Origin of the sequence: Actinoplanes sp. NBRC 101535, from assembly GCF_030269225.1 — a bacterium.
Classification (GTDB): Bacteria; Actinomycetota; Actinomycetes; order Mycobacteriales; family Micromonosporaceae; genus Actinoplanes; species Actinoplanes rectilineatus.
Genome location: NZ_BSSY01000006.1, coordinates 338,221 through 395,891 on the forward strand (window position 1 = coordinate 338,221; position 57,671 = coordinate 395,891).

Annotated in this window: 48 protein-coding genes and 1 tRNA gene (1 of these 49 running past the window's edge); 30 read left to right on the forward strand and 19 right to left on the reverse strand. The window is 70.8% G+C overall.

Features of this window, described 5'->3' with window-relative positions; all coding sequences use genetic code 11:
* Position 1: 1 nt before the first annotated feature.
* Positions 2-370, forward strand: coding sequence for a hypothetical protein (locus QSK32_RS19380; RefSeq protein ID WP_045745827.1), 369 nt, complete (start codon positions 2-4; stop codon positions 368-370).
* 184 nt (positions 371-554) lie between these two features.
* Here the strand turns inward: QSK32_RS19380 and QSK32_RS19385 are convergent, their stop codons facing one another.
* The gene (locus QSK32_RS19385) at positions 555-1,547 is read right to left on the reverse strand and encodes an AraC family transcriptional regulator (protein WP_285472677.1); all 993 of its coding nucleotides are present in this window, start codon (positions 1,545-1,547) and stop codon (positions 555-557) included.
* Positions 1,548-1,841: 294 nt separating this feature from the next.
* Here QSK32_RS19385 and QSK32_RS19390 point away from each other — a divergent pair, with 294 nt between their 5' ends.
* Entirely contained in the window at positions 1,842-2,198 is a 357-nt protein-coding gene (locus QSK32_RS19390) for an STAS domain-containing protein (RefSeq protein ID WP_045745829.1), read from the forward strand.
* Positions 2,199-2,300: 102 nt separating this feature from the next.
* On the opposite strand, the gene QSK32_RS19395 is transcribed toward QSK32_RS19390, so the two are convergent.
* Genes QSK32_RS19395 through QSK32_RS19405 form a run of 3 tightly spaced genes read right to left on the reverse strand, consistent with a single transcriptional unit; the run spans position 2,301 to position 4,991 of the window.
* Positions 2,301-3,866 carry an MDR family MFS transporter gene (locus QSK32_RS19395; RefSeq protein ID WP_045745830.1) on the reverse strand — a complete coding sequence of 522 codons (1,566 nt, stop codon included), beginning with the start codon at positions 3,864-3,866 and terminating at the stop codon, positions 2,301-2,303.
* Positions 3,863-4,492, reverse strand: a complete 630-nt coding sequence (locus QSK32_RS19400) for a TetR/AcrR family transcriptional regulator (protein WP_285472678.1) — start codon at positions 4,490-4,492, stop codon at positions 3,863-3,865. Before QSK32_RS19400 ends, QSK32_RS19395 begins: the two co-directional genes overlap by 4 nt.
* 40 nt (positions 4,493-4,532) lie before the next feature.
* Positions 4,533-4,991 carry a hypothetical protein gene (locus QSK32_RS19405; protein WP_285472679.1) on the reverse strand — a complete coding sequence of 153 codons (459 nt, stop codon included), beginning with the start codon at positions 4,989-4,991 and terminating at the stop codon, positions 4,533-4,535.
* Positions 4,992-5,204: 213 nt separating this feature from the next.
* Here QSK32_RS19405 and QSK32_RS19410 point away from each other — a divergent pair, with 213 nt between their 5' ends.
* The 3 genes from QSK32_RS19410 (at position 5,205) to QSK32_RS19420 (ending at position 9,317) form a co-directional block, all read left to right on the forward strand.
* Entirely contained in the window at positions 5,205-6,941 is a 1,737-nt protein-coding gene (locus tag QSK32_RS19410) for a serine/threonine-protein kinase (protein ID WP_045745833.1), read from the forward strand.
* Between the two features lie 46 nt (positions 6,942-6,987).
* Complete coding sequence (locus QSK32_RS19415) at positions 6,988-8,940, forward strand: capsular polysaccharide synthesis protein (protein ID WP_285472680.1); 1,953 nt, start codon at positions 6,988-6,990, stop codon at positions 8,938-8,940.
* Between the two features lie 125 nt (positions 8,941-9,065).
* Complete coding sequence (locus QSK32_RS19420; RefSeq protein ID WP_045745835.1) at positions 9,066-9,317, forward strand: hypothetical protein; 252 nt, start codon at positions 9,066-9,068, stop codon at positions 9,315-9,317.
* Positions 9,318-9,322: 5 nt separating this feature from the next.
* Here the strand turns inward: QSK32_RS19420 and QSK32_RS19425 are convergent, their stop codons facing one another.
* Entirely contained in the window at positions 9,323-10,333 is a 1,011-nt protein-coding gene (locus QSK32_RS19425) for a glycoside hydrolase family 18 protein (RefSeq protein WP_045745836.1), read from the reverse strand.
* Between the two features lie 101 nt (positions 10,334-10,434).
* On the opposite strand from QSK32_RS19425, the gene QSK32_RS19430 reads away from it, so the two are divergent.
* On the forward strand, positions 10,435-12,579 hold the full coding sequence (locus tag QSK32_RS19430; protein ID WP_285472681.1) for a bifunctional polysaccharide deacetylase/glycosyltransferase family 2 protein: 2,145 nt from the start codon (positions 10,435-10,437) through the stop codon (positions 12,577-12,579).
* A gap of 123 nt (positions 12,580-12,702) precedes the next feature.
* Positions 12,703-14,511, forward strand: coding sequence for a glutamine--fructose-6-phosphate transaminase (isomerizing) (gene glmS / locus QSK32_RS19435; protein WP_285472682.1), 1,809 nt, complete (start codon positions 12,703-12,705; stop codon positions 14,509-14,511).
* Positions 14,512-14,517: 6 nt separating this feature from the next.
* Here glmS and QSK32_RS19440 read toward each other — a convergent pair whose 3' ends face one another.
* Entirely contained in the window at positions 14,518-15,450 is a 933-nt protein-coding gene (locus tag QSK32_RS19440; protein ID WP_045748027.1) for an LLM class F420-dependent oxidoreductase, read from the reverse strand.
* Between the two features lie 270 nt (positions 15,451-15,720).
* Between QSK32_RS19440 and QSK32_RS19445 the strand changes: the two genes are divergently transcribed.
* Entirely contained in the window at positions 15,721-16,620 is a 900-nt protein-coding gene (locus tag QSK32_RS19445; RefSeq protein ID WP_285472741.1) for an ABC transporter substrate-binding protein, read from the forward strand.
* A 6-nt stretch (positions 16,621-16,626) separates the two neighbouring features.
* Here QSK32_RS19445 and QSK32_RS19450 read toward each other — a convergent pair whose 3' ends face one another.
* Entirely contained in the window at positions 16,627-17,424 is a 798-nt protein-coding gene (locus QSK32_RS19450; protein WP_045748025.1) for an ABC transporter ATP-binding protein, read from the reverse strand.
* Between the two features lie 60 nt (positions 17,425-17,484).
* Here QSK32_RS19450 and QSK32_RS19455 point away from each other — a divergent pair, with 60 nt between their 5' ends.
* The 3 genes from QSK32_RS19455 (at position 17,485) to QSK32_RS19465 (ending at position 23,488) form a co-directional block, all read left to right on the forward strand.
* Complete coding sequence (locus tag QSK32_RS19455) at positions 17,485-18,261, forward strand: ABC transporter permease (RefSeq protein WP_045748029.1); 777 nt, start codon at positions 17,485-17,487, stop codon at positions 18,259-18,261.
* A gap of 55 nt (positions 18,262-18,316) precedes the next feature.
* A complete protein-coding gene (gene valS, locus QSK32_RS19460; protein ID WP_285472742.1) occupies positions 18,317-20,863 on the forward strand; it encodes a valine--tRNA ligase in 2,547 nt (848 codons plus the stop codon).
* A gap of 228 nt (positions 20,864-21,091) precedes the next feature.
* On the forward strand, positions 21,092-23,488 hold the full coding sequence (locus QSK32_RS19465; RefSeq protein WP_285472683.1) for a M4 family metallopeptidase: 2,397 nt from the start codon (positions 21,092-21,094) through the stop codon (positions 23,486-23,488).
* A 249-nt stretch (positions 23,489-23,737) separates the two neighbouring features.
* Here the strand turns inward: QSK32_RS19465 and QSK32_RS19470 are convergent, their stop codons facing one another.
* The 4 genes from QSK32_RS19470 to QSK32_RS19485 form a co-directional block, all read right to left on the reverse strand.
* Entirely contained in the window at positions 23,738-24,310 is a 573-nt protein-coding gene (locus QSK32_RS19470; RefSeq protein WP_285472684.1) for a hypothetical protein, read from the reverse strand.
* 345 nt (positions 24,311-24,655) lie between these two features.
* Positions 24,656-24,727 (reverse strand) — tRNA-Arg (locus QSK32_RS19475).
* Between the two features lie 66 nt (positions 24,728-24,793).
* Complete coding sequence (locus QSK32_RS19480) at positions 24,794-25,450, reverse strand: DUF305 domain-containing protein (RefSeq protein ID WP_045748021.1); 657 nt, start codon at positions 25,448-25,450, stop codon at positions 24,794-24,796.
* Positions 25,447-26,274 (reverse strand): thioredoxin-like domain-containing protein, encoded by an 828-nt coding sequence (locus tag QSK32_RS19485; RefSeq protein WP_045748020.1) that lies wholly within the window; start codon positions 26,272-26,274, stop codon positions 25,447-25,449. Before QSK32_RS19485 ends, QSK32_RS19480 begins: the two co-directional genes overlap by 4 nt.
* 86 nt (positions 26,275-26,360) lie before the next feature.
* On the opposite strand from QSK32_RS19485, the gene argS reads away from it, so the two are divergent.
* From argS to QSK32_RS19515, 6 genes are all read left to right on the forward strand, one after another.
* The gene (argS, locus tag QSK32_RS19490; protein ID WP_285472685.1) at positions 26,361-28,022 is read left to right on the forward strand and encodes an arginine--tRNA ligase; all 1,662 of its coding nucleotides are present in this window, start codon (positions 26,361-26,363) and stop codon (positions 28,020-28,022) included.
* A gap of 2 nt (positions 28,023-28,024) precedes the next feature.
* Entirely contained in the window at positions 28,025-29,410 is a 1,386-nt protein-coding gene (gene lysA / locus QSK32_RS19495; RefSeq protein ID WP_285472686.1) for a diaminopimelate decarboxylase, read from the forward strand.
* A complete protein-coding gene (locus QSK32_RS19500; RefSeq protein ID WP_285472687.1) occupies positions 29,407-30,720 on the forward strand; it encodes a homoserine dehydrogenase in 1,314 nt (437 codons plus the stop codon). Before lysA ends, QSK32_RS19500 begins: the two co-directional genes overlap by 4 nt.
* Positions 30,720-31,115, forward strand: coding sequence for a VOC family protein (locus QSK32_RS19505; protein ID WP_045748016.1), 396 nt, complete (start codon positions 30,720-30,722; stop codon positions 31,113-31,115). Before QSK32_RS19500 ends, QSK32_RS19505 begins: the two co-directional genes overlap by 1 nt.
* An 81-nt stretch (positions 31,116-31,196) precedes the next feature.
* Complete coding sequence (gene thrC / locus QSK32_RS19510) at positions 31,197-32,246, forward strand: threonine synthase (RefSeq protein ID WP_045748015.1); 1,050 nt, start codon at positions 31,197-31,199, stop codon at positions 32,244-32,246.
* Positions 32,247-32,500: 254 nt separating this feature from the next.
* Positions 32,501-32,833, forward strand: a complete 333-nt coding sequence (locus QSK32_RS19515; RefSeq protein WP_285472688.1) for a hypothetical protein — start codon at positions 32,501-32,503, stop codon at positions 32,831-32,833.
* Positions 32,834-33,404: 571 nt separating this feature from the next.
* Here the strand turns inward: QSK32_RS19515 and QSK32_RS19520 are convergent.
* Positions 33,405-33,830 carry a MarR family transcriptional regulator gene (locus tag QSK32_RS19520; RefSeq protein ID WP_045742394.1) on the reverse strand — a complete coding sequence of 142 codons (426 nt, stop codon included), beginning with the start codon at positions 33,828-33,830 and terminating at the stop codon, positions 33,405-33,407.
* Positions 33,831-34,004: 174 nt separating this feature from the next.
* On the opposite strand from QSK32_RS19520, the gene QSK32_RS19525 reads away from it, so the two are divergent.
* From QSK32_RS19525 to QSK32_RS19550, 6 genes are all read left to right on the forward strand, one after another.
* Entirely contained in the window at positions 34,005-37,220 is a 3,216-nt protein-coding gene (locus QSK32_RS19525; protein WP_045742395.1) for an efflux RND transporter permease subunit, read from the forward strand.
* A gap of 75 nt (positions 37,221-37,295) precedes the next feature.
* Positions 37,296-38,522 (forward strand): MFS transporter, encoded by a 1,227-nt coding sequence (locus tag QSK32_RS19530; protein WP_045742396.1) that lies wholly within the window; start codon positions 37,296-37,298, stop codon positions 38,520-38,522.
* An 83-nt stretch (positions 38,523-38,605) separates the two neighbouring features.
* Positions 38,606-39,550 carry a homoserine kinase gene (gene thrB / locus QSK32_RS19535; protein WP_285472689.1) on the forward strand — a complete coding sequence of 315 codons (945 nt, stop codon included), beginning with the start codon at positions 38,606-38,608 and terminating at the stop codon, positions 39,548-39,550.
* A 295-nt stretch (positions 39,551-39,845) separates the two neighbouring features.
* Positions 39,846-41,870, forward strand: coding sequence for a transcription termination factor Rho (gene rho / locus QSK32_RS19540; RefSeq protein ID WP_045742398.1), 2,025 nt, complete (start codon positions 39,846-39,848; stop codon positions 41,868-41,870).
* 128 nt (positions 41,871-41,998) lie between these two features.
* Complete coding sequence (locus QSK32_RS19545; RefSeq protein WP_285472690.1) at positions 41,999-43,171, forward strand: nitric oxide synthase oxygenase; 1,173 nt, start codon at positions 41,999-42,001, stop codon at positions 43,169-43,171.
* On the forward strand, positions 43,168-43,560 hold the full coding sequence (locus tag QSK32_RS19550) for a VOC family protein (RefSeq protein ID WP_285472691.1): 393 nt from the start codon (positions 43,168-43,170) through the stop codon (positions 43,558-43,560). Before QSK32_RS19545 ends, QSK32_RS19550 begins: the two co-directional genes overlap by 4 nt.
* On the opposite strand, the gene QSK32_RS19555 is transcribed toward QSK32_RS19550, so the two are convergent.
* The 3 genes from QSK32_RS19555 to QSK32_RS19565 are packed head-to-tail and all read right to left on the reverse strand — an operon-like array spanning position 43,544 to position 46,122.
* Entirely contained in the window at positions 43,544-44,161 is a 618-nt protein-coding gene (locus QSK32_RS19555; protein WP_285472692.1) for an RNA ligase family protein, read from the reverse strand. The genes QSK32_RS19550 and QSK32_RS19555 overlap by 17 nt on opposite strands.
* A complete protein-coding gene (locus QSK32_RS19560; RefSeq protein ID WP_285472693.1) occupies positions 44,162-45,058 on the reverse strand; it encodes a phosphatase domain-containing protein in 897 nt (298 codons plus the stop codon). It lies immediately after the preceding gene.
* Positions 45,055-46,122, reverse strand: a complete 1,068-nt coding sequence (locus QSK32_RS19565; RefSeq protein WP_285472743.1) for an RNA ligase — start codon at positions 46,120-46,122, stop codon at positions 45,055-45,057. Before QSK32_RS19565 ends, QSK32_RS19560 begins: the two co-directional genes overlap by 4 nt.
* 196 nt (positions 46,123-46,318) lie before the next feature.
* Between QSK32_RS19565 and rpmE the strand changes: the two genes are divergently transcribed.
* Both rpmE and prfA read left to right on the forward strand, forming a co-directional pair.
* Positions 46,319-46,543: a 50S ribosomal protein L31 gene (gene rpmE / locus QSK32_RS19570; RefSeq protein WP_045742404.1), complete on the forward strand. Its 225-nt coding sequence runs from the start codon at positions 46,319-46,321 to the stop codon at positions 46,541-46,543.
* 84 nt (positions 46,544-46,627) lie between these two features.
* Positions 46,628-47,701, forward strand: a complete 1,074-nt coding sequence (prfA, locus tag QSK32_RS19575; protein ID WP_045742405.1) for a peptide chain release factor 1 — start codon at positions 46,628-46,630, stop codon at positions 47,699-47,701.
* Positions 47,702-47,715: 14 nt separating this feature from the next.
* On the opposite strand, the gene QSK32_RS19580 is transcribed toward prfA, so the two are convergent.
* The 3 genes from QSK32_RS19580 to QSK32_RS19590 are packed head-to-tail and all read right to left on the reverse strand — an operon-like array spanning position 47,716 to position 51,788.
* On the reverse strand, positions 47,716-49,038 hold the full coding sequence (locus tag QSK32_RS19580) for an outer membrane protein assembly factor BamB family protein (RefSeq protein WP_285472694.1): 1,323 nt from the start codon (positions 49,036-49,038) through the stop codon (positions 47,716-47,718).
* On the reverse strand, positions 49,035-50,291 hold the full coding sequence (locus QSK32_RS19585) for an outer membrane protein assembly factor BamB family protein (RefSeq protein WP_285472695.1): 1,257 nt from the start codon (positions 50,289-50,291) through the stop codon (positions 49,035-49,037). Before QSK32_RS19585 ends, QSK32_RS19580 begins: the two co-directional genes overlap by 4 nt.
* Positions 50,292-51,788: a GGDEF domain-containing protein gene (locus tag QSK32_RS19590; protein WP_045742408.1), complete on the reverse strand. Its 1,497-nt coding sequence runs from the start codon at positions 51,786-51,788 to the stop codon at positions 50,292-50,294.
* 82 nt (positions 51,789-51,870) lie between these two features.
* On the opposite strand from QSK32_RS19590, the gene prmC reads away from it, so the two are divergent.
* Genes prmC through QSK32_RS19610 form a run of 4 tightly spaced genes read left to right on the forward strand, consistent with a single transcriptional unit; the run spans position 51,871 to position 54,966 of the window.
* A complete protein-coding gene (prmC, locus tag QSK32_RS19595; protein ID WP_083449015.1) occupies positions 51,871-52,728 on the forward strand; it encodes a peptide chain release factor N(5)-glutamine methyltransferase in 858 nt (285 codons plus the stop codon).
* Between the two features lie 36 nt (positions 52,729-52,764).
* The gene (locus QSK32_RS19600; RefSeq protein ID WP_045742409.1) at positions 52,765-53,409 is read left to right on the forward strand and encodes an L-threonylcarbamoyladenylate synthase; all 645 of its coding nucleotides are present in this window, start codon (positions 52,765-52,767) and stop codon (positions 53,407-53,409) included.
* Position 53,410: 1 nt separating this feature from the next.
* Positions 53,411-54,007: an arsenate reductase/protein-tyrosine-phosphatase family protein gene (locus QSK32_RS19605; RefSeq protein ID WP_285472696.1), complete on the forward strand. Its 597-nt coding sequence runs from the start codon at positions 53,411-53,413 to the stop codon at positions 54,005-54,007.
* A complete protein-coding gene (locus tag QSK32_RS19610) occupies positions 54,004-54,966 on the forward strand; it encodes an L-threonylcarbamoyladenylate synthase (protein WP_285472697.1) in 963 nt (320 codons plus the stop codon). Before QSK32_RS19605 ends, QSK32_RS19610 begins: the two co-directional genes overlap by 4 nt.
* A 98-nt stretch (positions 54,967-55,064) precedes the next feature.
* Here the strand turns inward: QSK32_RS19610 and QSK32_RS19615 are convergent, their stop codons facing one another.
* A complete protein-coding gene (locus tag QSK32_RS19615; RefSeq protein WP_045742412.1) occupies positions 55,065-56,543 on the reverse strand; it encodes an SDR family oxidoreductase in 1,479 nt (492 codons plus the stop codon).
* A gap of 134 nt (positions 56,544-56,677) precedes the next feature.
* On the opposite strand from QSK32_RS19615, the gene glyA reads away from it, so the two are divergent.
* Positions 56,678-57,671, forward strand: the 5' portion of a protein-coding gene (glyA, locus tag QSK32_RS19620; protein ID WP_045742413.1) for a serine hydroxymethyltransferase. 302 nt of this gene lie beyond the right edge of the window; the window shows 994 of its 1,296 coding nt (coding positions 1-994); its start codon is at positions 56,678-56,680; its stop codon lies off the right edge, out of view.

Consider the following 57,671-nt stretch of genomic DNA (forward strand, 5'->3'; position numbering starts at 1 on the left):
CGTGACCGGCCTGTGGGACGCCGAGCGGGACGCGCACGAGGTGGCGCGGGCGCTGGCCGGGCTGGCGGCCCTGCTGCGCGACCACGAGCCGGCCGGCGAGACACCCGGAGACGCGGCACGGGACGAGGTGAGCCGCCGCATGCTGCTGAACCTGGCGGAGGACGGCGAATCGGCGGCTGAGCGGGTGGTGGCGTACCTGCGGCGGCAGCGCGCCGCCGGGGACGACGGTGAGCAGGTCGCGGTGCCACCGCGGCTGGGACCGTGGCGGGACTGGTCGCCGACCCGGGGCCGGATCTTCGGCGGAACCGCGACGGCGCCGCGCCGGACCGACGGCATCCCGCGGCCGCGCCGCTGCGACCCGGGAGAGTGAACCGGCGTCCGCGCCACCCGTGAGTCCCGGTCCGCGCCCCGTGCCGACGTGCGGCCGGTGCATGACCCCGTCCGGGTGATCTCACGGTTCGCGGCGACTCACGGCAGGTGAACGACCCGCCCGGGTGATCACGGGTCGCGATGACGTGCAGCCGGTGAACGACCCGTCCGGGTGACTCTCGGGGTCACCCGGACGAGGAGCGCAGCGTCTCCGATGGTGATTCGCCGAACCGGGCCCGGTACGCAGAGGCGAACCGCCCCAGGTGGGCGAAACCCCACCGGTTGGCCACCTCGGCGACGGTGAGCCGGGCCGGCCCGCCCTGCCGCAGCGCCTCGTGCGACCGGTCCAGCCGGACCTGCTGCAGGTACGCCATCGGAGTGCACCCGACGTGCCGCCGGAAGCCCTCCTGCAGGGACCGCACGCTGATGCCGGCGACGGCGGCCAGGTCACTGACGGCGAAGGAGCGTTCCGGCTCGTCGCCGATCGCGGTCAGGGCCCGCCGGATGGCCCGGGGTGGACCGGTGCCGCCCGGGGTGACCAGTTCCTCGTGGTACGGGTGCGGCACGCTCAGCAGCAGGCCGCTGAGGACGCTGCTGCAGAGCTGTTCGGCGATGAGCGGCTGGTGGATCAGGCTGCTCTCGTGGTCGAGTTCCTCGTGCAGGAGCCGGACCAGGCGGCTCCAGCTCTGTGCCGGGCCGGCGGTCAGGTCGAAGGCCGGGGGCAGGTCGATCGGGCCGTCCACCGGGTGGCCGAGCAGCGTCGCCAGTTCGGATTCCAGGGCCCACGGTTCGATCCGCACGTCGATGCCGGCCGACTGCGCCTCGTGCCGCAGGTGGACCTGGTCGCCGGGCCGGAACGTGACCGCGGCGGCCGGTGTCGCGGTGACCTCCCGGCCGTCGCGGACGGCCCGGACACGCCCGGCGGTCGGCAGATTCAGGTGGTACGCGTCGGCTTTCGGTGCGACGACTGTCACCGATCCGGCGAAAGTGAGATGACCGACGGTGAGCGGTCCGAGTTGGATCACATCCCCGTCGACCTCGGGATCCGCGCCGTCGGGGGTGGTCACCGACACCGGGTCGTAGAAACGATTCAGAATCTCCCGCCCCTGGTCGGCGACGCCGTCGTGGTAGGGGCCGAAGCCCGGTGCCGGCGTCTCTCCGGGTAGGGCGTCAACCATTCCGCCCGGCGCTCCATCGCATACGGTGAGTATTCTTTCCGATGCTGTGGACAGTCAACGCGGCCCGCCATGCACTGACCGATCCAGCACATTCCGGCCATATGAACTACTCTGGCGTTCCGCGCCTACGTGGCGTAACTTGCACACCAGCGGATTGTTGTAGGAACGCGGGTTTGCGTTTCCGGCGTCCCCCAGCGAGCGCTGCTCGCGTCCGGCTCTGTTCCACGGCCGGCGCATCGTGTCCCGCGGAAAGTCGGCGTTCAGCTCCGGCTGCACGCCAGGAAGAGGGCAGCTGTGTATCTGCCGATCACGACCCGCCAGCTGGCCGACGGCACTGTCGAGGTCGCTCCGAGCGGTGAGATCGATCTCGACAACGCACACGTCATGCGGGACGCGGTCAACGAGGTCCTGACCAGCATGACGCCGAGTCGCATCTGTCTGGATCTGCAACGCGTGATGCTGATCGACAGCATCGGGATCGGCATTCTGGTCGCCTGTTTCCACACTGCCGCGGCGAGCGGCGTCAAGCTGGTGGTCAGTCACCCCAGCGCCACGGTCTACCGCCAGCTCTGGGTCTCCGGCCTGGTCGGCCTGCTCGGGTGCGCCGAGCCGCCGTCGCCGCGGACCTCGGTGGGCCTGCGACCCTCCTGACCGACGACCGGCCCGGCTCTCGTGACGAGAACCGGGCCGTTCGTGTAGCTCCCGTCCCTGAACCGGGCCGGAGGGCAGAGCCCCGAGGTCAGAGCCGCGAGGTCAGTGTGCGGAGGCCGCGGCCTGCTCCCGCGCGGCACGCTCCTCGCCGGACAGCTCGGAGAGCGGCTTCTCCTTGATGAACAGCACCGCGATCACCGCGAGGAACGCGATCGGCGCCCCGACCAGGAACAGGTCGGACGTGGCGGTGCCGTAGATGTCCTGGACCACCGTGAGCACCTCGGGCGGCAGCGTGCTGATGTCCGGGACCTCGGTGGAGCCGCCCGAGTCGGGCGTGCCGAACCGCTCGGCGAACAGCGTGCTGACCCGGTGGGAGAGGACCGCGCCGAGCGCGCTGACCCCGATGGAACCGCCCATGCTGCGGAAGAACGTCAGCGCCGAGGTGGTGGCGCCCAGTTCGGTGGCGGGCACCTCGTTCTGCGCGGCCAGCACCAGGTTCTGCATCAGCAGGCCGACGCCGATGCCGAGCACCGCCATGTACACCGAGAGCAGCACCACGCTCGTGTCCGCGCCGATCGTGCTGAGCAGCAGCATTCCGGTGGTCATCACCACCGCGCCGGCCACCAGGTAGGCCTTCCACCGGCCGTACTTGGTGATCAGGGCGCCGGCCACCGTGGAGGAGACGAGCAGGCCGAAGACCATCGGCAGACCCATCAGGCCGGCGACGGTCGGCGTCTTGCCGAGCGAGATCTGGAAGTACTGCGACAGGAACACGGTCCCGCCGAACATCGCCACGCCGACCAGGATGCTGGCGACGATGGTCAGGGTGACCGTGCGGTGCCGGAAGATGCCGAGCGGGATGATCGGCTCGGCGGCCTTGGATTCGGCCCACACCGCGAGCGCGAGCAGGGCCAGGCCACCGGCCACCATGGCGGCGGTCTGCCAGGACGCCCAGTCGAACTTGTCACCGGCCAGCGTGGACCAGATCAGCAGGGTGCTGACGCCGCCGGTGATGAGCAGCGCGCCCAGCCAGTCGATCTTCACCTCGCGCTTGACCACAGGCAGGTGCAGGGTCTTCTGCAGCAGCGCGATGGCGATCAGCGAGAACGGCACGCCGACCAGGAAGCACCAGCGCCAGCCCAGCCAGGAGGTGTCCACCAGGACGCCGCCGATCAGCGGTCCGGCGATGGTGCCGACGCCGAAGACCGCGCCGAACATGCCGGAGTACCGGCCGAGTTCGCGGGGCGGGATCATCGCGGCCATCACGATCATCGACAGAGCGGTCATGCCACCCGCGCCGACGCCCTGGATGACCCGGCTGACCAGCAGGATCTCCACGTTCGGGGTGAAGCCGGCGACCAGCGAGCCGGCCACGAACAGGCCGAGGGAGAGCTGGATCAGCAGCTTCTTGCTGTAGAGGTCGGCCATCTTGCCCCAGAGCGGGACGGTGGCCGTCATGGCGAGGAGTTCGGCGGTGACGATCCAGGTGTAGACCGACTGACTGCCGTTGAGGTCGGCGATGATCCGGGGCAGCGCGTTCGCCACCACGGTGGAGGCGAGGATGCTCACGAACATGCCGATCAGCAGGCCGGAGAGAGCCTGCACCACCTCGCGTTGCGTCATCCGGCCGGCGGTCTCGGGTTTGTCGGGGGGTGCGGTGGCTGTCATGACTGCGCTTTCTCGGAAGGAGGGTGGGAGAGGCCGGCGGCGAGCACGCCGACGGCTTCGCGGAAGTGGTCGAGGAAGGATGCGGTGTTGTCGGGCGCGGCCCAACGGCACAGCGCGACCCGTAGGGCGGCGCCGGCGGCCGCGGCGACGACGGCCGGGTACGCCGAGTCCGGGCCGGTGCCGGTGCGTTGCCCGATGGCGTCGGCCATCTCCTGCTCGGCGGTCATGCCGGCGGCGGCGAGCAGCGGGAGCAGTTGCGGGTTCTTCTCGAAGACCCGCATCCGCAGCAGCCAGAGGTCCCGGTCCTCTTCGACCCGGGCCAGGCCGGGGGTGAAGACCTCCAGCAGGGCGTCCGGTACGGACCTGTCGGCGGGTACGGCGCGGAGTTCCTCGCCGGGGTTGGGGCAGCCCTCCAGGGGGTCGCCGACGAGGGCGTCGTCCCTGGTGGCGAAGTAGTTGAAGAACGTGCGCGGCGAGACCCCGGCGTCGGCGCTGATGGCGTCGACGGTCACCCGGTCGGCGCCGTGGGTGTCGGCGAGGCGCAGGGCGGCGCCGATCAGGGCCAGGCGGGTCTGCCTGCGCTTGGTTTCGCGCACGCCGGGGCGTTGCGTGTTCTCCGGGGTCACTCCAGGAGGCTACGCAGAAACTTGCAGAGACTGCAAAGTTTTAATCGTTGAGTTGTGTGTGCTCGATCTCGCCGAGCGCGGCGGTAAGCCACGGCGCCACCGGACGCCCGGTGAGCAGATCGGTGATCAGGAAGATCGCGTTGTGGACCAGCGCGTCCGGCTTCGGGGCCGCGGCGCCGTCCTCGTCCAGCACGCCCAGCGCGCCGGCCAGCAGCCAGAGCGTCACCTGCGGGTCGGCGTCCGGCCAGGAGCGCACGCATCCGGCCAGGGCGGCCCGCGCGTCGTCGGCGGTGAGCCCGTCCGGGTGACCGTCCTCGAGCAGCAGCCGGACCACGGTGCCCAGGATCAGGCCGGTCTGCGTGGGGTCGAGCCCGGCCAGCCGTTCGCCCGCGGCGGCGAAGGCCGCGGTGTCACCCTCCCGGAGCGCCGTGACGGCGGCTGTGGTCGAGGCCGCCACCGGCCGGGCGGGTGCGGGGAGGTGCCGCCAGCTTTCCGTCATGGGCAGACCCTACGGCCGGGCGGCACGGGGTTCCCCGCGGCACCCGGTGATCAAGGCGGGCAGGCGATCGCCGGGCTCCTTGAATCGATCATGAAGGGCGGTCGTGTCAATTCATCGAATGGCGTAGAAAAGGGACATGAAATGTGAGAGGTGAATGTCGTTCGAGTGTTCTCGGATGTGCGAATCGGCGCGGCTTTCGGCAGACTGCCTCAAGTGGAGGAGGAGCGGAAACTCGGCGGCCGGTACCGGTTGGAGAAGGAACTCGGCCGGGGCGGCATGGCGGTGGTGTGGCGGGCGGTCGACGAGGTGCTCAACCGGCCGGTCGCGGTGAAGCTACTGGCCGGGAGATATGTGGGTGACCCGCGTTTCCGGGCCCGGATCCTGCACGAGGCGCGGGCGGCGGCGACCCTCTCGCATCCCAACATCGCGCAGGTCTACGACTTCGGGGAGTCGTCGGAACACGGCCGGACGGTTCCCTATGTCGTCATGGAATTGATCAACGGGCCGACATTGCAACAACGGGTCGCGCGCGGCCGGATACCGCCGCGGACGGTGTTCCGGATCTGCGGCGAGATCGCCTCCGCGCTGGCCGCCGCACACGACGACGGACTCGTGCACCGCGATATCAAACTCGCCAATGTCATGGTCACCCCGGCCGGCGCCAAGGTGGTGGACTTCGGCATCGCGGCGGTGGCCGGCCCGGCGTCGCCGGAGGACGCGCTGCTCGGAACGCCGGCGTACCTCGCACCGGAACGTCTCACCGGCGGCACGATCGAGCCCGCCTCCGACGTCTACGCGCTCGGGGTGCTGCTCTACCGGCTGCTGGCCGGGACCTCCCCGTGGACGGTCGAGACCACCACGCAGATGCTCACCGCCCACGTCCACATCGAGCCGGCGCCGCTGCCCCGGCTGCCCGGTGTGCCGTCCGAGGTGGTCGACCTGGTGGCCCGCTGCCTGGCCAAGGAACCCACCGACCGGCCGGGCGCGGACGAGGTGGCGGGCCTGCTGGGTGACGCGGCCGAGGCCGCGAGCGCTTTCCGGGCGCCGGGGGTACGCGGTGACGACCGCGGATCCCGGGCGGCGACCGTCCCGGATCCCGAGGCGGAGCAGCCGGTCGCCGATCCGACCGCGCCCCTCTTCCCGCCGCCGGTCGACGGGGTGGCCGTGACGGGTGAGGGCGCCGACGACGTGGCCCTGGTCCGGGAGAGCATGGCGTCGGTCCGGGGCCGGTCCGAGGGCGGGGCCGCCACGGGACGGGCACGCGGAGCGCCCGCCACGGCGCCCGGCGGCGGCGCGGCCACCACGGGACGGGCCGGTTCCGGTTGGCGGGCCTTGCGCGTACCCCTGCGATCGAAGCGTGCCAAACTCCTGGCCGGCGCCCTGACCGCGGCCCTGATCGCCGCCCTTCCCCTGCTCATGGCCGGTGGCGGCGGGAGATCCGGTGCCGAGCCGGGGATCGCCGCGCCGCCGGTGGTGTCCCCGTGGGTGCGGGAGACCGAGGCCGTCGCTCCGGTCGGCAGCCGGCCCACCGAGGCCGCGACCCGTCCCGGCCGGACGCCGTCGGCAGCCGCCGGAGCCTCGGGGTTCCCGTCGTTCGCGGCGGTGCCGATCCCGGAGCCCGCCGAGTCGTCCGGAGCGCTGCCGCCGGAACCGTCGGCCGGTGTCTCCTCGGTGGCGCCCGAACCGAGCGTCACGGTCAGCGTCACGCCCACCTCCCCGGCGCCGGAGGGCACCGTCCTGAGCTCACCCGGCGGTTCGGTACTGGCCCGCTGCGCGGACGGCGGAGCCGAACTGCTGGCCTGGGAACCGGCCTCCGGGTTCACCGTGCAACGCGTCGATCCGGGGCCGTCGCTGGCGCCGTCGGTGGTCTTCGCCGGGCGGTTGAGCCGGTACCGGATGAGCGTCACCTGTGTCTCCGGCCGACCATCCGCAGTAGTCCTCCCGATCTGACCGGTAAACCACCGAAATTCCCTTAACGTGTCTTGTGGAGGACCCGATGACGCCGATCGCCACGCTCCGGTCCCGGCTGGCCCGGGTGCGGACGGCCGTGACCGGACGCCTGCACCCGCCGGCGCCGCCGGTCGCGCCGGCCCTGGTCAACCTGGTGCCCGACCCCGGATTCCGGGGCGCACCGGACCGGCCGCTCGAGACCGGCGGGGTGTTCGTGAGCCCGCACTGCTCCTGCGATTTCACCGAGGTGCCCGGCCGGCCCGGCACCACCGGAGCCCGGGTCGAGGGCGTGTCCACCGGCAACGACACACACATCGCGCCGGGCGGGCGCACCGCCTCCGGCGAGTTCCGGCTCGGCATGCGACCCGGCCGCACCTACACCGCGAGCGTCTCGGTCCACCTGGCCGAGCCGCTGACCGGCGCACTGCACCCGGCGGCCCTGAGCCTGACGCCGGTCGCCGTCGCCGACGGCACGACGCGGATCCTGGCCCGGTCGGCGCCGGCCCGCAACGAGTGCGGCCACCACCGGATCAGCGTCACCTTCACGGTGCCGGAACAGGCCCGCGGCGCCGGGATCCGGCTCGTCGCCGGGATGGCCCAGGGCGGCGGCGTCGTGCACTTCTACGACTACTCGCTCATCGAGACCGCGGTGACGGCCGAGCATTTCGACGGCTCCACACCGGACGATTTCTTCCACACGTACGCGTGGAACGGCGAACCGGACGCGTCGCCGTCGACCCGGCGGCTCCGGACCCGGCCGTCGGCGGACCCGGCCGCGATCGGGGCGGAGGCGGTACGCCTGGCGGCCTCCGGCGCGGCCGAGGAGGCGGCCCTGCTGCGGTCGCTGGTACCCGGGGACCGGATCACCGCGGCCCGGGTGGCGCTGGCCCTGGGCGACCAGGACGCCGGGATCCGCGCGCTGCGGCGGGTGACCCGCGACGGCGATCCGGACGGCGCGGCCGCGTACGAACTGGGCCGGATCGCCCTGGCCGAGCACCGCTGGCCGGCCGCCGAGAAACTGCTGCGCGGCGCGGTGGCGAAACGGCCGGACGCCGTCGAACGGGGGTACGCCCTGGCGTTCGCCTACGACAAGTTGAAGCGGCGCGACGACAGCCGGCGGGCCACGGCGGCCGCGCTGGCGTACGACACCGGTCTGCCCTTCGACGGTCCGGCGGTGCTGGGCATGGACGTCAAGTGCTACGGCGCCCGCCGCGAACTGGGCCTGTTCGTCGCCGAGCACCTGGACCAGATCCGCAGGCAGGCCGATCAGCGTCTGGCCCGGCCGGTGACCAGCGGCTTCGACCAGCCGATCTTCGTGTACTGGGGGCAGGGTTTCGACAGTGCCCCGCCGGTGGTGCGGGCCTGCCTGGCGGCGCTGCGGGACCGCAACCCGGACAGCCGGGTGCACGAGCTCAGCGACGCGAACGTCGGCAGCTACGTGGACGTCCCCGGCGGTCTGCCGGAGGCGCTCGGCGGCGACCGGACGCACTTCTCCGACCTGCTGCGGTTGCTGCTGCTGGAGAAGTTCGGCGGCGTCTGGGTGGACAGCACCTGCCTGGTCACCGAGCCGTTGCGGCCGCACGTCACGGCGGCGCTGGAGCGGAGCAGCCTGTTCGCCTTCAACTACACCGGGCCGTACATCTCCAGCTGGTTCCTGGCGGCCCGTCCCGGCAGCTATCCGGTGCATCTGTGGCGGGCTGCCTGCTTCCTCTGGTGGGAGCGGCGCGGCGAACTGATCGACTACTTCCTGATGCACCACGTGTTCGAGATGCTGCACCACCTCGACGAGCGGTTCCGTGCCGAGTGGGACGCGGGCCTGCGCCGGGGTTCCCGGCCGCCGCACGCGTTGCAGTCGGTGATGTTGCAGCCGTACGACCCGGTGGCCTACCGGACGATCCTGGACGGGTCGTTCGCCCACAAGCTGCGTTTCAAGTACGAACCGCACGAGATGCACAGCGAGTCGTACCTGGCCCGGATCATCCGTGGTGACCTTCCGTGATCCCGCGACCACACAGGCTCCGTGCGGAGTTCGCTAAGGAGATTCGTAGGGTCGATTCCTAATGTCGTGGGAGTCGCGCATATCCGTAGGGGATCCGTGCGCGGCGTCGCGAAGGGAATCGACAGATGATCCGCAGTGCCACCATGTCCGAAGAGGTCGCCGGCGTTCAGGTCTTCGTCGACGGGACCGGCCGCCGCAAGCGTCTGCTGGCGGTCGTCGGCTTCTTCGTCGCCCTGTTCGCGGCCCTGTACATCGGCGTGGTCGGCGCCAGTGTGGTGCAGGCCGCGGACGCCGGCCTCACCACGAAGGCCTCGCTGTCGACCACCGCGACGGCGACCGCCACGGCGTCGGCCTCCAGTTCCACCACGTCTTCCTGAACCATTTATCCGTCGAAATTCGTGAACAGTTTCGTGAATTCGTAGTCGGACTGGGTCAGGCCGCTGCAGGTGCTCTGCACCGTGCCGTCGGTGCAGCCGCCGTTGTCGCGATTGACCGACCAGAACCGGACGTATCCCAGGTTCTTGTCCCCGGCGAAGTCGAGCAGGGTCTGCGCGTCGGACGCCCGGGTCACCGGACCGGTGTCGTTGACGCCGATCATCGGGGTCACTCCCAGCATCGCCCAGAGCTCCTCGTCGTCGGCGTCGGTCCAGATGTCGGCCAGGTCGGCCTGGACCGCCCGGGTGGCACTGACCATGTCGTCACCCCAGGAGCTCTCCTGAGAGAAGTTCATCGTCATCGCGTTGACGGTGATCTCCAGGCCGGCGTCCTTCGCGCTCTGCAGCAGGGCGATCGTCGTGTCGGTGAGGCCGAGCACACTCCCGCCCACCGGCACGGTCAGTGAGACCGCGGCGCCCCGGTCGGTCTGCAGGGTCTTCAGGGCCGCGGTCACCGTGCCGGGGGTGACCGTCTGCTCGATGTCCACGTCGAGATAGTTGCTGCCGGCCGCGTCGAGGGCGGAGGAGTAGGCCTCGGCCAGCTTCTCGGCGGTGCAGACGTTCTCCAGATAGGTACCGGTCGCCCCGCCGGTGGAGACGATCACGTCGCCGTTCGCCGCCTTGATCTTCTCGATCTCGGACTGGACGGTGTCGTCCTCCAGGCTCTTGGTGCCGCCCCACGTGGGGGTGCACTCGCCGGAGCTGTCGGCGAGCAGGAACGCCAGGGTGTAGTCGGCCTGGCCGCTCTTCTCGGCGGCCTCCGCGATGTCGACCGTGCCGCTCACGATGTCGATGTACGGCGCGACCCTCGGCATCGACTGGCTCGCCGACGACGTCGTCTGCGGGGTGCTGGTGGCCGCGGTCGTTCCGGAGTCGCCGCTACTGCCGCTGCACGCCGTCGCGGCGAGCAGGAGCACGACGGACGCGGTGCCGGCGAACCGGCGGTGTATCGGGCGCACCCAGGCACTATCGCACTCCCGAACAGGCCTTTTCGCTGACTCAGCGAAGCCGGGGCGCGGCCGATGGTGACGATGAGCACCCATCGGCGAGGGAGAGTCAGGTGTCCGTCGACGCACCCGTACGGCGGCGGATTCCCGTGCCCCGGCCGCGCTGGATCGTGCTCGGTGTGGTGCTGCTGCTGTTCGCCGGGATCCTCGTCGTCAACGGTGTGGTGCAGGGCGAGTTCGCCCAGGACGGCGCGGTCGAGTCGACAAGCGACGTCGATCAGGTGCCGGACGCGGCGCTCAGCGGCGGGCCGATCATCCAGACCGACGGGGACTCCACGGCCACGGTCAGCCCGGGCGACAAGCAGATCGTGCTGACCTTCGACGACGGGCCGTCGTCGGAGTACACCCCGGAGATCCTGGAGGTGCTCGCCGAGTACCAGGTACCGGGCGTGTTCTTCATGATCGGCTCGGAGATCGCCAAGTACCCGGACCTGGTCCGCGACGTCCACGACGGCGGTCACGAGATCGGCATCCACACCTTCACCCACCCGGACCTGTCCACCAAGGGCGAGCAGCGGCGCAGCATCGAGATGCAGGAGACGCAGTACGCCCTGGCCGGAGCGGCCGGGGTGACCAGCGTGATCTTCCGTCCGCCGTACTCGTCCACGGTCGCCGCGCTCGACAACCCCACCTGGTCGGTGATGGCCGAGATGGGCGAGGCCGGGTACCTCACCGTGATCAACAACCTGGACAGCCGGGACTGGGAGTCGGCGGTCACCTACGACGACATCGTCACGGCGGTGACCCCGGACGACGACGCCGGGGCGATCCTGCTCTTCCACGACGGCGGCGGCGACCGGTCCAAGACGGCCGCGGCGCTGCGCGAGGTCATCCCGGAGCTGACCGAGGCCGGTTACACCTTCACCACGGTCGCCGCGCTGACCGGGATGGACACCGTCAACCCGACCGCGACCAGTGCCGAGCGGGGCCTCGGGCTGGGTCTCGTCGGCGCGGTGCAGCTGGCCACCAAGGCGACCGTCGGGTTCTCCTGGCTGCTGCTGCTCCTCGGTGTGCTCACCGTCGCCCGGCTGTTGCTGATGCTGGTGCTGGGCCGCAGGCACGCGCGACGGCAGCGTCGTGCGGACGTGTGGGGGCCGGCGTACACCGATCCGGTCACGGTGATCGTTCCGGCGTACAACGAGAAGGAATGCATCGCCGACACGTTGCGGTCGCTGGTGGCGAGCGATCATCCGATCCGGGTGGTGGTGGTCGACGACGGGTCGACCGACGGCACCGCGGAGATCGCCGAGGCGCTTCAGTACCCGGACGTGACGGTGGTCCGGCAGCCGAACGGCGGCAAGTCGGCCGCGCTCAACAACGGCATCGCGCACGCCGGCACCGACGTGGTGGTGATGATGGACGGCGACACGGTCTTCGAGCCGGACACCGTACGCCTGCTGGTCCAGCCGTTCGCCACCCCGGAGATCGGCGCGGTCGCCGGGAACGCCAAGGTCGCCAACCGGAACACCATGATCGCGGTCTGGCAGCACATCGAGTACGTGGTCGGGTTCAGCATCGACCGGCGGGCGTACGACGTGATGCGCTGCATGGCGACCGTGCCCGGGGCGATCGGGGCGTTCCGCAAGCAGGCGCTGACGCAGGTCAACGGGCTCAGCGACGACACTCTCGCCGAGGACACCGACCTGACCATCGCGATCATCCGGGCCGGCTGGCGGGTCGTCTACGAGGAGCACGCGCGGGCCTGGACCGAGGCGCCGGCGACCATGTCGCAGTTGTGGCGGCAGCGCTACCGCTGGAGTTACGGCACCATGCAGGCGATGTGGAAGCACCGTCGCGCGCTGTTCGAACGCGGCGCCGGTGGCCGGTTCGGCCGTCGCGGCCTGCTCAACCTGGCCCTGTTCCAGACCGTGCTGCCGCTGCTCTCCCCACTGATCGACGTCTTCCTGGTCTACGGGCTGATCTTCCTCGACCCGGGCACGACGTTGCTGGCCTGGTTCGGGATGCTCGGTGTCCAGCTGGCCAGCACGGTGTACGCGTTCCGCCTCGACGGGGAGTCGCTGAAACCGTTGTGGCGACTGCCGTTGCAGCAGTTCGTCTACCGGCAGCTGATGTACCTGGTGCTGATCCAGTCGGTGCTCGCGGCACTGGGCGGGATCCGTCTGGGCTGGCAGAAGCTGCGGCGCACCGGCGGGCTGAACGCGCTGATGGGCTCCCGCCTGCCGACCGGGGACGCGTGACAGTGCCACCACAGACTGTGCGGTGGAACGTACCCGAAAAGTGGTTTTGATGGTTTTGTCTCTGCGGGAACGCATGGTCGGGACACAGCGGAACCCTCCTTCTGCCTCGGCAGACTTGCCGGCATGTGCGGAATCGTGGGATATGCGGGCGGACGCCCGGCGCTGGGCATCGTGATGGACGGACTGCGGCGGCTGGAGTACCGCGGCTACGACTCGGCGGGTGTGGCAGTCGTCGACGCCGGCGAACTGCTCGTCGAGAAGAAGTCCGGCAAGCTGGTCAACCTGGAGAAGTGCCTGGCCGAACGGGTCGACACCGGGTTCGACGTCGGCATGACCGGAATCGGCCATACCCGGTGGGCGACGCACGGCGGGCCGACCGACCGCAACGCGCATCCGCACCTGTCGGCGGACGGGCGGGTCGCGCTGATCCACAACGGGATCATCGAGAACTTCGCCCGGCTTCGGGCCGACCTGGCGGCGGACGGGGTCGAGTTCCGCAGCGACACGGACTCCGAGGTGGCCGCACATCTGTTCGCCGCGGAACTGCGTGGTGTGCAGATCGGTGGCCCGGCCGCCCTGGCCGAGGCCATGCGCCGGACGGCCCGCCGGCTGGAGGGCGCGTTCACGCTGCTCGCGGTCGCGGCGGACACCCCCGGCGCGGTGGTCGCGGCCCGGCGTAACTCACCCCTGGTCGTCGGCCGCGGGGTACGGGAGAACTTCCTCGCCAGTGACGTCTCGGCATTCATGGAGTACACCCGGGATGCGATCGAACTCGGACAGGACCAGGTCGTGCTGATCACGCCGAACGCGGTGGAGATCACCGGGTTCGACGGGACGCCGGCGGTCGGCACCGCGTTCCGCATCGACTGGAACGTGTCGGCGGCGGAGAAGGACGGCCACGAGTTCTTCATGCTCAAGGAGATCGCCGAGCAGCCGCAGGCGGTCGCGGACACGCTGCTCGGACGACTCGACGGTCTCGACCTCGACCTCGGTGACGTGCGCAAGATCGTGATCATCGGGTGCGGGACCGCCTACCACGCGGGCATGGTCGCGCGGTACGCGATCGAGGAGTGGGCGCGGATCCCGTGCCACGTGGAGATGGCCAGCGAGTTCCGTTACCGGAACCCGATTCTGGAACCGGGGACGCTGGTGATCGCGATCAGTCAGTCCGGGGAGACGATGGACACCCTGATGGCGGTCCGGCACGCGCGGGCCGAGGGTGCCCGGGTGCTGGCGATCTGCAACACCCACGGGTCGACGATTCCTCGCGAGTCGGATGCGGTGCTCTACACCCGGGGCGGGCCGGAGATCGCGGTGGCGTCCACCAAGGCGTTCCTGACGCAGCTGACGGCGCTCCATCTGGTGGCGATGGATCTGTCGTCCCCGCCGGGCATCGCGGCCGCACTGGCCCACGTGCCTGATCAATTGCGGACGCTGCTCGGGGAGATGGACCCGGTTCGGAAGCTCGCGAACGATCTCGCCGACGCCCGTCAGGTGCTGTTCATCGGCCGGCACGTCGGCTATCCGGTGGCACTCGAAGGCGCCCTCAAGCTCAAGGAGCTGGCCTACATGCACGCCGAGGGCTTCGCGGCCGGTGAACTCAAGCACGGGCCGATCGCGCTGATCGACGAGGGCACGCCGGTGATCTGCGTGGTGCCCTCGCCGTCGCTGCGCCTGCTGCACGACAAGGTGGTGTCGAACATCCAGGAGGTACGGGCCCGCGGCGCCCGGACCGTGGTGATCGCCGAGGAGGGCGACGACGACGTCGTGCCCTACGCCGACACGGTGATCCGGGTGCCGCGGACGCCCGCGCTGCTCGCCCCGCTGATGACCACCGTGCCGTTGCAGGTGCTGGCCTGCTCGATCGCCGCGGCCCGCGGGTACGACGTCGACCAGCCGCGCAACCTCGCCAAATCGGTCACTGTGGAGTGACGTCCCTCATGGCAGGTGCGGCAGGACCTCGGCGGCCAGCAGATCCAGGTGATCCAGGTCGCCGAGGTCACGCAGCCGGACGTAGATCCGGCTCGCACCGATCTCCGCGTATCGGGAGATCTGCTCGATGACCTTCTCCGGCGAACCGAAGATGGTGTCCTCGGACGGCAGCGCCGACGCCTCGTTCATCACCGCGAGCCGCCGCTCGACGTCCGCGTCGGTCTTGCCGCAGGCCACCGCCATGCCGACCGAGAAGACCAGCGGCGCCTTGGTCCGGCCGTGCTCCTCGCACGCCTCACGGACCCGGGCGTACTGCGCGGCGCTCTGACCCACCGGCGTGAACGGCAGGTTGAACTCGTCGGCGAACCGGGCGGCCAGCTTCGGCGTCCGCTTCGGCCCCCGGCCACCGATGATGATCGGCGGGCCCGGGTTCTGCGTCGGCTTGGGCAGCGCCGGCGCCTCACGGAGCTGGTAGAACCTCCCGTCGTAGGAGAACCGCTCGCCGACCGGGGTGCCCCACAGGCCGGTGATCACCTCGAGCTGCTCCTCCAGCCGGTCGAAGCGCTCCTTCGGCGTGTGGAACGGGATGCCGTACTGCGTGTGCTCCTTGCCGAACCAGCCCGCGCCGATGCCGAAGTCGACCCGGCCGCCGCTCATCTGGTCCACCTGCGCCACGCTGATCGCGGTCTGCGCCGGGTGCCGGAACGTCGCACAGGTGAGCAGGGTGCCCAGCCGGATGGTGCTGGTCTCGCGGGCCATCGCGCCCAGCGTCACCCACGAGTCCGTCGGACCGGGGAAACCGTCCGAGGCGTGCATGGGCGCGTAGTGGTCGGCCCGATGGAAACCCTCGAAGCCGGCGGCCTCGGCGTGCTGCGCGGCCCGCAGCAACTCGTCATAGGTGGCGCCACGGTGTGGCTCGGTGAAGATGCTGACCCGCATGGGCGCAGAGGCTACCTTCATGCCCGACTGTCCATTTCGTTGCCGTCTCGCAACCGGGGTGTCCCAGTTACCGATACGGATGTTCTCGTACGCTGTGCCCGCATCGCCGGAGACCATGACCCGGCGCTCGATTTCGAGGAGGGCAAGGACCTGATGAGAGCTATCCGCGGGTTCGCGGCAGTTCTCGCTGCCATGTCGGTGGTAGCGGTGGCCGGGTGCAGCGCGTCCGAAGACACGACGGACGGTGCGGCCGGGGCCGGTTTGACCAAGGTGAAGTACCTGACGGCGTTCAACGCGTTCGGCCGCGAGGCGTACGCGTTCGTCGCCGCCGAGAAGGGTTACTTCAAGGAGCAGGGCCTGGACGTCGAGATCGCGATCGGCGCCGGTTCGGGCGAGAACATGGCCGCGCTGGCCTCCGGCGCCGCCGACTTCGCCCCGGTCGACTCGACCGGCTACATCCTGACCAAGGCCACCGGCAAGGTGACCGGTGTCACCGCGATCAGCGCCGTGCAGCAGAAGTCCATGGTCGGCCTGATGACCCTCGAGGGGTACGGCATCACCACCCCCAAGGACCTCGAAGGCAAGACCATGGGCGACCAGGAGGGTGCGACCACCTCGATCCTGTTCCCGACCTACGCCAAGCTGGCCGGCATCGACGCCTCCAAGGTGCAGATCACCCCGGTCAACGCGGGTGAGCTGGCCGGCGCGCTGGCCGCCAAGAAGGCCGACGTGATCGGGCAGTTCGTGGTCGGCAAGCCGCTGATCGAGAAGGCGGCCGGCGGCAAGACCGCGGTGGCCCTGCCGTTCAGCGACGTGATCAAGGACCTGTACGGCCACTTCCTGCTGACCTCGGACAAGATCGCCAACGAGCAGCCCGAGCTGGCCACGAAGTTCAACACCGCGCTGCTCAAGGGTCTCGAGTACAGCCTGGCCAACCCGGCCGAGGCGGGCAAGATCCTGAACGAGGCGCAGCCCGAGACGGACGCCACGGTGGCGACCCAGGAGCTGGAGATCATGGCGCCGTACGCCCGTGGCGACGCCAAGACCCTCGGTGTCGTCGACGCCGACCGGGTGAAGCGGGTCCTCGACGTGCTCGAGGACGCCGGTTCCGTCCCGGCCGGCAAGAAGCCCGCCGACTTCGTGAAGACGGAGATCGCGCCGAAGGCGTGACGTGGGCTACGCGGCCGCGCCCCGGGCGGGTGCGGCCGTGTCCTCGTCATCGTCGCGGTGCATGAGCAGCTCGTGCAGACGGGCCTGGACGCGCGCCAGCTCCGCGGTGTGCTCGTTCTGGCCCAGGCTGCGCGGGCGCGGCACCTCGATCTCCACGATCTCCTTGATCCGGCCGGGCCGCGGGCTCAGCACGACCACCCGGTCGGCGAGCAGCACCGCCTCGTCGATCGAGTGGGTCACGAAGACCGTGGTGGTCTGCTCGGCCAGGTGGATCCGCTGGAGCTCGACGGTGAGCTCCTCCCGGGTCAGCGCGTCGAGCGCCGAGAACGGCTCGTCCATCAGCATCACCTTGGGCTGCTGGATGAGCGAGCGGCAGAGCGAGACGCGCTGCTGCATGCCACCGGAGAGTTCGTGCGGCATCTGCCGCTCGAAACCCTCCAGTCCGACGGTGGCGAGCAGCCGGCGGGCCCGCTCCTCGTGCTCCTTGCGTTTCCAGCCGAAGATCTCGACCGGGAACAGCACGTTGCTCAGCACGTTGCGCCATGGCAACAGGGCCGGGCGCTGGAACTGCATCGCCGTTTCGCGGCGCGGCCTGGTGACCGCCGTGCCGCCCACCAGAACCTTGCCGGACGTCGGCTCGATCAGCCCCGCGACGAGGCGGAGCAACGTGGACTTGCCGCAGCCGGAACGACCGACGACCGCCACGAACTCTCCGTCGCGCACCTGCAGATCGATGCCGCGCAACGCTTCCACCGCGCCACGACGGCCGTGGAACGTCCGAGAGACATCCTCGAGTTGGATCATCGGTCACTCCCGTGAACACTGTCCATGAAAGACCACAGCATAGGGATGGAGACCACCCGCATGACCACCCGAGCCGCGACCCGGCTGGCCGGCGTCGCACTGCCCGCCGCCACGCTGCTGGCCCTCGTGGCACTCTGGTACGTCCTGGTCCGGGTCTACGAGGTGCCGCCGCAGGTGGTGCCCTCGCCGGAGAGTGTCGTCAGCGAACTGGGCCGGCTGCCCGAATACCTGGCCCGACAGTCCTGGTACACCCTTCGTGAGGTCTGGGTCGGCTTCGCCATCGCCGTGGTGATCGGTGTCGGTCTCGCCGTCGCCATCGCCTCCTCCACCTTCGTCGACCAGGCGATCTCCCCGATCCTGATCGGCTTCAACGCCATCCCGAAGATCGCCATCGGCCCGATGCTGGTGATGTGGTTCGGCTTCGGCATGCAGCCCAAGATCTTCGTGGTGGTGCTGCTCTGCTTCTTCCCGATCGTGCTGTCGACGGTGGCGGGTCTCCGCTCGGTACCGGCCGAGATGATCGAACTGGCCAAGTCCCTGGACGCCTCCAAGATCAACACCTTTCTGCGGGTACGGGTGCCGTGGGCACTGCCCCAGTTCTTCACCGGCCTCAAGCTCGCCATCTCGCTGGCGTTCGTCGGCGCGGTGGTCGGCGAGTTCATCGGCGGCGGGCGGCACGGCATCGGCTACGTGATCGTCTCGTCCAAGGCCCAGATCCAGACCGGCCTCGCCTTCGCGGGGATCCTGCTGCTCGCACTGATGAGCATCGCCTCGTACTACGCCCTCGTCGCCCTCGAGCGGGCGGTGCTGCCGTGGTCCCGGGAGACCACCTCCTGAGCCTTGTAGGGTCACTCGCGTGACCCACAACCCATCCCCGCCGCAGGGGAACACCGTGCCCGACAAGCCCACTCTCGACGGCATCGAGCTCAAGTGGCGTGCGGTATGGGCGGAGCAGGGCACCTACTCCTTCGACCGGTCGGCGACGCGGGACCGGGTGTTCTCCATCGACACCCCGCCGCCGACGGTCAGTGGTTCGCTGCACGTCGGGCACGTCTTCTCCTACACCCACGCCGACGCCGTCGCCCGCTACCAGCGGATGACCGGCCGCGAGGTGTTCTACCCGATGGGGTGGGACGACAACGGCCTGCCGACCGAGCGCCGGGTGCAGAACCACTACGGCGTGCAGTGCGACCCGTCGTTGCCGTACGACGCGGACTTCACCCCGCCGGAGAACCCGCCGAGCCGCCCGCTGCCGATCTCCCGGCGCAACTTCGTCGAGCTGTGCCAGAAGCTGACCGCGATCGATGAGCAGGCCTACGAGGACCTGTGGCGGTACCTCGGCCTCTCGGTCGACTGGTCGCTGCAGTACAGCACGATCAACGACGCCAGCCGGGCCATCTCGCAGCGGGCCTTCCTGCGCAACCTGCAGCGCGGTGAGGCGTACATGGCGGACGCCCCGACGCTCTGGGACGTCACCTTCAAGACCGCGGTCGCGCAGGCCGAGTTGGAGGACCGGGAACGCCAGGGCAACTACTACCGGGTCGCCTTCGGTCTGGCCGACGGTGGCACGGTGCACATCGAGACCACCCGTCCCGAGCTGCTCCCGGCCTGCGTCGCGCTGGTCGCGCACCCGGACGACGAACGCTACCGGCACCTGTTCGGCACCGAGGCGATCACCCCGGTCTTCGGGGTACGAGTGCCGATCAAGGCGCACCCGCTGGCCCAGCCGGACAAGGGTTCCGGCATCGCGATGATCTGCACCTTCGGCGACCTCACCGACGTGATCTGGTGGCGTGAGCTGGACCTGACGACCCGCCCGGTGATGGGGCGCGACGGTCGTCTGCTGTCCCAGCCGCCGGCCGGCATCGAATCGCCGGAGGCGGTCGCCGCCTACGCCGAGATGGCCGGCAAGACCGCCTTCTCGGCCAAGGAGAAGGCGACCGAGCTGCTGCGGGCGGCCGGCGCGCTGGAGGGCGACCCGCGCCCCACCCAGCAGCAGGTGAAGTTCTACGAGAAGGGCGACAAGCCGCTCGAGATCGTCACCACCCGGCAGTGGTACATCCGCAACGGCGGCCGGGACACCGCGCTGCGCGCCGCCCTGATCGAACGCGGCCGGGAGATGACCTGGTCGCCCGCGTTCATGCGGACCCGGTACGAGAACTGGGTGGACGGCCTGGCCGGCGACTGGATCATCAGCCGCCAGCGGTTCTTCGGCGTGCCCTTCCCGGTGTGGTACCCGCTGAACGCCGCCGGCGAGCCGGACCACGCGTCGCCGATCACCCCGGCCGAGGACCAGCTGCCGATCGACCCGAGCAGCGACACCCCGCCCGGCTACCGGGCCGACCAGCGGGACCAGCCGGGCGGCTTCAGCGGCGACCCGGACGTGATGGACACCTGGGCGACCTCGTCGCTCACCCCGGAGATCGCCGGACGCTGGGGCCTGGACGACGACCTGTTCGCCCGGGTCTTCCCGATGGACCTGCGCCCGCAGGCCCACGAGATCATCCGGACCTGGCTGTTCGCCACGGTGCTCCGGTCCCACCAGGAGTTCGACAGCCTGCCGTGGCACACCGCGCTGCTCTCCGGCTGGATCCTGGACCCGGACCGCAAGAAGATGTCCAAGTCCAAGGGCAACACCGTCACGCCGAAGGCGCTGCTCGAGGAGTTCGGCTCGGACGCCGTGCGCTACTGGGCGGTCAGCGGCCGGCCGGGCACCGACACCGCGTTCGACACCGGCCAGATGAAGGTCGGCCGCCGGCTCTCCATCAAGATCCTGAACGCGACGAAGTTCGTGCTCCGTTTCGGTGTGGCGGACGGCGCGGCCCTGGGCCCGGCCGACGTCACCGAGCCGCTGGACCGGGCGATGCTGGGCGAGCTGGCCGCGGTGGTCGGCGATGCCACGGCGCACTTCCAGGCGTACGACTACGCCCGGGCCCTGGAGCGGACCGAACAGTTCTTCTGGACGTTCTGCGACGACTACCTGGAGCTGGTGAAGGAGCGGGCGTACGGGGAGAGCGACAGCCCGGCGGCCCGGTCCGCGCACGCGGCCCTGTCGATCGCGCTGCGGACCCTGCTGCGGCTGTTCGCGCCGATGCTGCCGTTCGTGACCGAGGAGGCCTGGTCGTGGTGGCAGGACGGCTCGGTGCACCGGGCCGCGTGGCCGGCCCGCGAGGAGTTCGACACGGCCCTGGACCCGGAGAAGTCCCCGGCGTCGCTGCTGGCCCTGGCCGGCACGGTGCTCGGCATCGTCCGCAAGTCCAAGTCCGAGGCGAAGCAGTCGATGCGCAGTGAGGTGGCGCTGCTGACGGTGCGCGGCTCGGACGCCGACGTGCTGGCGTTCGACCTGGTCAGCCGGGACGTGCAGGCGGCCGGTGTGGTGCGTGAGGCGCGGACCGAGGTGGCGGAGGGCGCGCTGAGCGCCGAGGTGGCCCTCGCCTGAGCGGTCAGGTGATCCGGTGGGCCGTCTTCATGGCGGCCCACCGGCATTCGAGTGTTTTGTACCAGCCTGTGAGTCCCATGCGTCCGATCGTATGGATGTTTCGGGATGCCCGATCTCTCCCGCTGCCGCACCATCAGATCAAATTCAGCTAGTTCTCAGGAACCAAAGACATCGCTATATGTCTATGTGTAGCTATCGCTACGGATCCTGCGGTTCCAGGAGGACCTAGTGAAACGACCCCTGTCGGCCGTCGGCGCCGCCCTGCTCGTGGGCGGCCTGCTGGCCGGATTCGGCTCGGCGACCACCGCCACCGCGGCCCCGTCGAAGCCCGACCCCTCGCAGACACCCCTCGCCGCGGCCGCCCGTGCCCTCACCGAGCACCGGCCGGCGTTGCAGGCGAGCACCAAGGACGCCTTCACCCTGCGCAGCAGCGCCGTCGACGCCGACGGTGGCGCGCACGTCCACTACGACCGGACCTACCAGGGCCTGCGGGTCTACGGCGGCGACACGGTCGTGCACACCGCCCCGGACGGCGGCTTCGCCAAGGCGTCGGTCGGCCTGACCAAGCCCCTCACCCTCGGCACCACCGCGAAGGTGACACCCGCGGCCGCGGCCGCGGCGGCGAAGAAGGCGTTCCAGGGAACGATCACCGAGGTCGGCACCCCGGAGAAGATCGTCGACGCCACGTCGGGCAGCGGGGTGCTGGCATACCAGACCGAGATCAAGGGCTGGGCGCCCGACGGGCAGACCCCGTCACGGCTGCAGGTCGTCACCGACGCCGCCACCGGCGCGGTCCGCGACTCCTGGGACGAGATCGAAACCGTGGACGGCACCGGTCGGGGCATCTACGTCGGCACGGTCACCATCAGCACCACCGGCTCGGGCAGCAGCTACACGCTGACCGACCCGACCCACGGCAACGGCAACACCTGCGACATGAACAACACCACCACGACGTGCTCCACGATGACCGACACGGACAACGTCTGGGGTACGGGCGCGCAGTCCAGCGACCAGTCGGCGGCCGTCGACGCCCACTACGGCGCGGCGCTCACCTTCGACTACTTCAAGAACAACCACGGCCGGAACGGCATCTTCAACAACGGCGCCGGTGTGCCGTCCCGCGTCCACTACGGCAGCAGCTACGTCAACGCGTTCTGGGACGGCGCGCAGATGACGTACGGCGACGGCTCCGGCAACGCCGAACCGCTGGTCTCGCTGGACGTGGCCGGACACGAGATGTCGCACGGCGTCACCGAGAACACCGCGAACCTCAACTACACCGGTGAGTCCGGCGGCCTGAACGAGGCCACCAGCGACATCTTCGGCACGATGGTCGAGTTCTCCGCGAACAACACCTCCGACCCGGGTGACTACCAGATCGGCGAGGAGATCGACATCAACGGCGACGGCACGCCGCTGCGGTACATGTACAACCCGACGCTCGACGGCGCCTCGCACGGCTGCTGGTCCTCCAGCACGAACAGCGTCGACGTGCACTACTCGTCCGGCCCCGGCAACCACTTCTTCTTCGACCTCGCCGAGGGCACCGGCTCCACCGCGTACGGCACCTCCCCGGTCTGCGGATCGGCGGCGGCGGTCACCGGCATCGGCCGGGCCAAGGCGGCGGCCATCTGGTACCGGGCGCTGAGCACCTACTTCACCTCGACCACCCGCTACTACCTGGCCAGCAACCTGGCCAACTCGGCCCGCGCCCACACCCTGTCCGCGGCGACCGACCTGTACGGCAACTGCAGCACCGAGTACAAGGCCGTGCAGGCCGCCTGGACCGCGGTGAACGTGGCCGGCGCCGACGCCACCTGCTCCACCACCGGCAACAGCTTCACCCTGGCGCTGTCGTCCACCTCCGGCACCGTCGCCCCCGGCTCGTCCGTCGCGACCACCGCCGCCACCGTCAACACCGGCACCGCCCAGACCGTCGCGTTCACCGCCTCCGGCCTGCCCACCGGCGCCACCGCCACCTTCAACCCGTCGTCGATCACCTCCGGCGCCTCGTCGACGCTGACCATCGCCACCACCTCGGCCACGCCCGCCGGCACCTACACGATCACCGTCACGGGCACCGGCACCTCGGTCACCCGGACCGCGACGTACACACTCACGGTCTCCGGCACCGGCGGCGGCTCCTGCACCGCGACCCAGCTGTTCGCCAACGCCGGCTTCGAGTCCGGCGCCACCTCGTGGACCCAGAGCACGACCGGCATCATCGGCATCCACAGCACCCAGCCGGCCCGCACCGGTAGCTACGCTGCCTGGCTGAACGGCAACGGCTCGACGTCCACCCAGTCCATCTACCAGCAGGTGGCCCTGCCGACCGGTTGCACCACCTACAACCTGTCGTTCTACCTGCACATCGACACGGCCGAGACCACGACCAGCACCCAGTACGACAAGGTGCAGATCCAGGTCCTGAACACCAGCGGCACGGTCCTCGGAACCCTCGGAACGTACTCCAACCTGAACGCGGCGTCCGGCTACACGGCACGCTCGTTCAGCCTGGCCTCGTACGCCGGCCAGACGGTCCGGATCCGCTTCTACGGCACGGAGGACTCGTCCCTGCAGACGTCCTTCACCATCGACGACACGGCCCTGAACATCTCCTGACACGCTGACCCACGCGTCCTCCTCGGCTGGTAGAAACCGGTCGAGGAGGACGTCCGTGTCGATGGGTCACCACCTGGACGCATTGGGCAGGCCGAATAGCAGGAGTTCCACCTCGGGGATCTCCTTGACGCAGCGCCCGCGGAGCGCGTTGAACCACCGCTGAAGGGCCTGCCGCTGTCGCTCCGCGTCCCCGATCAGCTTCCCGACCGGTTGCGGCCTGTCGGCCGGGCGAGCCGACGGCTGGTCTGGTCAGGGCCGGTACTGCTCGGCGATCTCGTAGATGAAGTCGCCGGTGTTGGCAATCGTGACCGGGAGGCCGGTGCCGCCGAGCTGCTTCTTCAGCCAGGCCTCAGTCGAAAGGCAGCTGCCGGTCAGGTTGAAGCCCTCACCGTCCATGCAGTCCGGGCTGCCGCCGTTGGTGGAGAAGACCTTGGGGGAGGGCTTGACCGGGAGGGTGTACCGGCCGCCGTCGCCGTTCACCGCGCTGCCGTCCTTGCTGAACTCGGCGGGCTCGACGACCGCCGTGTGCTTGGCGCTGTCGTAGCTGTGCAGCAGCACCAGATGGGTGCCCGCGCCGATCGGGAAGGTGGCGTCCCCCGCACTCTCCTGCGGTTCGTCGGTGGCAGTGGCGGCAGTGGTGGTGCCGGGTGCCGCCGGGTCGTCGGCCGGCTTCGAGGTGGCTGATGCGACCGGGGCGGCCTGGGCCGGCGCGACGGAGGCCGAGGCGCCGGGCGTGGGCGTCGCGGTGACGGGTTCGGTCGCTGAACAGGCGGAGACGAGGACAGCGCAGGCAAGGACGGGAAGCGCGAGAAGGCGATGCATGTCGATGATCTTGCCCTCACGGGCGGTCCTCTCCGTCGATACCCCCGCGCCTGACACGAACCCGGGACCCTCCAGCGGGTACGTTGCGGTCGGGGCCCGGGTTTCGTTCGCCACCCGGTAGTGAGCCCGTCCCAGCAAGCGCGTAGGGCATGCTGAACCACGGAACGGCGCTGAGCGCGTACAAAAGAAAAAGGCCGCAACCGAACCGCCGAGAACGGCCACCAGCGGTGGGGGCACGGGGACGAAGCCCCACGGCGTGGAGTCTGAGGCTCGGGCCTCAGGCAGAAAAGCACGATGGGCGCCAGGTTCGCGCTTTCCGCGAACACTAGACGCCCTATCCCATCGTGCCCCCGGCAGGATTCGAACCTGCGCTTTCGCCTCCGGAGGGCGACGCTCTATCCCCTGAGCTACGGGGGCCCAGTGATTCGAAAGCCTAGCAGGCCCTCGGGAACCACCGCCAACCGGTTCCGGCCGTGTCGCCGGTCAGCCGGGTTGGACCTGCTTGAGCAGGGAATCGATCAGCTGGATCTCGCCCTGTTGGGCGACGACCATGCTGTTGGCGATCCAGTCGACGTTCTCGTCGTCGGAGAGTTCGATGGCCTCCTGGGCCATGTGGATGCCGCCGAGGTGGTGGGCGCGCATCAGGGTGAGGAACTCGACGTCGAGGTCGTTGCCGGTGGCCTGGCGCAGGGAGGTCATCTGGTCGGCGGTGGCCATGCCGGGCATCAGGCCGTCGACGATCGAGCCGGCCGAGTTCGGCATCCAGGCCATCGGCTCCTCGGAGCCGGTGGGGGAGAGATGCCAGTCGCGCAGCCAGGCCTGCATGTAGCCGATCTGGCCCTGCTGGGTGAGGGCGATGTCGTTGGCCAGGGTGACGATGCCGGGGGTGGTGGAGCCGGTGTGGGCGAGCATCGCCATCTCCACGGCCTGCGCGTGGTGGGTGGACATGTCGCGCAGGAAGCCGGCCTCCACCGAGTCGTCGGCGGGGTTGCCCAGGCGGGGGACGACCAGGCCGGCGGCCACGCCGAGGATCAGGCCGAGGATGAGGGTCGCGACGGCGATGTAGCCGAAGCGGCGGCTCGGGGAGGTGGCCTCCCCGGACGCGGCGTCCGCGTCCGGAGAGGCGACTTCGGAGATCATTGCTGGGTGCCGTTGTCCATGCTGGTGCCGTTGGAACCGGCGGTGACCGGGTCGCTGGTGGTGTTGCCGCCGGAGCAGGCCGCGCCGGGCTCCAGGGAGGCCTTGACCCGGGTGGTCTTGATGAAGTCGTCGATGCGGGTGTCCGCGGCGTCGTCGACCTTGAGCTGGTATCCCCAGACCTGCACGGAGACGTTCTTGTCCAGGTTGGCGATCGGGGACAGGAGCATGTAGTCCTTGCCCTCGACGCGCTCGCGCAGCTTGGCCACCTGGTCGTCGGCGAGGCCCTGCTTGTAGGTGACCCAGACCGCGCCGTGCTCGAGGCTGTGCACCGCGTGCTCGTTGGCGATCGGCTCGGTGTAGATGTCGCCCATGCAGTTCTGCCAGGTCGCGTTGTGCGCACCGCCGACCGGCGGGTTCGTCACGTACGTGAGCGTCCCGTCCTTGTGGGTCTGGTCGTTGATCTGCGCGTTGTTCTGCGAGCGGTAGTCGACGACGCCCTCGATGGCGGCTGCCCGGTCCTCCCAGGGCTGGCTGCCCTGGACCGAGGCGTAGACGCCGTAGCCGATGATGCCGGCGGCGACCAGGATCACGGCGCCGGCGACGGCGATGGGGCCCCAGTTGCGGCCACCGCTCACCTTCACCGGGGTGACGGGCCGGCGGCCCTTGCCCTTGTTGCCACCCTTGGCGCCGGGACGGCTGCCGGGCTTGGCGGAGCCGGGCTTCCCCGAGCCGGACTTGGCCGCGGGGGGCTTGCCCTGACCGGTCGTCTTGTCGACCTTGACGGTGGACGGGACCCGTTCGGGCCCCGGGGTGCTCATGCTCATCGTGCCTCGTCGATTCGTCGCAAGTGGGAAAGGCGGGGCTCGGGTGGCCGCCGAACGACGAAGTCTACCCCCGATAGCATGGTCCAGTGACTCCCGCCAACCTTGCTGACACCGTTCTCTCAGCTGCTCGTGCCGTTTTCGAGACGCGCGGTCTCGACGTCGCGGCGCTGCCCACCACCACGTCGGTGGAGCGGCCGCGCAACCCCGAGCACGGCGACTACGCCTCGACGCTCGCCCTCCAGGTCGGCAAGAAGGTGGGCGTGGCCCCGCGTGAGCTGGCCACCGCCCTCGCCGAGGAGCTGGGCCGCCGGGACGGGATCAAAGCCGTGGAGATCGCGGGTCCGGGCTTCCTGAACATCCGGCTCGACGACGCCTCGACCGGCGTCATCGCCCGGACGGTGGTGGCGGCCGGTTCAGCGTACGGCCGGAGCACCCAGCTGGAGGGCCAGCGCATCAACCTGGAGTTCGTCTCGGCGAACCCGACCGGTCCGATCCACCTGGGGCACACCCGGTGGGCCGCGGTCGGTGACGCGCTGCGCCGGGTGCTGACCGCAGCCGGCGCCGAGGTGACCAGCGAGTACTACATCAACGACGCCGGCGCCCAGGTCGAGCGCTTCGCCCGTTCCCTGTACGCGTCCGCCAACGGCCTGCCCACGCCCGAGGACGGTTACGGCGGTGACTACATCGGCGAGATCGCCCAGCGGATCGTCGCGGCCGAGCCGGACCTGGCCGGACAGCCGGAGGAGACCGCGCTGCCGGTCTTCGACGCGCGCGGCTACGAGCTGATGCTCACCGAGATCCGGGAGAGCCTGGAGCGCTTCGGTGTGCACTTCGACGTCTGGTTCTCGGAGAAGACCCTGCACGGCGGCGGCGCGGTCGAGCACGCCATCGAGGAGTTGCGCAAGCAGGGGCACATCTTCGAGGACGGTGGCGCGGTCTGGCTGCGGACCACTGACTTCACCGACGACAAGGACCGGGTGCTGATCCGGTCGAACGGGGAGAAGACGTACTTCGCGGCCGACGCGGCGTACTACATCAACAAGCGGGAGCGCGGGTTCGACCGCTGCGTCTACCTGCTCGGTGCCGACCACCACGGCTACATCGGCCGGCTGAAGGCCATCGCCGCGTGTGCCGGTGACGACCCGAAGCAGAACATCGAGATCCTGATCGGCCAGCTGGTCAACCTGGTCCGGGCCGGTCAGCCGGTCCGCCTCTCCAAGCGGGCCGGCAACATCATCACGCTGGACGAACTGGTCGAGGCGGTCGGCGTGGACGCCGCGCGATACTCGCTGGCCCGTTCCTCGACCGACTCGGCGCTGACCCTGGACATCGAGGAGATCACCAAGAACTCCAGCGACAACCCGGTCTTCTACGTGCAGTACGCGCACGCCCGGGTCAGTTCCCTGCTGCGCAACGCCGCCGAGAAGGGCATCGTGCGCGCGGACGACTACGACCCGGCGCTGCTCTCCCACGATCGGGAGAAGAACCTGCTGAAGACGCTCGGCGAGTTCCCGGCCGTGGTGGCCACCGCCGCCGAGCTGCGCGAGCCGCACCGCATCGCGGTCTACCTGGAGGAGCGGGTCGCCACCGACTACCACCGGTTCTACGACGCCTGCCAGGTCCTGCCGAAGGGCGAGGAGCAGGTGACCGATCTGACGCATGCGCGCCTCTGGCTGGTCGAGGCCACTCGTACGGTTATCGCCAACGGTTTGGACCTCCTCGGCGTCTCCGCTCCGGAGAGGATGTAGTCATGCGCGCACACGAGGCCGGTGCCCTGCACGGCGATCTCGGCACCCGCGGTCCCGCCTGGCTGCGCGCGCCGCAGGACGTGAACGCGCTCGTCCCGCAGCTGTGGCCACGCACTGTCCGGCGTACCCCGGAAGGGTCTCTGGAAGTCGGTGGCCTGGACGTGACCGCCCTGGCGCAGGAGCACGGCACGCCGGCCTACGTCCTCGACGAGGCGGATCTGCGGGCCCGGTGCCGGGACTTCCAGCAGGCGTTCGCGGACGCCGACGTCTATTACGCGGGCAAGTCGTTCCTGTGCAAGGCGGTCGTGCGGGTCGTCGAGGAGGAGGGCCTGTTCCTGGACGTCTGTTCGGGGGGCGAGCTGGCGGTGGCGCTGGCGGCCGGGTTCCCGGCGGAGCGGATCGGGTTCCACGGCAACAACAAGTCGGTGTCCGAGTTGCAGCGGGCGCTCGATGCCGGCGTCGGCCGGATCGTGCTGGACTCCTTCCACGAAATAGCCCGGCTCACCGAGATGTCGGAAAAATCCGGCAAGAAGCCACAAGTGCTCATCCGCGTCACCGTGGGTGTCGAAGCACACACCCACGAGTTCATCGCGACCGCCCACGAGGACCAGAAGTTCGGCTTCTCGCTGGCCGGCGGGGCCGCCTTCGCCGCGGCCGCGAAGGTCATCGACGAGGGTGTCCTCGACCTCCGCGGACTCCACTCGCACATCGGCTCGCAGATCTTCGACACCAGTGGTTTCGAGGTCGCCGCCCGTCGCATCCTCGAACTGCAGGCACAGATCCGCGACGCCCGCGGGGTGGAGCTGCCGGAACTCGACCTGGGTGGTGGTTTCGGTATCGCGTACACCACGCAGGACGACCCCTCCACCGCCGGTGACCTGGCGAAACGCATCAACAAGATCGTCGAGTCGGAATGCGACGCGGCGTCGCTGCGCAAGCCGAGACTCTCCATCGAGCCGGGGCGCGCGATCGTCGGCCCGGCCGTCTTCACCCTCTACGAGGTGGGGACGATCAAGGACGTGGACGGCATCCGTACGTACGTGAGCGTCGACGGCGGGATGAGCGACAACATTCGGACCGCGCTGTACGACGCCTCGTACAGCGCGACGGTGGCCAACCGCAGCAGCACGGCCGAGCCGATGCTCGCCCGAGTCGTGGGAAAACATTGTGAGTCCGGGGACATCGTCGTGAAGGATGAATTCCTGCCCGCCGACGTGCAGCCCGGAGATCTTGTTGCGGTGCCCGGGACGGGTGCGTACTGCCGGAGCATGGCCAGCAATTACAACCACGTTCCTCGGCCGCCCGTGGTGGCGGTGCGCGACGGCGCCGCCCGCGTCATCGTGCGGCGGGAGACCGAGGACGACCTGCTTGCATTGGATGTTGGATGAGCCAAGGGAAACCGGTCCGCCTCGCTCTTCTCGGCTGCGGCACCGTCGGTTCTGAAGTGGTCCGCCTGCTGCAGGACCAGGCCGACGACCTGACAGCCCGGATCGGGGCCCCGCTGGAGCTCGTCGGCATCGCGGTCCGCCGCCCCGGCCGCCAGCGCGGCGACCTGCCGGTCGACCCGTCGCTGTTCACCACCGACGCGCTCGGCCTGGTCAAGCGGGACGACGTGGACGTGGTGATCGAGGTCGTCGGCGGCATCGAGCCGGCCCGGGGCTGGCTGGTCGAGGCGTTGCGCGCCGGCAAGAGCGTGGTCACCGCCAACAAGGCGCTGCTCGCCGAGGACGGCGGCGCGCTGCACGACGCGGCCGCCGAGGGCGGGGCCGACCTCTACTACGAGGCGTCGGTGGCGGGCGCGATCCCGCTGCTGCGCCCGCTGCGCGAGTCGTTGCACGGCGACCGGGTCACCGCGGTCACCGGCATCGTGAACGGCACCACCAACTTCATCCTCTCCTCGATGGCGTCGACCGGCGCCGGCTTCAGCGAGGCGCTGGAGGAGGCCACCGAGCTGGGCTACGCGGAGGCCGACCCGACCGCCGACGTGGAGGGCTTCGACGCCGCCGCCAAGGCCGCCATCCTGGCCTCGCTCGCCTTCCACACCCGGGTCACCGCCGCCGACGTGTTCCGCGAGGGCATGACCGGGGTGACCGCCGGTGACATGGCCAGCGCCAAGGACATGGGCTGCACGATCAAGCTGCTCTGCATCGCGCAGCGCGGCCGGGGCGCCGACGGCGAGGAGACCGTCAGCGTCCGGGTGCACCCGGCGATGATCCCGCTGAGCCACCCGCTGGCCGGTGTCGGTGACGCGTTCAACGCGGTCTTCGTGGAGGCCGACGCGGCCGGCCCGCTGATGTTCTACGGCCGCGGTGCGGGCGGCCGTCCGACCGCGAGCGCGGTGCTCGGCGACATCGTCGCGGCGGCCCGCAACAAGCTCTCCGGCACCCGGGCCCCGAGCGAGAGCAACTACGCCGAGCTGCGGGTCCGCCCGATCGGCGAGTCGCTGACGCGCTACCACATCAGCCTCGACGTGGCCGAGCGTCCGGGTGTGCTGGCCGCGGTGGCCGGCGTCTTCGCCGACCACGAGGTCTCGATCGCCACGGTGCGCCAGTCCGGCCGGGCCGACGACGCGAAGCTCGTCATCGTGACGCACGTCGCTCCGGATGCCGCGCTGGCGGCTACTGTGGAGGCCCTGTCGCGGCTGGACATCGTTCGGTCGATCGCGAGCGTGCTGCGCGTCGAAGGGGGAGCCGGATAGTGCTCGATCACGTGGGATTCCAGTGTGCCGACCTGGCGGCCAGTGCCGCGTTCTACGACGCCGTGCTGGCGCCGTTGGGCGTGCGGCGGCTGGCCGACTTCACCGTTGCTCTCGGCTACGGGACCGACCATGCGGACTTCTGGATCGGCACGCTCAGTGAAGGCGACGGCTTCCGCGAGTCGCACATCGCCTTCTCGGCCGGTGACCGGGCAGCCGTCGACGCGTTCTTCCAGGCGGCGGTCGCGGCCGGCGCCGAGGTGCTGCACAAGCCGGGACTCCACCCGGAATACCACGAGCACTACTACGGCGCCTTCGTGCGCGATCCGGACGGCAACAACGTCGAGGCCGTCTGTCACCGCCCGGAGGGATTGCCGGAACAGGCGCCGGCATCCTGAATAGTGGATAACCGGTCCCAAAAACCGGAAGTCTGGGGCACGCTGTCACGCGGTTGCCCAGCACGAAGTGAGGAGTGGGCCATGTGGCGGGGTCTGATCGAGGCGTACCGGGACCGGCTGCCGGTCACCGACGCCACTCCGGTGGTCTCCCTGCTCGAGGGCAACACGCCACTCGTTCCGGCCCCGGTGCTGTCCGAGCGGGTCGGCGGTGACGTCTACCTCAAGGTCGAGGGCGCCAACCCGACCGGCTCCTTCAAGGACCGCGGCATGACCATGGCGGTGTCCAAGGCCGTCGAGGATGGCGCCAAGGCCATCATCTGCGCCTCCACCGGCAACACCAGCGCCTCCGCCGCGGCCTACGCCGCCCGGGCCGGCATCACCTGCGCGGTCCTGGTGCCCCAGGGCAAGATCGCGCTCGGCAAGCTGGCCCAGGCGCTGGTGCACGGCGCACGCCTGCTCCAGGTCGAGGGCAACTTCGACGACTGCCTGGCGCTCGCCTCGAAACTCTCCCAGGACTACCCGGTCGCCCTGGTCAACTCAGTGAACATCTTCCGCCTGCACGGGCAGAAGACCGCCTCGTTCGAGATCGTCGAGGCCCTCGGTGACGCCCCGGACATCCACTGCCTCCCGGTCGGCAACGCCGGCAACATCTCCGCCTACTGGATGGGCTACCAGGAGGACAAGGCGGCCGGGAACGCCACGAGGCTGCCGAAGATGTACGGCTTCCAGGCATCCGGCGCCGCCCCGATCGTGAACGGCAAGGTCGTCGAGAACCCGTCGACCATCGCCACCGCGATCCGGATCGGCAACCCGGCCAGCTGGACCAAGGCCCTCGACGCCCGCGACGCCTCCGGCGGCCTGATCTCCGCGGTCACCGACCGTGACATCCTCAACGCCTACCGCCTGCTGGCCCGCGAGGTCGGCGTCTTCGTCGAACTCGGCAGCGCCGCCTCGGTCGCCGGCCTGCTCCAGCAGCACGCCGCCGGCAAGATCCCGCCCGGCTCGCGCATCGTCTGCACGGTCACCGGCCACGGCCTGAAAGACCCGGAATGGGCGATCTCCACGGCGCCGTCACCGACGGTCATCGCCAACGACGCGCACCTGGCGGCTAAGGCACTCGACCTGGGCTGAGCGGTGGTCCCGCCAGGGCGTCCTTCTTCCGCCCTTTCGGGGGTACGACCTACCACTCCCAGCAATCACACCTACCGTGGCTGACCGCGGCGGCACTGCGCCGTCGCGGTCCGTGCCGCGTCTTCCGGCGGCTCAGCGCCGTCCCGCCCCGACAGCCCGCCCGAAGCATGGACTGATCCCTTCCGGTCGTTGACGCGGCTGCCCGTGCCCGCCCACGCCTGGACTAGTCACCTAATGAGTCAGGGTCTGCCTCTGTGGTGATTTGGGGCGTGCAGCGCGCCCGTATTCAACACGCCGCCACGGGTGTGGTGATTTGGGGCGTGCAGCGCGCCCGTACTCAACACGCCCCCACGGGTGTGGTGATTTGGGGCGTCCAGCGCGCCCGTATCCACCACACCGCCATGGGTGTGGTGATTTGGGGCGTGCAGCGCGCCCGTATTCACCACACCCCCACCGGTGTGGTGATTTGGGGCGTCCAGCGCGCCCGTAATCACCACACCGCCACGGGTGTGGTGACTTCGGGCGTCCAGCGCGCCCGAAATCACCACGCGGACGGGCTTCGCACCCTGACCACGAAACATGTCTAACCGCGCCCGTAGAGGTGCCGTGGACGACGGCTGCGTGGGCTCGCCCGTCGTTCAGTGCTGTCCCGCGTTCGCATGTGCGCCGTGACCGACGGCCGGGGTCTTGCAGCCCGTTGGTTGAGTGCTGTCTGGCGGGCTTGAGCGTGCCGTGGTGGACGGCTGCGGGTGCCCGGCCGTTGTTGGGGGCTGTTCGGTGGGCTTGGGCGTGCTGTGGTGGACGGCTCGGGGTGGGCGGCCGTCGTCCACGGCGGTTTTGCCGGGCTGAGGGAGCCGTTGACGACGGCTCGGGGTGGGCGGCCGTTGTCCGCGGCGGTTTTGCCGGGCTGAGGGAGCCGTTGACGACGGCTGGGCAACGCGGATCGGATCGAGCGGGGCGTCACGGAGCCGCCGGGCGTCACGGAGCGGTTGGGCGCCACGGAGCCGCCGGGCGCCACGGAGCCGCCGGGAAGTGCGGATCGTGTCGGGCGCCGTGGATCGGGCCGGGGCCGCCGAGCTGCGTCAGACGGTGGAGCGGGCGTCGGCGGGCGCTCTCAAGACGGTGGAGCGGGCGTCGGCGGGCGCTCTCACTCGTACCCTAAGGAGAGGGTGACGGGAAGTCCGTGGCCAGCGCCTCGCGGATCAGCAACTCCATCGCCTGAGCGACGATCTCCAACTCCTCGGCTGAGAGCCGGCTGAGGAGGACGCGCTGTTTCTCCGCGCCGGCGGTGATGATTCCCTCGATGAGCTCCGTGCCCGCTCTGGTGAGGCCGATGCGGCGCACCCGGCGGTCCTGGAGGTCTTCCGTGCGGGTCACCAGGTCCTGCACGACCAGGCGGTCGATCATGCCGGTCAGTGCGGCCGCGCCGACGCCGACCATGCGGGCCAGTTCGCTTCCGGCGAGGGCGCCGTTGCGGGAGAGCAGCAGCATGATCTTGAGTTGCGACATCGTCAGGTGCGAGGAGAAGAGCGGGTCCGACCGATCGTCGGCGAACAGGTGCTCGAGCCTGATCTGCGCGCCCATGATGTCTGCGATGAGCTTCTCTTTCTGGCTCAGCGCCTGCTCCTTTTGTGACGTGTTGATGGCGTGTGTGCTGCCAGCTGATGACGGACGCTACCAGGAGGCCCCGGTCAAAAACCATTTGTTCGCGTCAGGCAAACTATCAGTATCAACCGAACTTTCATCGGGGGAGTTCCCATGTCCGGTCTGACACGGCTCAGCCTTGCCAACCGAGGTCTGGTCGCACTGATCGCCGTCGTGATCAGTGCGTTCGGCCTCTACGCGATCCCCTCACTCAAGCAGCAGCTCTTCCCGTCGATCGAGCTGCCCGCGGCGTTCGTCAGCGCGGTGCTGCCCGGCGCGTCGCCGGAGACGGTCGAGGAGCAGGTCACCAAGCCGATCGAGGACGCCGTCAAGGGCATCGACGGCATCGACACGGTCACGTCGACCTCGCGGGAGAACGCCTCCAGCGTGGTGGTGATGTTCGAGTTCGGCACGGACATCGAGTCCGCGGTCAACCAGGTGACCACCTCGCTCAACCGGATCCAGGCGCAGCTGCCGGAGGGCGTCGACCCGCAGGTGTTCGCCGGCGGCACCGACGACATCCCGGCGATCGTGCTCGCCGCCACCGGCGGTTCGGACGAGAGCGACCTGCTGCGGCGCCTCAACGAGACCGTGGTGCCGGAGCTCAACGCCATCGTCGGCGTCCGGGACACCCAGGTCACCGGCGCCCGCGCCGAGCAGGTCGTGATCACCCCCGACCTGGCGAAGTTCGGTGCGGCGGGTGTCAGCCCGGCGTCGCTGACCAGCGTGCTGCAGGCCAACGGCGTGTCGATCCCGGCCGGCGCGGTGACCGAGGGGGAGCAGTCGCTGACCGTGCAGGTCGGCACCCCGATCACCACCGTCGAGCAGCTCGAGGGCGTCTACCTGACCGGCTCGAAGGGCCCGGTGCGTCTCGGTGACGTGGCGAGCGTGGAGAGCAAGCTGCCGGCCGCCGAGTCGTACACCCGCACCGATGGGGTGAACAGCCTCGGCATCGCGGTCACCGCACGCCCGGACGGCAACCCGGTGGAGATCTCGCACGAGGTCCGGGACATCCTGGCGAGCCTGGAGGAGTCCTCCGGCGCCACCCTCACCGTGATCACCGACCAGGCGCCGTACGTGGAGCGGTCCATCGAGAGCCTGACCACCGAGGGCCTGCTCGGCCTGCTGATGGCCGTCGTGGTGATCCTGGTCTTCCTGCTCAGCATCCGGTCGACCCTGGTCACCGCGGTCTCCATCCCGCTGTCGGTGCTGGTCGCGCTGATCGCGTTGTGGATCGGTGACTACACCCTCAACCTGCTCACCCTCGGCGCGCTCACCATCGCGGTCGGCCGGGTGGTGGACGACTCGATCGTCGTGCTGGAGAACATCAAACGCCATCTGGAGTACGGCGAGGAGAAGGTGCACGCCATCCTCGGCGCGGTCCGTGAGGTGGCCGGGGCGGTCCTCGCCTCCACCCTGACGACGGTGGCGGTCTTCGCCCCGATCGCTCTGGTCGGCGGCCTGGTCGGGCAGATCTTCTCGTCCTTCGCGATCACCGTCACGGTGGCGCTGCTGGCCTCGCTGTTCGTGGCGCTGACCATCGTGCCGGTGCTGGCGTACTGGTTCCTCAAGCCGCCGGCCGCGGGCGCCGACAGCGAGGCGGTCCGCAAGGCCGCGGAGGAGAAGGAGCTGCGCAGCCCGCTGCAGCGCGGCTATCTGCCGGTGATCCGGTTCGCCACCACCAAGCGGTGGACCACGGTGCTGATCGGCATCGCCGTCCTGATGGGTACGTTCGCCCTGTCCACCCGGCTGGAGACCAACTTCCTGGACGAGTCGGGGCAGGACAGCCTGACGATCAGCCAGGAGTTGCCGGCCGGCGCCAGTCTGGCCGCCACCGACGCGGCGGCCAAGAAGGTGGAGAGCCTGCTCGCCTCGCGGGAGGGCGTCAAGACGTACCAGGTGACGGTCGGCGGCAACTCGGCCAACCCGTTCGCCGGTGGTGGCGGTGGTGGCACGGCCAGCTTCAACGTGGCTCTCGACGAGGACGCCGACGTTGAGAAGATCACCGGCGATCTGCGGGACGAGTTCGCGAAGCTGACCGACGCCGGTGAGATCAAGATCGGTCAGGAGAGCTCCGGTGTCGGCAGCAGCGGCCTCTCCGTCCAGGTGAACGCCGCGGACACCGACGTGCTCGCCGACGCCACCGAGCAGGTGCGGGCCGCGATGGCCGGGATCGGCGGGGTCACCGACGTGGACACCACGCTGTCCACCAGCGTGCCGCGACTGCAGGTGGTGGTGGACCGCAAGGCCGCCGCGGCGGCGGGTCTCACCGAGGCTCAGATCGGTCAGACGGTCGCTTCGATGTTCCGGTCCGCCCCGGCCGGGCAGATCGCGGTGGACGGCTCCACCCAGGACGTGGTGATCTCGTTCGGCACCGCGCCGGCCGACGCCGCCGCGGTCCGGGCCCTGCCGCTGACCACCGCCAAGGGCGTCGTCCCGCTGGACCAGGTCGCCGACGTCGAGGAGGTGGCCGGCCCGGCGACGGTGAACCGGGTCGACGGCGACCGCACCGCGACCGTCACCGGCACGGTGACCGGTTCCAACCTGTCCGCGGTCAACGCCGACCTGACGAAGAAGCTCGAGGCCATCAGCCTTCCGGCCGGCGCCGACTACACCGTCGGTGGTGTCAGTGCCGACCAGCAGGAGGCGTTCGAGCAGCTCGGCCTGGCCGTGCTGGCCGCCATCGCGATCGTCTTCGTGATCATGGTGGCGACCTTCGGCAGCCTGCTGCAGCCGGTGATCCTGCTGGTGTCGATCCCGTTCGCGGCGACCGGCGCGATCGGCCTGCTGCTGCTCACCGGCACCCCGCTCGGCGTTCCGGCGTTGATCGGTGTGCTGATGCTGGTCGGCATCGTGGTGACGAACGCCATCGTGCTGCTGGACCTGATCAACCACTACCGGGCCGCGGGCATGGGTGTGCAGGAGGCGGTGATCGAGGGTGGCCGGCACCGGCTGCGCCCGATCCTGATGACCGCCATCGCGACCATCTTCGCCCTGATCCCGATGGCGCTCGGCCTCACCGGCGAGGGCGGCTTCATCTCGCAGCCGCTGGCCATCGTGGTGATCGGCGGTCTGGTCAGCTCCACGCTGCTGACCCTGGTGCTGGTGCCGACGCTCTACACCCTGGTCGAGAACCGCAAGGAGAAGTCGCGGGCCAAGCGGGCGGCGAAGCGGGCCGGCAAGGCCGCCCCGGAGCCGGCCGGGGACGAGGCGCCGGCCGAGGAGGAGCCGGTGACCGTGCCGGACGACTCCGCGGTGAAGGACGGCGGGGCACTGCGCGGTTACACCGACCAGTTCGAGGTGCTGAAGATGCCGAAGAAGCAGGAGTGACCACCTGATGATCAGCGATGCCCGGTCCTTCGCGGCCGGGCATCGCCGTGTCCGGGGACCACGTAAAGTCGCCAGGTGCCACCCACCCTTTCGGTCCTTACCCGCAATCGTGATTTCCGTCGCCTTTTCGCGGCTGAACTCGTGGTCTTCGGCGCGGACTGGTTCGTCATGGTCCCGCTGTTGGTGCTCCTGCCGGAACTGACCGGCAGTGGCGCCTGGGGCGCTCTGGTGCTCGCCGCCGACACCGGGATCACCGCGCTGCTCCTGCCGTTCACCGGCACCATCGCCGATCGGCTGGACCGGCGCCGGATCCTGGTGCTGGCCAATTTCGCCTCGTTCGCCGCGGTGCTGCTGCTGTTCGCGGTGCGGTCCGCGGCGACGGCGCCGCTGGCCCTGGTCGCGGTCGGCGCGATGGCGGTGGCGAAGGCGTTCTACTCGCCGGCCGCCTCGGCCGCCCTGCCCAACGTGGTGGACCCGGTGGACCGGCCGGCCGCCAACGCCGTCGCCGGGTCGGCCTGGGGGACGATGACGGTGGTCGGCGCCTCCCTGGGCGGCGTGGTCAGCAGCGCCGCCGGGCCGTACGTCTGCTTCGCGGTGACCGCGGTCCTGCTCCTGGCCGGAAGCCTGCTGACCGGCCTGATCCGGCGCCCGTTGCAGGCGCCGCGCGCCGGCGGGGCACCGCAGCCGACCATGCACGCCCTGCTCGAGGCGTTGCGCTACATCGGCGCCCGGCCCCGGCTGCGGGCCCTGGTCACGGTGAAGTCCGCGGTCGGCCTGGGTAACGGCGTGCTGACAGTCTTCCCGCTGATCGCGGCGGCGCACGGGGCCGGCGCGATCGGGGCCGGCCTGCTCTTCGCGCTGCGGGGCGCGGGTGCGCTGATCGGGCCGATGGTGATGCGGCCGGTGCTGGACCGGCCGCGCTGGCTGCTGACCGCGCTGGCCCTGTCGATGGGCCTGTACGGCGTCGGCTACCTCGGCGTGGCGTTCGTCCCGTGGTTCCCGGCGGTGCTGGTGCTGGTCTTCGTCGCGCACTTCGCCGGTGGCAGCAACTGGGTGCTGTCGAACTACGCGCTGCAGGGTGAGGTGCCGGACGAGCTGCGCGGCCGGGTGTTCGCCACCGACATGATGCTGGCGACGCTGGCGATCGCCATCAGTCAGCTGGGCGCCGGCGCGGTGATCGACCACGTCGACCCGTCGGTGGTGATCGCCACCTGCGCCTCGATCACCATGGTCTACGCGGTCGGCTGGTGGATCGTGACCCGGTGGACGGCGGGCACCCCCGTCGCGAGTGAAAAGGCATGAATCCGGAGCGTCGTCGATTCGACATGCGGGATTACCAGGGGCGGGGCGCTTCGGTTGAGATGATCACCCCATAGCATGTGGCGATGGGTCTGTCCTTCGTCACTGAACCGGTCTCGGTCAGCACTCCGGCGACCAGCGCCAATCTCGGGCCCGGCTTCGATGCGCTGGGTCTCGCGCTGACGCTCTACGACGATCTGACCGCGCGGGTGACCGACGGCGAATTCTCGGTGACCGTCACCGGTCAGGGTGCGGGGGAGTTGCCGACCGGCGCCGATCACCTGGTGATCCGTTCGATGCTGGCGACCTTCGACGAGCTGGGGCAGCGTCCGCCCGGCCTGGCGGTCGAGTGCGTCAACCGGATCCCGCAGGCGCGCGGGCTGGGCAGTTCGTCGGCGGCCATCGTCGGCGGCGTACAACTGGCCCGTGGCCTGGTCCGGGGTGGTCTGGAGCTGCTCGACGACGCGGCCGCGCTGCGCATCGCGGGCCGGCTCGAGGGGCACCCGGACAACGTCGCGCCCTGCCTGCTGGGCGGTTTCACCATCGCCTGGACCGAGGAGACCGGTTCCCGGGCGGTACGCCTGTCGCCGGCCGACGGCGTGCGGTCGACGGTGTTCGTCCCCGCCGAGCGCGGGTACACCGCGACCGCCCGGGCCGCGTTGCCGGCCGAGGTGCCGCACGCCGACGCGGCCTTCAACACCGGCCGGGGCGCGCTGCTGGTGCACGCCCTCACCCGGGACCCGTCCCTGCTGTTCCCGGCCACCGAGGATCGGCTCCACCAGGGTTACCGTGCCGCCGGGATGCCCGAATCGGCGGCCCTCGTGGCGGCGCTGCGGGCTGCCGGGGTGGCCGCGGTGATCAGCGGCGCGGGTCCCACCGTGCTGGCGTTGTCCGAGGTCCCGGCCGATTTCGCAGCGGGTGCGCAGTGGCGCGGCGAAGTGCTGGGCGTGGATGACGCCGGTGCTCGTGTGAAAGGGGGTATGGTGGAACACGCCGAGCGGGGCCCTGTTGCCGCAGGTCGCACGAGTTGACTACGCTCAAGACCTAGCACAGCCGCGAAGCAAGCGATCTCTGCGGTTCGGCGCACCCCCGAGATTTCTGGGCCTTCATGGCCTGTCTCAACTCTCATCAAGGCACACGCCGGGCAGCAGTTGATAATCGCTGCAATCGCCGAGACCTACCCGTCAAGCCCTGACGGGCAGGGATACCGGTCGAGCTGCCGTGCTGCACGAACTCCCGCGCCGCTGCTGCGAAGCGGGTTCCGAGGGCACCCGGCCCAGGCTGCAGTTCCGGGTGATCTCGGTTTTTTCCGACGGAAGGAATCCATTGAGCGACACCACCGACGTGACGTCGGGTGTTTCTGACGTCGCTGACGGCGCAGGCACCACCGCGACTGCCACGAAGCGCCGCCGTGGCGGCACCGGGCTCTCCGCGATGCTGCTGCCCGAGCTGCAGAGCCTCGCCGCCTCCCTCGGCATCTCCGGTACCGCCCGGATGCGCAAGGGTGAGCTGATCACCGCGATCTCCGAGCGTCAGAGCGGCGGCTCCGCCCCGGCCGAGACGGCCCCGCGTCCGCGCTCCAACAGCTCCGAGACCGTCACCACGGCTCCCGCCCCGGCGCAGGCCGCACCGGTCAAGGCCGCCCCGGCGGAGACCACCCCCGCGCCGCAGACCGCAGCCGCCCCGGCCGTCACGGCCCCTGCCGCCCCGGCCGAGCAGCCTGCCGCTCCGGCGGCGGAGCGTCCGTCCCGGAGCCGCCGTGAGCGTGGCTCCCGGCAGAGCACGCGGGAGACCGCGCCCGCCGAGAGTGTGGAGGCCGCGCCCGCCGGCGCCGCAGCGGCGGCCCCCGCCGCGACCTCCACCCCCGAGGCCCCGGCCACCGAGCCGGTCGAGCGTGCCGAGCGCCCCGAGCGGGGCGACCGCCCGGAGCGCGGCGAGCGCAACCGGGACCGGCAGCGCAACCAGCGTGACGGTCAGCGCGACCGCAACGACGACCGTGGTGACCGCGGCGATCGGGGGGACCGTGGTGACCGCGGTGACCGTGGTCCGCGCGCCGACCAGGGCCACGACGACGACGGCGACGACGACGCCGGCCGCCGGAGCCGGCGCAGCCGGTTCCGTGACCGCCGCCGTGGCCGGGACCGCGACGACAACCAGCGCGACGACAACCGCCGCGACGGTGGCGGCCGGGAGCCGCACGTGTCCGAGGACGAGGTTCTCGTCCCGGTCGCCGGCATCCTGGACGTGCTGGACAACTACGCGTTCGTGCGGACCACCGGTTACCTCTCCGGCCCGAACGACGTCTACGTGTCCATGTCGCAGGTCAAGAAGTACGGTCTGCGCCGCGGTGACGCGGTCACCGGCGCGGTGCGGTCCGCCCCGCGGGACACCGGTGGCGAGCAGCGCCGGGACAAGTACAACCCGCTGGTCCGTCTGGACACCATCAACGGGATGGAGCCCGACGAGGCCCGCCGGCGTCCCGAGTTCTACAAGCTCACGCCGCTCTACCCGCAGGAGCGTCTGCGGCTGGAGACCGAGCCGCACATCCTCACCACCCGCATCATCGACCTGGTGATGCCGATCGGTAAGGGCCAGCGCGCGCTCATCGTCTCCCCGCCGAAGGCCGGTAAGACGATGGTGCTGCAGGCCCTGGCCAACGCCATCACGCACAACAACCCGGAGTGCCACCTGATGGTGGTGCTGGTGGACGAGCGGCCCGAAGAGGTCACCGACATGCAGCGCACGGTGAAGGGCGAGGTCATCGCGGCCACGTTCGACCGTCCGCCGCAGGACCACACCACGGTCGCCGAGCTCGCCATCGAGCGGGCCAAGCGGCTGGTCGAGCTGGGCCACGACGTGGTCGTGCTGCTCGACTCGGTGACGCGTCTCGGCCGGTCGTACAACCTGGCCGCGCCGGCCTCCGGCCGGATCATGTCGGGTGGTATCGACTCGACCGCGTTGTACCCGCCGAAGCGCTTCCTCGGCGCGGCGCGCAACATCGAGAACGGTGGCTCGCTCACCATCCTCGCGACCGCGCTGGTGGAGACCGGGTCGATGATGGACACGGTCATCTTCGAGGAGTTCAAGGGCACCGGCAACGCCGAGCTCAAGCTCGACCGCAAGATCGCTGACAAGCGCATCTTCCCGGCCGTGGACGTCTCCGCCTCCAGCACCCGTAAGGAAGAGATCCTTCTGGGCAAGGAGGAGCTGGCGATCATCCACAAGCTCCGCAAGGTGCTCAGTTCGCTGGAGTCGGGCGCTGCTCTGGACCTGCTGATGGACCGTCTCAAGCAGACGCGTACCAACATCGAGTTCCTGATGCAGATCGCCAAGTCCACTCCTGGCGAGTAACCACGCAAAAGCGACGCAGCCCACCCGATCGGGTGGGCTGCGTCGCTTTTGTCGCACAACTTGTCTGATTCGCCCCGTACGGGGTCGTGCGAACCTCCGGTATCCATTCGCTACCTCGGAGGCGCTCGATGACCGTGCCCGGCTACCGGGACCAGCCCACCGAACCCTGGGACCGCGATGCGCCGGCCGACCCCGAGGAGGCCGAGGACTTCCTGCGCCGCTGCTACACCGAGAACCCCCGGCTCGGGCCGGTGGAGCCGCGGCTGGCGATAGTCCGCGCGCAGATCGCCGCCACCGGCACCTACGTGCACACCACCGAGGAGCTGACGCACGGCGCCCGGATGGCGTGGCGCAACGCGAGCCGCTGCATCGGACGGCTCTACTGGCGCAGCCTGCTGGTGCTGGACCGGCGCCGGGCCCGTACCGCCGATGAGATCTTCTCGCTCCTCGTCGGGCATCTGCGGGCCGCGGGCGACACCGCGATCCGCCCGGTGATCAGCGTTTTCGCCGCCGCTCAGCCCGGCCGGCCGTACGCCAAGGTCTGGAACGAGCAGTTGATTCGCTATGCCGGGTACCGCACCGACGCCGGGCAGACGATCGGCGACCCCCGTCAGCAGGCGCTCACCGCGGCGGTCCACGCCTGTGGCTGGCGCGGCAAGGGCGAGGCCTTCGACGTCCTGCCCCTGGTCATCGAGACCCCCGCCGAGGGCGTCCGGCTGTACGAACTCCCGGAACGCGCCGTCCGTGAGGTGCCGCTGACCCATCCCGAGTACGCCTGGTTCGCCGAACTGGGCCTGCGCTGGCATGCCGTGCCGGCGATCGCGAACATGCGGCTCACCATCGGCGGGGTGCACTACCCGCTGGCCCCGTTCAACGGCTGGTACATGGGCACCGAGCTGGGTGCGCGCAACCTGGCCGACGGCGACCGGTACGACATGCTGCCGCTGCTGGCCGCCCGGATGGAGCTGGACACCAGCCGGGAGTCGACGCTGTGGCGGGACCGCGCCCTGGTCGAGCTGAACCGGGCGGTGCTGCACAGCTTCGAGCGGGCCGGGGTGAAGATGTCCGACCACCACACCGAGTCGCAGCGGTTCCTCACGCACCTGCGCAACGAGGAGCGGGCCGGCCGTCCGGTGCCGGCCGACTGGACCTGGATCGTCCCGCCGATGTCCGGCGGCGTCACCGGGGTCTTCCACCGCTACTACACCGAGATGGACCTGCGGCCCGCGTTCTACCTCGACGACGAGGCGGCGGCCCTCGCGCAGGGGTGCCCCAGGACCGGCCCTAGGTTGGGCGGATGACGTCGTTCATCTCACACACGACCGTGGACGCCACCGACGCCTATGCACTGAGCGAGTGGTGGCGGCAACTGCTGGACTATGTCGACGACCCGGAGGATCCGAACGAGCCGGGCCACGAGGAATGCATGATCATGTCGCGGGACGGGCGGCACCGGGTGCTCTTCATCGAGGTGCCCGAGCCGAAGAGCGGCAAGAACCGGATCCACTTCGACCTGCGTCCCACCGAGGGCACCCGCGACGAGGAGATCGAGCGGGTGATCGGGCTGGGCGCGAAACCCACGGCCGACCTGCGGCAGCCCGACGGCGGTGGCTGGATGGTCTTCCAGGACCCGGAGGGCAACGAATTCTGTGTGCTGCGCGGCGAGGACGAACTCAAGCGAACTCGTTGAGCGGGAAGTCGTCCCGGTGCCGCCAGGACGCCTCGGTGCGGACGTGACCGGGGCGCACCCACTTGAGCACCTTGCGGTCGAAGTCGGCGGCCGTGATCCGGCCGGCGGCCCGGATGACGAAGCCCTCCGAGGTGTCCTCGTCGCGCTGCGCGGACCAGGCCGTCCGGGCCTCGGTGATGCTGCCGCCGCGGTAGAGCACCGGCACCATCGGCAACTCCAGGCGCCGGGCCCAGTCGACGGTGTCGTCCCAGCCCAGCAGGGTGTCCGTCTCGTCCCAGATGCCGAAGACCAGGAAGACGCCGGGTAGGTCGGCGTAGGCGACGCTGCGGCGGGCCCACATGGACTCGCCGCAGACCCGCCACTGATCCGGAATCCGGTACGCCGTCATCGCCCACAACGCCTTGGCCGGCCGGTCCCACGGGTGGGTGCCGGAGTCGAGCGACCGGGCGTACATCGAGTCCCGGGTGAAGGTGAGGTTCCCGCCGTCCATCTTCTCGGTCACCACCAGTTCGCCGTCGAGCCACGACAGATCCGGCTGGATCCGGTCGTCGCCCGAGGCACCGGGGGAGTCCGGCAGGTGGAACGTCCGCGGGTACTTCACCTAGAAATCACCCTCCGCCACCTGGAACACGGTCAGGCCCAGCGATCGCCACATACGTACCACCTGCCGGCGGTCGTCGAACACCCCCACGACCCGCCAACGATCACGGATCTGCTCGTCGAAGATCTCGCGCTTGACGATCGAGTCCTTGCGGCTGTCGCCCTCCGGCCGCATGAACAGCGCCTCGTAGGGCACCCCCACGAACAGCTCCAGCCAGGCCTCGGTCTCCGCACGGCAGGCCGCGTCCCGCCCGGAGCAGAAGACGATCGCGTGGCCGGCGGCGTGCATGGCCCGGACGGCGGCGATCACCGCCGGGTTCGGCGAGTCCTCACCGACCCGGGACCATTCGTACGGGCTGCGGTCGCCCATCAGCGCGACGGTGCCGTCGATGTCGACCAGGACCACCGGCGGCAGCGACTCGTCGGCCTCGTAGACCACGCCGGGACCGCCCCGGTCCACGAACGGGATCGGCAGCGGCAGGTTCTTGCCGGCCAGGTAGCGCTGGTGCATGCGGCGGATCGGGTCCTCGCCGACCCGGTCGTCCTCCGGCCGGTCCGCGTCGCGCCGGACGCACTCGTCCACCGGCACGTCGGTGAAGTCGTGCACCTCGAACGACGCGTTGAACCGGGCGGCCATCTCGGCCCACTCGCGGACCGTCTTGGCGCGCAGGTTGGTGTCGTCGACGATGACGCTGGCGTGCGCCCGCAGCAGGGCCTCGACCGACGACCGCTGTGCGTGCGTGACCTGCGCCTCGGCCGCCTGGGTGAAGAGGCGCCGGCCGTGCAGCATGCGCCGCAGGTCGTCCCGGTTGACCCGGAGCACGTCCGGCTGCAGTTTGCGGGCGAACGTGGTCTTGCCGGAGGCGGGCAGCCCCCGGGTGATCAGCAGTCGCGTCATTCCTCGTTCTCCCCCATGCTGCCGTCACCGGCCGGCCGCGCACGCTGCCACAGGCCGGGACGGTAGTCCTTGCCGTCGAGCCGCAGGAAGAGCTCGCCCCGGAAATCGGTGCGCAGCGCCTCGGCGGCGAACTCCTTGCGTCCCCAGCCCTGCGGGAGGGTGGCGACGATCTTCTCGTAGGCGGCCTCGACCGCGGCGGCACGGGCGTCCACGAGGGCGGTCAGCTCGGCGGCGATGCCGAGGACCCACCGGTGGAACTCGTCCGGCAGCGGGGCGATCAGGTCGTCCAGGCCGCCGCCGGCGGCGAGGATCTCCCACACGGTCCGCGGCGTGAGGCCGGTGACCAGACGGTGCAACCGTACGTAGTCCGCGTACTTGATCTTCACGCGCTGGTCGGCCTCGGTGAAGTGCACCACCAGGCCCTCCCGCCCGGCACGGGGCTCGGCGGCCAGCGCCTCGGCGAGGGTCGCGTAGGCGAACGACTCGACGACCGGTCCCGGCCAGCCGGGCACCGCGGACGGCCCGTACGAGCGGCCGGTGGCGATGTCGACCGCCCCGAGCAGCACCAGATCGTCGAGTCCGCGGTAGTCCACGACGATCCGGTTGTCCGGATAGATGATCTCCACGAGCACGGTCAGGCCGGCCGGCGGACGGAACTGCGCATAACGCGTACGCAGAAGGTCGGTGGCATGAACGGCCTGAGCCGACGCGAAGGACCCCCGGGTGGCGACGGCGTAGCCGGAGCCGTCGTGGTAGATCACCCCGAGGCTGCCGTCCGCCTTGTCGGTCACGCTGACCGCGGCGCCCGGATCGAGCACCGGAGCGTGCCCCTCGGTGTGGTTGAAGAACTTGGGGAACGGGCGTGCCAGCACCCGGCCGTCCGCGTCCACGATCAGACCGCGGCAGGCCAGCGTCACCGGCGTCCAGGCCGCGGCGTACTGGCAGGCTTCGGTGTAGTTGTGGATCCGCAGGTCGAGGGTGGGATGGCGCTGCACCCTGACCAGGCCTCCGTCGATGGCGGCGGCGAGTTCGGCCGGATCGAGGACGTCGTGGAGCAGGGTCATCACGGTGCCTGTTCTCTGCGGGAATTCCGGAAGGGGTGCTCACGTTATCCAGGGCGTATCCAGTTGCGCCGCCTGATTTCCGTCGGGTACGGAGGTCATGGCAGACTGATACATCGGCCAGTAGGGGTTCCGGTTCACGCCAATCGTGGAAGAACGGCGACCCGGCGACCCGATCATCGAGAGGGACCGAGAAGACATGAAGAGCGGCATCCACCCGGAGTACACGACCACCAACGTGATCTGCTCCTGCGGCAGCACCTTCACCACCCGTAGCACCGCCAAGGGCGACGAGATCCGCGTCGAGACCTGCAGCGCCTGCCACCCGTTCTACACCGGCAAGCAGCGCGTCCTCGACACCGCGGGCCGGGTGGCGAAGTTCCAGGCGAAGTACGCGAAGGTCAACGCCGCGAAGAAGAAGTAACCGCTTCAACGGCGCCCGTCCCGGCTCTCGGGACGGGCGCCGTTCGCGTGTGTCCGCGTCCGTGTCGCCGCTGGGGGAAATTCGATGAGCACCGACCGTCTGACCATGCTTCTCGACGAGTACGCCGACCTGGAGAAGCGGATGGAGGACCCCTCGATCCACACCGACCAGGCGCTGGTCCGGCGGGTCGGCCGCCGGTTCGCCGAGCTCGCGCCGCTGTACGCCGCACACACCGAGCTGGAGTCGGCCCGCGCCGACCTGGCCGCAGCCAAGGAGCTGGCAGCCGAGGACCCGGCGTTCGCCTCCGAGGTCGAGGCGGTCGCGGCGGTGCTGCCCGCGCTCGAGGAGAAGCTCGGCGAGATGCTCATCCCGCGCGACCCGAGCGACGCCAAAGACGTGATCATCGAGATCAAGGCGGGCGAGGGCGGCCAGGAGTCCGCGCTCTTCGCCGGCGACCTGCTGCGGATGTACACCCGGTACGCGGAACGCCGCGGCTGGGTGGTCGAGGTGATCGACTCGCAGGAGTCGGACCTCGGCGGCGTCAAGGACATCTCCTTCGCGGTCAAGACGAAGGGCGCGCCGGAGGGCGGCCACGGCGTCTGGTCCCGGATGAAGTGGGAGGGCGGCGTGCACCGCGTACAGCGGGTGCCCGTCACCGAGTCGCAGGGCCGCATCCACACCTCCGCGGCCGGCGTGCTGGTGCTGCCGGAGGCCGAGGACGTCGAGGTCCAGATCGAGCCCGGTGACCTGCGCATCGACGTGTACCGCTCGTCCGGCCCGGGCGGCCAGTCGGTCAACACCACCGACTCCGCGGTCCGGATCACCCACCTGCCCACCGGCACCGTGGCCAGCTGCCAGAACGAGAAGAGCCAGCTGCAGAACAAGGAGGCCGCGATGCGCATCCTGCGGTCCCGGCTGCTGGCCCAGGCCCAGGAGGCGGCGGACGCGGCGGCCGGTGACGCCCGCAAGGCGCAGGTCCGCACGGTCGACCGTTCGGAGCGGGTCCGCACCTACAACTTCCCGCAGAACCGGATCACCGACCACCGGGTGGGGTACACGGCGTACAACCTCGATCTGGTGCTCGGCGGGGAACTGGACGGTGTGCTGGACGCGCTGGCCGCCGCCGACCGGCAGGCCCGGCTGGCCGGCAAGGCGTAGGCGACGACCAGGTCCTAGTCGCCGACCGCCAGCACCACCAGGCGGTCGTCGCGGTCGCAGACCAGGTGCCGCCCGGCGGCGTTGCACACGCCCTGCTCGACCGACTCGAGGATGCCGGCCCGGACATACCGCCCGGTGATCGTGTCCAGGACGCTGATCACACTGAGCGGGGCCGTCGCGCCGACCACCTTGTGGAACAGCACCAGCCGGTCGGCCTTCTCCAGTTCCAGGCCCAGCGGGTAGCCCGGAGCCGGCCCACCGATCCGCCGGCCGGTGGCCGTGTCCAGCAGGACCTGCTCGGTGCGCGGGGCCGAGGCGGTCGAGGCCAGCACCCGGTCCGGGCCGATCGTGAAGGCCAGGTGGAGCCGCTCGCGAACCCACCGGGACCGCCCGGTGGCGCCGTCCAGCCCCAGCAGGGCGTCACCGGCGTCGACGCAGATCACCGGCCCGCAGCCGGCGAGGAACCCGACCGGACCGCTCGGCGTCTCCCAGACCTTCTCCAGGGTGTCCGGGCGGTACCCGGTGAGCACACCGTCGGCCGACCGCATCTGCCCGACCACCAGCAGGCCCCCGTGCAGCAGGAGGACCGTGTCGCGGCTGTCGCCCGGGAGGCTGGCCTGCCACGGCACCGTCCGCTCGGAGAGCACCGAGCCGTCCGCGTAGCGCAGCAGCCGCAGCCGCCCCCGGCGGTCGCCGGTGACGATGTGCTCGCTGCCGGCCTCCAGCACCTGGGAGCCGCCGAGGTCACGTTCCCAGAGGATCGAGCCGCTGCGCGGATCGATCCGCCGGAGCTTCTCCAGACCACCCGTCTCGTCCCGGTCGGCCAGCAGGAGCCCACCGGTGCCGGACGGCTGGACATCGCCTTTCTGCCGCCACAGGTCGGCCCCGGTCCGTGGATCCAGGGCCCGGGTCGCGGCGGCGAACATCAGGCTGCCGACCGAGCCGTCGTCGTATCTGACGGTGTGCACCTGCTCGTCCTCCGGTGCCAGCAGCAGGCCGCTGCGCTCCCCGGAGAGCCAGGTCAGCGGTTCCGGATAGTCGCGGGCCCACCGGACCGTGCCGGTGGCCGTCTCGTACGCGGTCAGCCGCGCCCGGCCGTCGACGGTGGTGTACGCGAAGAGGCCGTCGTCGCGGGCCACCACCCAGTCGTCCGGCTGCATCGGCGCCGACCAGACCTCACGGACCGTGGCCGGCTCGGCCGAGCCGGCCGACGCGCCGAGCCCCAGCGCACACAACAGCACCACCCCGGCGGTCAGCAGACGCCGGGACGCCCGCGGGCCGGACTCGGACCGGCGTTCCCCGGCCTCACCGATCTCGCCCAGCTCGATGACGGTCACGAGGGCACCGCCGCCACGTCCAGCCGGCCCAGACCCTCGCAGACCAGATAACCGGGTACGGTCCGGCAGCGTTGCAGCGCCGGTGTCACGGCCAGCGCCCCGAGGGTGACGTGCCGGCCGCTGACCATGTCCAGCCGGGTCACCGCCACCCGGTCCTGGAGATCGGTGATCGGCCGCAGCAGCAGCACCCGGGAGCCGGCGTTCTCGTCGTCCACCGGCCGGCCGCGCAGGTTCTCCACCAGTCGCCTTCCCGTGCGGCTGTCCACGAGCGTGTGCGCCGTCCCGCTGTCGTCGTCGAGCAGGATGCGGTCGACGCTCAGCCCGGACCAGCCGTTCGCCTCCGGGTCGGACCAGAGCCGCCGGCCGGTGCCCGGGTCGTACGCCGCCAGGCCCGACCTGGTGAACGCGCACAGCACCGTCCCGCACCCGGAGAGCGGACCGTCGCCGGCGTCGATCGCCCGGACCTCCTCCAGGCTGTCCAGGTCGTAGACGCTGGACACGGTGCCGTTCCCGGCGTCGTGGTACGCCAGCAGCAGCCCCTGCTCGGCGGTCAGCATCACGTACCGGTTGGCGGCCGGATCGGTGGCCAGTGCGGGGATCCGCCGCCTCGTCAGGACCGCGGCGTCGGCGTAGCGCAGCACCGTCACGTCTCCGCGGGTGTCGGTGGTGACCACCCGGTGGTCGCCCACCACCACGTCCGTGGACGCCTCGGTCCGTGTCCAGAGGGTCCGGCCGTCGGCCACGTCGATCAGCCGCAGCCGCCCGTCCTCGGTGATCAGCATGCCGGGGTCGGCGAAGTCGGCCGGCACGATGTCGCCGCTGATCCGCCACGCCTCCGCGCCGCTGTCGGTGCGCAGCGCGACCGTGACCGCGGTGCCGTCCTGCGGGTAGAGGCCGAGCATCAGCAGGCCCGCGTCGTCCCGGGTCTGCTGGAAGCCGACGGTGTCCGTGGTGTTCCAGCGCCACCGTTCGGCGCCGGTGGCCAGGTCGTAGACGATCAGTTCGGTGTCCGCGCCGTCCCGCCCGCGCAGCAGGTAGGCGGTGTCGCCGGCCAGTTCGAGTCCGTCACCGTCCTGGAACACGGCACTCCACAGCGGACGCACCCCGGGCTGGCCCGGCCGGATCGAACCGGTGCAGCCGAGCAGGGTGAGCGCCGCGACCAGGGTGACGCCGGCACGGCGTACCCCCTGGGGGTCCGCTCTGATCCGACCGTCCGGGCCGGCACCCGGCTCGCCGAGGTCGATCAGCGTCATCTACGTCGGCTTCCGGCTCGCCGCCGCGGAGGCCAGGGCGGCGCTGAGGCCCCGCCCGTTGGCGCCCACCTCGGACCAGCCGGCCGCCAGGCCGATCGGGGTGCCCGGGACCAGGGCCTGCCAGTTCTCCGAGGTGGCGGCCGCCCCGATCCGGCGGGCCACCTCGGCCGCCTGGTTCGGGCCGGCGCCCGGCAGGACCAGCACGAACTCGTCGCCGGCGAACCGGGCCACGAAGTCACCGCGGCGCATCACCCGGTGCAGCACCCCGGCGATCCGCTGCAGCACCAGGTCGCCCAGGTGCCGGCCGTGCCGGGTGTTGACCGTGGTGAAACCGACCACGTCGCAGACGCCGACCGCGGCCCGTTCGCCCCGCGACAGCAGGGTGTCGACGTAGCGTTCCAGCTGGCGGCGGTTGGGCAGGCCGGTGAGCGGGTCGACCATCGACTCGTCGCCGTAGCGGTGCGGGTCGCGGTGTGTCTCCTGCGCGTCCAGCCGGGCGGCCACCCCGTCGAGGTAGCCGTCGCGCAGCTGGTCGATGCGCTGGGCGGCGAGGCGGAACGCGTAACGGTCGGCGAGGTGCGCCGCGGCGTGGTCGCCCGCGGCGGCGTGGCAGATGCTGCGCAGCCGGGCCGGTTCGGGGGCGCCGAGGACCTGGGCCGACACCGCGACGGCCTCCAGCAGGGCCAGTGCGCGTTCCGGTTTGCCGGCCGCGATGGTCAGGCAGACCGAGCCGAGATGCCGCAGGTCACGGGTGCGGACGCTGTCGCCGCCGCCGGTCAGCCAGCGGGCCGCGTCGGCCTCGGTGGGCTCGCCCAGCGCGGCCCGCCGGGCCAAGGCGTAGCCGTAGACGGCCCGGCTGCTCGGCCGCAGCTGGTCGATGGCGACGTAGCGGGACAACTCGGCGTCGATGTCGCGCAGCACCCGCAGGCAGCCGTCGGTGTCGCCCTGGTGGTCGAGGGCGACGGCGTTGCGCAGCCGGATGCCGGGCGCGGCGAAGACCTCGGGCGTGATGCCGACGCTGGCCCCCACCTCGCGCGCCTGCTCGATCGCGGTCAGCGCCTGCCCGTGGAAACCCAGGTAGGAGTAGGCCATGGCCAGGTCGTGCCAGCCCCAGGCGGTCTCGGTGTCCCGGTCCGGGACGGCGGCGAGTGCCCGGGAGGCCTGCACCAGGTGGGTGACGCCACGGTCCAGATTGTTCTGCAGGTGGGCGCCGAGCGCCGCGAACGCGTGCATCTGACCGCGCAGGTAGGGGTCCGGCACCTCCCGCACCGCGGCGGAGGCGGCCGTCATCGCGGTGGCCAGCTCGGCGACACGGCCGAGATTGATCAGTGCGCCGAACCGCTGGACGAGCGCGTATGCGCGGGTCGGCGGATCGTCGGTGGCAGCCAGCACCGCATCGAGGATCGGTAGTGCCTGCGCGGACTGCCCGTTCTGCTGCAGTTGCTCGGCCCGCCGCAGATCCTCGACGTGTTCCGCGAGCTGGTCCAACCAACCCACCCGGCGCCTCCCACGGCCTCGGCGCGTCGCCGGGTCACCCGGCCGGTCCCCAGCGTTCGCGACGTCCCATGATTATGCCGTGATGCAGCCTGACGAACACCCCCGTACTCGCCTGAGCCCCGCGCTGGCGGCCGCCGTCGCGGATCTCGCGGCGTCCGGGGTGGAATCACCCCGGGTCGATGCGGAGTTGTTGGCCGCGCACGTGCTCGGCGTGTCGCGCGGGCGCCTGCTGCTCATCGACACGATCCGCTCCGCCGAGCTGGACCGCTTCCGCTCGCTGGTCGCTGACCGGGCCCGCCGGATCCCGTTGCAGCACCTGCTCGGCACGGCCGCCTTCCGGCACCTGGAACTCGAGGTGGGCGACGGGGTGTTCGTGCCGCGCCCGGAGACCGAGCTGCTGGCCGGGTGGGGGATCGAGCACGCCGCCCCGGGGTCGGTCGTGGTCGACCTGTGCAGCGGCAGCGGGGCGATCGCCCTGTCGGTCGCCGACGAGAGCGCGGCCGGCCGGGTGATCGCGGTGGAGCGGTCGCCGGCGGCGCTGGCCTACCTGCGGCGCAACGCGGCCGGCTTCGCGGCGGTCGAGGTCGTCGAGGCGGACGTCACCGCGCCGGGGCTGCTGTCCGAACTGCACGGTGCGGTCGATGTGCTGCTGTGCAACCCGCCGTACGTCCCGGACGACACGCCCGTCCCGCCCGAGGTGTCCGACCACGACCCGGCCGAGGCGGTGTTCGGCGGCGACGACGGGCTGGACGTCATCCGTCCGGTGATCGACCGCGCCGCCGAACTACTCAAACCGGGTGGAGTGGTCGGTATCGAACACGACGACGTGCACGGCACGGCGGTGCCCGGCCTGCTCCGCGCGGACGGCCGGTTCACCGAGGTGACGGCCCACGACGATCTCACCGGCCGTCCCCGCTACGCGACCGCCCGCCGCGTCTAGGGCAGCGGAAAGGCGCATGGCAGACTGCATCTCGTGATGCTCTACGACTGCGCCACCGTGGCGGACCGGGACCGTGGCATCGCCGCGGCCGTCGAGGCGGCCAAGAGCGGCGAGCTGGTGGTGATGCCGACCGACACCGTCTACGGGGTCGGCGCGGACGCCTTCACCCCGCACGCGATCACCCAGCTGCACCACGCCCGCGGTTCGGACCGCCGGGTGCCGCCCCCGGTGCTCGTCGGTTCCCGGCACACCCTGGACGGTCTGGTCTACTCGCTGCCCCGCGCGGCCCGCGAACTGGCCGACGCGTTCTGGCCGGGCGCGCTGACCATCATCGTGGAGCATTCGCCCAGCCTGCGATGGGATCTCGGCGACACCGGCGGCACCATCGCGGTCCGGATGCCGCTGCACCCGGTCGCCCTCGAGGTGCTGCGCGAGGTCGGCCCGATGGCGGTCACCACCGCCAACAAGGTCGGCTCGCCCGCGCCGGTCACCGCCGACGAGGCCCGCGACCAACTGGAGTATGCGGTGCGCGTCTACCTGGAGGCCGGCCCGGCCGCCGACCCGGCGCCGAGCACCATCGTCGACGTGACCGGTGACGTGCCCCGGTTGTTGCGAGCCGGCGCCATCCCGCTGGAGAAACTCCGGGACGTCGTGTCCGACATCGTCGACGGGCAGGCCTGACGTGGCGCCGTTCACCGTTCTGCACGTCTGCATGGGCAACATCTGCCGGTCCCCGATGGCCGAGCGCCTGCTGGCCCGCGCCGTCCGCGACCGGTCCGGTGACGTCGACGGCGAGCAGCTGCTGCGCAGTGTGAGCGCCGGCACCGGTGGCTGGCACGAGGGCGAGGAGATGAACCCGCCGGCTGCCCGGCAGGTCCGCGCCCGCGGCGGCTCCGACGACGGTTTCCTGGCCCGCAAGCTGCGCGGCGACTTCCTCGACGACGCCGATCTGATCCTGACCGCGACCGCCGACCAGTTCGACTATGTGGTCGCCCTGCGGCCGGACGCCGCCGCCCGCACGTTCGTGCTGGGGGAGTTCGGCCGTCTGCTCGCCGGGGTCGACGCCGCGGCCCTGCCGCCCGCCGGGGTCAAACCCGACGAGGTGCACGCCCGCGGCGCCGCCATCGTCGAGGAGATCGCCCGGCTGCGCGGCGCCGACGCGCCCCAGGCCGGCGACGACCTGGACGACCCGTGGGGCCGCGGCGACCAGACCTTCCAGCGGGTCGGCGACGAGATCGAGGACAGCACCGTCCCGTTCGCCGTCCTGCTGCTGCCGTGACCGTCGTCCGCCGGCCGGACGAGGAGGGTCTGCGGCGCGCCGCCGAGATCCTCCGGGCCGGTTCGGTGGTCGCGTTCCCCACCGAGACCGTCTACGGGCTCGGCGCCGACGCGTTCACCGAGTCCGCGGTCGCCGAGATCTACCGCCTGAAACAGCGCCCGTCGTGGAACCCGCTGATCGTGCACGTCGCCGACGTGGCCGCGGCCCGCGCGCTGGCCGACGTCTGGCCCGCGGCCGCCGACGAACTGGCGGCCCGGTTCTGGCCCGGCCCGCTCACCATGGTCGTCCGGCGGGCCCGGCACCTGCCCGGCATCGGCGCGGCGAACGACACCGTCGCGGTCCGGGTGCCCGCCCACGACGTGGCGCTGCGTCTGCTGCGGGAGTGCGGTCTGCCGCTCGCCGCGCCCAGTGCGAACCGGTCGGAGAGCATCTCGCCGACCACCGCCGAGCACGTCCGGCGCAGCCTGCCCGACGTGCCGTTGATCCTGGACGGCGGCCCGTGCGCCTGGGGCATCGAGTCGACCGTCGTCGACCTGACCGGTCCGGTGCCGGTGCTGCTGCGTCCCGGGGCGCTGGGTCTGCGGGAACTCCGTGACGTCACCGGCACGATCGGTCTGCCGTCGTCCGCGACGGCCGACGGGACCGCCCGGCCGTCTCCGGGGATGAGCCGGCGGCACTACGCGCCACGGGCGCGGGCGGTGCTCGTACCCGATGTCTCGGATCTTTCCGATCTTCCGCCGGATGCCGGGGTGCTGACCCACGAGAAGGCCCCCTACCAGGGCGGGGCCGCGAAGCTGGAGATCCTCTCCGCCGATCCGCGGGAATACGCCGCCGATCTCTACGCGGCCCTGCACCGCCTCGACGACGCGGGCGTCAGCACGATCCTGATCCAGTCCCCACCCGGCTCCGAGGAGTGGTTGGCCGTGCGAGATCGTCTCTCGCGCGCCACTGCCGTCTGAAACCCTCAGGGGGTACGCGTCGAAGGCCGCCAGTGGTGGCCCCGAGCGCGGCCGCCTGCCCGGTCCCAGCCGTCCGGCGGCCGCGGCCCCTTGCCGGGTCACCCGGAGTGCGCGCCGACCGGTTCGTTCGGCGCCGACTCGGCGGACCGGGTGATGTTGCGGGCCATCCCGTTGAAGACGATCCCGTGGAACGGCAGCACCGACGCCCAGTACAGATGTCCGGCCAGTCCCCGGGGCAGGAAGATCGCGCGCTGCCGGTAGACGCTGCCGCCCGCCTCGTCCGGCACGACGGTCATCTCCAGCCAGGCCCGCCCGGGCACCCGCATCTCGGCGCGCAGCCGCAGCAGCGACCCCGGCGTGATCTCCTCGACGCGCCACCAGTCGAGGGCCTCGCCGACTCGCAGCCGGTGCCGGTCCCGGCGGCCGCGCCGCAGGCCGACGCCGCCGACCAGCCGGTCCAGCCAGCCGCGCACCGACCAGGCCAGCGGGAACGAGTACCAGCCGTTCTCGCCGCCGATCCCCTCGACGACGTGCCACAGCCGGTCCGGGGAGACCGGCACCTCCCGGCAGCGCTCGTCGATGTAGACGCTGGCGCCGGCCCAGTCCGGGTCGCTGGGCAGCGGATCGGCGGCGGTGTCCCGGCCCAGCGCGCTGGACCAGCGGGTCTCCACGTCGGCGTCGCGGATCCGGCCGAGGGCCAGGCGGACCGCCTCGTCGAAACCGAGGACCGGCCCGTCGATCAGGTCGGCGATGTCGTTCTCCCGGGCCACCGCCTCGTGCACCAGGCTGGCGACCAGCGGGCGGGCGATACCGCTGGGCACCGGGGTGATCACGCCGACCCAGTGCGCGGAGAGCCACGGGCTGAGGACACGGGTGGGCACGATGATCCGCGGCGGGAGTCCGGCGACGCGGGCGTACCGGCGCATCATGTCGGCGTAGGTGAGCACGTCGGCGCCGCCGATGTCGAAACCGCGGTTCACCCCGGCGGGCAGCCCGGCCGCCCCGACCAGGTACCGCAGCACGTCGCGGACGGCGATCGGCTGGATCCGGTTGTGCACCCAGCGCGGCGTGATCATGGCGGGCAGCCGTTCGGTGAGGTGGCGGAGCATCTCGAACGACGCCGACCCGGAACCGATGATCACCGGGGCGCGCAGCACCGCGGTGGGTACCCCGCTGTCCAGCAGGATGTGCGCCACCTCGGAACGGGACCGCAGGTGCGGCGAGGGCCGGTCGCCGGCATCCGGCTCGGGACCGCCCAGGTAGACGATCCGCTTCACCCCGGCGGCGCGGGCGGCGTCCGCGAAATGGTGTGCCGCGTCCCGGTCGCGGCGCTCGAAGTCCCGCTGGCCGAGCGAGTGGACCAGGAAGTACGCGACGTCGACACCCTCCATCGCGGCGCGGAGCGTGTCCGGTTTCAACAGGTCGCCCTCGACGATCTCGACCCGGTCGGCCCACGGCACGTCCCGCAGCCGGCCGGCGCTGCGGGCCAGACAGCGGACGTCGTGGCCGGCCTCGAGCAGACGCGGGGCGAGGCGGCCCCCGATGTAACCGGTCGCGCCGGTGACCAGGCAACGCATCAGAGTGAACCCCTTCCGTATCGGGAGACCGATGTCGTCCCGTACTCGAGACTGTGCCCGCCGACCCCGGGTGCGAAGCCATATGCTCGTTTCCGGCGGGGGATGCGGTACGGCCGAAGAACGCGGGAGGCCTGATGGGCACCTTCTGGGGCCCGGATTTCGCCGCGCTGGAGCGCGCCGATCCGGACATCGCCGCCGTGCTGCTCGGCGAGCTGACCCGGCAGCGGGAGACCCTGCATCTGGTCGCGAGCGAGAGCTTCACCTCGCCGGCGGTGCTCGCCGCGCTCGGTTCGACCCTGGCCAACAAGTACGCCGAGGGTTACCCCGGGCAGCGCTACTACGGCGGCTGCGAGCAGGTCGACCGGGCCGAGGAACTGGCGGTCGACCGGGCCCGGGAACTGTTCGGCGCCGAGCACGCCAACGTCCAGCCACACTCCGGGGCCTCGGCCAATCTGGCGGCGTACGCGGCACTGGCCGAACCGGGCGATCCGGTGCTGGCGATGGGCCTGCCGCACGGCGGTCATCTGACCCACGGCAGCCGGGCCAACTTCTCCGGCAAGTGGTTCCATCCGATCGGCTACCACGTCGCCCGGGACACCGAGGAGATCGACTACGACGAGGTCCGTGATCTCGCCCTCGCCCACCGCCCGAAACTGATCATCTGCGGCGCGACCTGCTACCCACGCTTGATCGACTTCGCCCGGTTCCGGGAGATCGCCGACGAGGTGGGTGCCTACCTCCTGGTCGACGCGGCGCACTTCATCGGCCTGGTGGCCGGCCGGGCCATCCCGTCGCCGGTCCCGTTCGCCGATGTGGTCACCTGCACCACGCACAAGGCGCTGCGCGGCCCCCGGGGCGGCATGATCCTGTGCCGGGCCGACCTGGCCAAGCGGATCGACAAGGCGGTCTTCCCGTTCGCACAGGGCGGTCCGATGATGCACGCCGTCGCGGCGAAGGCGGTCGCCCTGCGCGAGGCGGGGACACCGGCCTTCCGGGGGTACGCTCTGCAGACCGTCCGCAATGCGCGGGCGCTGGCCGACGGTCTGGCCGGGGAGGGGATGCGTCCCGTCACCGGCGGCACGGACACCCATCTCGCCGTTCTCGATCTGCGCGGGCTGGGCGTCCACG

Bases quoted from the DNA above. Each gene is read 5' to 3' on its own strand.
- QSK32_RS19385 (WP_285472677.1), bottom strand. From the start codon at position 1,547: ATGGTTGACGCCCTACCCGGAGAGACGCCGGCACCGGGCTTCGGCCCC.
- QSK32_RS19395 (WP_045745830.1), bottom strand. From the start codon at position 3,866: ATGACAGCCACCGCACCCCCCGACAAACCCGAGACCGCCGGCCGGATG.
- QSK32_RS19405 (WP_285472679.1), bottom strand. From the start codon at position 4,991: ATGACGGAAAGCTGGCGGCACCTCCCCGCACCCGCCCGGCCGGTGGCG.
- QSK32_RS19415 (WP_285472680.1), top strand. From the start codon at position 6,988: ATGACGCCGATCGCCACGCTCCGGTCCCGGCTGGCCCGGGTGCGGACG.
- QSK32_RS19420 (WP_045745835.1), top strand. From the start codon at position 9,066: ATGATCCGCAGTGCCACCATGTCCGAAGAGGTCGCCGGCGTTCAGGTC.
- glmS (WP_285472682.1), top strand. From the start codon at position 12,703: ATGTGCGGAATCGTGGGATATGCGGGCGGACGCCCGGCGCTGGGCATC.
- QSK32_RS19440 (WP_045748027.1), bottom strand. From the start codon at position 15,450: ATGCGGGTCAGCATCTTCACCGAGCCACACCGTGGCGCCACCTATGAC.
- QSK32_RS19450 (WP_045748025.1), bottom strand. From the start codon at position 17,424: ATGATCCAACTCGAGGATGTCTCTCGGACGTTCCACGGCCGTCGTGGC.
- QSK32_RS19455 (WP_045748029.1), top strand. From the start codon at position 17,485: ATGACCACCCGAGCCGCGACCCGGCTGGCCGGCGTCGCACTGCCCGCC.
- QSK32_RS19470 (WP_285472684.1), bottom strand. From the start codon at position 24,310: ATGCATCGCCTTCTCGCGCTTCCCGTCCTTGCCTGCGCTGTCCTCGTC.
- QSK32_RS19480 (WP_045748021.1), bottom strand. From the start codon at position 25,450: ATGATCTCCGAAGTCGCCTCTCCGGACGCGGACGCCGCGTCCGGGGAG.
- QSK32_RS19485 (WP_045748020.1), bottom strand. From the start codon at position 26,274: ATGAGCATGAGCACCCCGGGGCCCGAACGGGTCCCGTCCACCGTCAAG.
- lysA (WP_285472686.1), top strand. From the start codon at position 28,025: ATGCGCGCACACGAGGCCGGTGCCCTGCACGGCGATCTCGGCACCCGC.
- QSK32_RS19500 (WP_285472687.1), top strand. From the start codon at position 29,407: ATGAGCCAAGGGAAACCGGTCCGCCTCGCTCTTCTCGGCTGCGGCACC.
- thrC (WP_045748015.1), top strand. From the start codon at position 31,197: ATGTGGCGGGGTCTGATCGAGGCGTACCGGGACCGGCTGCCGGTCACC.
- QSK32_RS19520 (WP_045742394.1), bottom strand. From the start codon at position 33,830: ATGGGCGCGCAGATCAGGCTCGAGCACCTGTTCGCCGACGATCGGTCG.
- QSK32_RS19525 (WP_045742395.1), top strand. From the start codon at position 34,005: ATGTCCGGTCTGACACGGCTCAGCCTTGCCAACCGAGGTCTGGTCGCA.
- thrB (WP_285472689.1), top strand. From the start codon at position 38,606: ATGGGTCTGTCCTTCGTCACTGAACCGGTCTCGGTCAGCACTCCGGCG.
- QSK32_RS19545 (WP_285472690.1), top strand. From the start codon at position 41,999: ATGACCGTGCCCGGCTACCGGGACCAGCCCACCGAACCCTGGGACCGC.
- QSK32_RS19550 (WP_285472691.1), top strand. From the start codon at position 43,168: ATGACGTCGTTCATCTCACACACGACCGTGGACGCCACCGACGCCTAT.
- QSK32_RS19560 (WP_285472693.1), bottom strand. From the start codon at position 45,058: ATGACGCGACTGCTGATCACCCGGGGGCTGCCCGCCTCCGGCAAGACC.
- QSK32_RS19565 (WP_285472743.1), bottom strand. From the start codon at position 46,122: ATGACCCTGCTCCACGACGTCCTCGATCCGGCCGAACTCGCCGCCGCC.
- rpmE (WP_045742404.1), top strand. From the start codon at position 46,319: ATGAAGAGCGGCATCCACCCGGAGTACACGACCACCAACGTGATCTGC.
- prfA (WP_045742405.1), top strand. From the start codon at position 46,628: ATGAGCACCGACCGTCTGACCATGCTTCTCGACGAGTACGCCGACCTG.
- QSK32_RS19585 (WP_285472695.1), bottom strand. From the start codon at position 50,291: ATGACGCTGATCGACCTCGGCGAGCCGGGTGCCGGCCCGGACGGTCGG.
- prmC (WP_083449015.1), top strand. From the start codon at position 51,871: ATGCAGCCTGACGAACACCCCCGTACTCGCCTGAGCCCCGCGCTGGCG.
- QSK32_RS19600 (WP_045742409.1), top strand. From the start codon at position 52,765: ATGCTCTACGACTGCGCCACCGTGGCGGACCGGGACCGTGGCATCGCC.
- QSK32_RS19615 (WP_045742412.1), bottom strand. From the start codon at position 56,543: ATGCGTTGCCTGGTCACCGGCGCGACCGGTTACATCGGGGGCCGCCTC.